Genomic DNA, 57,671 nt, shown 5'->3' with positions numbered 1-57,671 from the left:
GGCGACCATCTTCATCGCCGGCGAGTCGTCCTGCCGCGACGAGAACCTGGCGTACAGCGCGGCGGTGATCGCCGGCAGGGGGACGGCGTGGTCGACGGCCGCCTGGACCGTCCAGCGGCCCTCGCCCGAGTCCTCCGCGTAGCCCTTCAGCTCCGCGAGATCGGGATCCTGCTCAAGGGCGCGGACCAGCAGGTCGAGCAGCCACGACCGGATCACCGTCCCGTGCCGCCAGCTCTTGAACGTGTTGGGCACGTCGCGCACGGCGTCGCTGGCCTCAAGCAGCTCCCAGCCCTCGGCGAAGGCCTGCATCATGCCGTACTCGATGCCGTTGTGGACCATCTTGGCGAAGTGGCCGGCGCCGACCGAGCCCGCGTGGACGAAGCCGTCCTCGCCCTCCGGCTTCAGCGTCTCGAAGATCGGCATGAGGCGGCCGACGTACTCGTCGTCGCCACCTGTCATGAGGGCGTAGCCGTACTCGAGGCCCCAGACGCCGCCGCTGACGCCCACGTCGACGAATCCGATGCCGCGCGGCGCCAGCTCGGCCGCGTGCTTCAGGTCGTCCACATAGTGCGAGTTGCCGCCGTCGATGATGATGTCGCCCTCCGACATCAGGTCGGCGAGCTGCTCCACGGTGGCGCGGGTGGGCTGGCCCGCGGGGACCATGACCCACACGGCGCGCGGAGCGGTCAGCCTGTCCACCAGCTCCTTGAGGCTCGCCACGTCGCTTACGGCGGGGTCGCGGTCATAGCCGACGACGTCGTGGCCGCCACGCCGCAGGCGCTCGGCCATGTTCCCGCCCATCTTGCCGAGGCCGATCATGCCGATCTGCATCTGAGCCACCCTTCAGATCCCCACACCGTCCGATTCGTCCACAGGAGTCGCGTACCCGTGGACGAGGGCTCCAAGCCCCGGGGCAGATCGTACGCCCCAGGTTGAAGGCACCGGTCAGCTGGACAGCCGGATGGGCATGATGAGGTAGCGGTAGTCCTCGGTCGCTCCGTCGTCCACAGGCTTGCCCCCGGTGAGGATGGCCGGCTTGGTCGGCGTGGTGAACTGCAAGCGCGCCATGTCGGAGTCGATGGCGCCGAGGCCCTCCAGCAGGAATTGGTGGTTGAAGGCGATGTTGATCTCGTCGCCGTCGAACTCGGCCGGGATGGCCTCCACGGCCTGGGCCTCGTCGCCGGTGCCCGCCTCCAGGACGACCTCGCCGCCGCGGAAGGCCAGCCGTACGGGGGTGTTGCGCTCGGCCACCAGGGCGACGCGCTTGACCGCCTCGACGAACGAGGCTGTGGACAGATCGGCGCGCGCGGAGAACTCCGTGGGCAGCAGCGAGCGGTACTTGGGGAACTCCGGGTCGAGGAGCCTGGTCGTCGTCCGCCTGCCGGAGCTGGAGAAGCCGATCATCCCCTCGCCTGTGCCGCCGACCGAGCTCAGCGCGATCTCCACCTCTGCGCCCGTCCCGCCCAGCGCCTTGGCCGTGTCGGCGAGCGTCCGGCCCGGGATCATCGCGATCGCCTGGAAGTCGGGCTGCTCCGGCTGCCACTTCAGCTCGCGTACGGCCAGCCGGTAGCGGTCGGTGGCGGCGAGGGTCACGGTGTCGCCCTCGATCTCGACGCGCACCCCGGTCAGCATCGGCAGCGTGTCGTCCTTGCCCGCGGCGACGGCCACCTGGGCGACGGCGGAGGCGAACACGTCGCTGCCGATCCTTCCGGCGGCCGGCGGCATGGCCGGCAGGGACGGGTAGTCCTCCACAGGCATCGTCAGCAATGTGAACCGGGCGCTGCCACAGGTGACGACGGCCTTCGCTCCGTCCACAACCAGCTCGACCGGCTGTGCGGGAAGGGCCCGTGTGATCTCGGCGAGGAGCTTGCCGGAGACGAGGACGACGCCCGGGTCACCGGTCTGCAGGTCGAGGGTCACCTGGGCGGAGACCTCGTAGTCGAAGCCGGACAGCTTCAGCTGCTGGTCCTCGGTCACTTCAAGTCTCATCCCGGCGAGCACCGGCACCGACGGCCGTGCCGGAAGGCTCCGTGCCGTCCACGCCACGGCCTCGGCGAGTACGTCGCGATCGATCCGGAACATCACGTGGACCAGCCTCCTGGGTGTCGCTGCTTCTTCAGGTCTTCACTCTCCCGCACCTGAGCACCTCGAGAAGCCCTTCTATGGTTCTTGAGTTCTTAGGAAGAGAGATATAGGTCATCGCATTAGGCAGCGTGGATATGTGGATGTCGGTCGTTTTCGCAGCTCAGACGGGCTGCTTCATCCACCGGCCGTGTGGGGGAGGGGTGGACGGACACCCCGTCGGCTGTGGGGGAACCCGCGATCCCCACACCGGTTCCCCAGGAACACGGCCCTTCATCCACGGGTAATCCACGATGTTTCCACCGGTTGTCCACGGGAAAACAGGGGCTGCTGAGGCCTGTGCAACAAGAGTGCACAGGGCGTCCCCAGCCTGTCCACGGGTCTTCCCCAAGCCATCCCCAGGGTTTCCCCATGTTCATCCCCAAGTCATGGCGGCGTGTTTCAGCGTTGGGTGTGATGGTGTTCGTGAGATCGGGGTGCCGAAGCGCTCTGTGATTGATCCACAGAGATATCCACAGGCTGTGTATCAATTGTTACGCGCGCGCTGCTTGATCCGCGTCGTCAGCTCGTTGACCTGGTTGTACATCGAGCGACGCTCCGCCATCAGGGATCGGATCTTCCGCTCCGCGTGCATCACGGTGGTGTGATCCCGGCCGCCGAACTGCTGGCCGATCTTCGGCAGGGACAGGTCGGTGAGCTCCCGGGCCAGGTACATGGCGATCTGCCGGGCGGTCACCAGGGCGCGGGAGCGTGAGCTGCCGCACAGGTCGTCGAGGGAGACCCCGAAATACTCCGCGGTCGTCGACATGATGAGGGAGATGGTGATCTCAGGACTCGCGTCCTCGCTGATCAGGTCCTTGAGGACGATCTCGGCGAGCTGGATGTCCACAGACTGCCGGTTGAGGCTGGCGAAGGCCGTGACCCGGATGAGCGCGCCCTCGAGCTCACGGATGTTGGTGGCGATCCGGCTGGCGATGTACTCCAGCACGTCGGGCGGCGCGGCCAGGCCCTCCTGGATCGCCTTCTTGCGCAGGATCGCGATGCGGGTCTCCAGCTCGGGCGGCTGGACGTCGGTGATCAGGCCCCACTCGAACCGGTTGCGCAACCGGTCCTCCAGCGTGACGAGCTGCTTGGGCGCGCGATCGCTGGAGATGACGATCTGCTTGCTCGCGTTGTGGAGGGTGTTGAACGTGTGGAAGAACTCCTCCTGCGTCTGCTCCTTGCCCTCCAGGAACTGGATGTCGTCCACGAGCAGGATGTCCACAGCCCGGTACCTGGAGCGGAACCCGTCCGCCTTGTGGTCCCGGATGGAGTTGATGAAGTCGTTGGTGAACTCCTCGGAGCTCACGTACCGCACCCGGGCGCCGTCGTACAGGCTCTGCGCGTAGTGGCCGATCGCGTGCAGCAGGTGGGTCTTGCCCAGCCCGGAGTCGCCGTAGATGAACAGCGGGTTGTACGCCTTGGCGGGGGCCTCGGCGACCGCCACGGCCGCGGCGTGGGCGAACCGGTTGCTGGCGCCGATGACGAAGGTCTCGAAGGTGTACTTCGCGTTGAGCCGCGCCGGCTCGCCGGCCGTGGTGCGGCCGCTGCGCGCGTCCCAGCGGTTCTGCGCCGGCTCCGGCTTGGGTGCCGGGGGAGGCTCGGGGGAGTATCCACCAAGCTGCGGCGGCTGTGGATGCGACGGGTGCTGGGTGTGTCCCGAGTGCTGTGGATGCTGTGGATAATGCGGCGCGCCCTGCGGACCGGAATCCCTGTGAGATGGGCCGTCCTCGCCTAACGAATAGCTCTGCGCCTGGGGACGGAGCTGTGGATAGTCGGTGGACGAGGAGAGCGGCTGCTGCCGGTGCTGGTCACCGCCGTGCCCCGGCGGGATGGTCGTCGCGGTGGGATCCACCATCACCGCGATCCGCACCGGCCGCCCGAGCTCCTGCGACAGCGCGTGCACGATCAGGGGGCGCAGCCGGACCTCGATGACCTCTTTGGCGAAGTCGTTGGGGGCCGCGAGGAGGATGGTGTCGTTGATCAGGCCCGACGGCTGCGTCATCTGCAGGAACGCCCGCTGCTGCCCCGAGACTCCCTCGTCGAGGAGGGTCGTGAGCGCCCGAGCCCATACAGCGTTGAGATCGACGCCATCCATGGCTCCGCCCCTCCTCCCTTGCGCGGCTCCCGCCGCTCGCCGCTCGTCGCTCTCCGCTCGCCGCGATTCGTGTCCAGTCAGTACGCCCGGGGCATCCGGAGGTGCTCCCCCGATATGCGAATCCACACGAGATCCACATGATTGTGCACAGCCCGCACATTCTTCCCTTGCGCATCGACGCTGATGAAGGGAAGGACCGAAGGGCCGACAGTAGCGTTGTGCGCAACCTGTGTTCAAGGCGTTGTCCACAGCCTAGTGGGCCCCGGTGGCCCGCCGTGCTCGCTTGGGGACAGGGAGAGCCGGTTTGACCAGACCCCCCTGGGGCGCGTAACGTGTCCCGGTCGGCTAATCACGCGACGGCTATTTCGCATGCCCACGCATATGACGAGCCGTAACCCTGGAATGTACCGCGCCCGCAGACCGCTGCGGGTGTATCTGAAGCCTGGAGCCCACCCGTGAGCAAGCGTACTTACCAGCCGAACAACCGTCGCCGCGCGAAGACCCACGGCTTCCGGCTGCGCATGCGCACCCGGGCCGGCCGTGCGATCCTCGCGGCCCGGCGCCGCAAGGGCCGCGCCGAGCTGACGGTCTGACGACGCGATCCCGCCCGCCGCGCAGTCGTGCGGCGGGCGGCGTCCGTACGTCGAAGGAATAACCGGTGCTGCCGTCCGCGTCGCGAATGCGACGGGGTGACGAGTTCGCCGACGCGATCCGCCGCGGGCGACGCGCCGGGCGTCCCATGCTGGTCGCACACCTGAACACGCGTGAGGCCGATGCGCCACCGCTGGTCGGCTTCGTCGTGAGCAAGGCGGTCGGCGGCGCGGTGGTCAGGAACCAGGTCAGGCGCCGGTTGAGACACCTCATGCGAAGCCGCCTGCTGTCGCTGCCGAGAGGTAGCCTGCTTGTGGTACGCGCCAATCCACCGGCCGCGTCCGCGCGCAGTGAGCACCTGGCCGCCGAGCTCGATGTCGCGCTGGATCGTTTACTCCGGCGGCGAGGGTCCGATCACCGGGCCCCGACGGATGGGCGGTCATGACAGCGGAGCACCCGGTTCCGGCGCGAGGTTACGCGCCGGACGTAGCAGAGCGGCCCGCGGCCCGCGGCCCCGCCGCGCGTGCCCTGCTGGCTCTGATCAGGTTCTACCGGGCTTTCATCGGCCCCGCCCTGGGGCCGCACTGCCGGTTCGAGCCGTCCTGCAGCGCCTACGGGATGGAGGCCATCGCCGTTCACGGCGCCCTACAGGGGGTATGGCTGACCGTCAGGCGGATCGGGCGGTGTCATCCGTTCCATCCAGGAGGTTTCGACCCGGTGCCCCCACGCCGAGTCCGGTCTCACGACGATACGCAAGGGAGCTAGCTCGGTGGAGCTGCCATTCCTGAATTGGCTGTACACGGCAGTGGCCTGGGTGATCACCCAAATCCACGCGGGCTACAGCACTTTCATTCCCTCCAGCAGCGGGCTCAACTGGGCGCTGACCATCATCACGCTGACCGTGCTGATGCGACTGCTGATCTTCCCCCTCTTCCTCAAGCAGATGCGTTCGTCGAGGAAGATGCAGGAGCTCGCCCCCAAGGTGCAGGAGCTCCGTAAGAAGTACAAGAACGACAAGCAGCGCATGAACGAAGAGGTCATGCGCCTGTACCAGACGGCCGGGGCCAACCCGCTGGGCGGCTGTCTCCCGATCGTGGCGCAGTTCCCGATCTTCATCTCGATGTTCACCGTGCTGCGGGCCATCGCCGAGGACCGGGTCGCGTTCGGCATGACCAAGGAGCTCGTCGACAGTGCGCGCGCGGCGCACATCATCGGCGCGCCGCTGCCGGCCACCTTCTTCACCAGCTCCGAGCACATCCTGGCGTTCGGCGCCGACCCGGTCGTGACGAAGGTCGTGCTGGCCTGCTTCGTGGCGGTCAGCTCGCTCACCACGTTCCTGACCGTACGGCAGAGCGTGCAGCGCTCCATGGCGCAGATGCCGGACAATCCGATGGCGCAGCAGCAGAAGATCCTGATGTACGTCTCGCCGCTGTTCGCCGTCTTCTCCCTGAACTTCCAGCTGGGCCTGATCCTCTACTGGGTCACCACCAACGTGTGGACCCTTTCCCAGCAGCACTGGTTCTACAGCCGGCACCCCATGCCCGTGATCGACGAGAAGGGCAACGTCACCCAGCCTGAGCCCACCAACGGGATCTTCACCAAGCTGGTGGGCAAGCCCAAGTCGGCGCCGGCGGAGACGGCCGAGCCGGAGCCCGCACCCAAGATCATTCGTCAGCAGCCGGCGCGGCAGCCTCGCAGCAAGCGCACCGGCAGCAAGAAGTCGTAGGAGAAGGAGAGTCCGGACGTGACCGAAGCTGAGGAGACCCTCAAGCCTGCTCCCGACCTCGCCGCCCTCGAACAGGAGGGTGAGATCGCGGCCGACTACCTGGAGGGTCTGCTCGACATCGCCGACCTCGACGGCGACATCGACATGGACGTCGAGGGCGACCGTGCGATGGTGTCGGTGGTGGGCATCAAGGGCAACGAGCTCGTCGGTCCCGACGGTGAGGTCCTTGAGGCCCTCCAGGAGCTGACCCGCCTCGCGGTGCACCGCCAGACCGGGGAGCGGTCCCGGCTCATGCTCGACGTGGGCGGCTACCGCGAGCGGCGCCGGACGGAGCTCACCAAGATCGGGGCCGCCGCCGCCGACGACGTCAAGCGCACCGGCGAGCCCAAGGCCCTGGAGCCGATGACGCCGTTCGAGCGGAAGATCGTGCATGATGCGGTGGCCGCCGCCGGGCTGCGCAGCGAGTCGGAGGGCGAGGAGCCCGGCCGCTTCGTCGTGGTCCTGCCGGCCTAGCCGGATCAACAGATTTCACCCGGAAAGCCGCCGGTCCCGTTCGTGGGGCCGGCGGCTTTCTCCGTTCCGCCCGGCTTGCCATCTCGGCTGCCGGGCGGACGGCTACCCTTGGCGCAGAGCGTTCCCAGAATGAGTGAGTGATGACCGAGAGCAACGAGCTGCCCGAGGCGCCCCCTGTGGCCCGGGAGGTTTTCACCGGTGAGGCGATGGAGCGGGCGCTGGCGTTCGCCCATCTGCTCGCGGGGCCCGGAGTGGTACGCGGACTGCTGGGGCCACGGGAGGTCTCCCGCATCTGGGACAGGCACCTGCTGAACTGCGCGGTGGTGGCGGAGGCGGTGCCGCGAGACGCGACCATCGTCGACATCGGCTCCGGCGCCGGCCTGCCCGGCCTGGTGCTGGCCATCGTCCGGCCCGACGTGACCGTGACGTTGCTGGAGCCGCTGCTGCGCCGCACGGTCTTCCTCTCCGAGTGCGTGGAGACGCTCAAGCTCGGCAACGCGGAGGTACTGCGCGGCCGGGCGGAGGAGATCGCGGGCCAGCGGGTGTTCGACGTGGCCACGGCCCGCGCGGTGGCGCCGCTCGACCGTCTGCTCACCTGGTCGCTGCCGCTGCTGCGGGAGGGCGGGGAACTGCTGGCGATGAAGGGGGAGCGGGCCGCGGAGGAGCTTGCGGCGGCCGGTCCCCAGCTGAAGGCCGCCGGAGTGCGGGAGGTCGAGCTCGTCACGGTCGGGCGCGGTAAAGTCGATCCGCCCGCCACTGTTGTCCGCGTGGTCGCAGGATGGTCTCCCGAGGCGGGCACACGGCGGCGGCGGAAGAGGTGAGCGTCGTGCGTCGTGCGGCAGAGGGCGCGGCAGTGGGCCTGGGTTGGCCGGAGACTCTCGTCGCCCTACCCTTGGAGATCGCGACCGTAGGCCGGCCCTCGGGAGTCGGCTGGCCCCGTTCCTCCGCTTCGCCGGTCCGAAGCACGACGACCGTGTCCCCGACCCCCCTGAACCCTGGCGATTCGCCGCTGGTACGAGAGGCACTGAGTTCTGTGGTTTCACGTGAAACAGCCGCGCCCCCGCAGGCGGCTGCGCCTTCCGTCGGATATGCGACGCGCGACAACGGGACGTGGCCTCGTCCGCCCCGATGCCGGGTGATGACCGTGGCCAACCAGAAAGGCGGGGTGGGGAAGACCACCACGGCGGTCAACTTGGCGGCTTCGCTGTCGATGCATGGGCAGCGCGTCCTCGTCTTCGACCTCGATCCTCAGGGGAACGCGTCGACGGCCCTGGCCACGGAGCACCGTTCGGGAACGCCCTCTGTGTACCAGGTGCTCGTGGACGACATGCCTCTGTCGGCCATCGTGAAGCCGGTCCCCGACATGCCGAACCTCTTCTGCGCCCCCGCCACCCTCGATCTGGCCGGCGCGGAGATCGAACTCGTCCCCATGGTGGGCCGGGAGACCCGGCTCAAGCGTGCGCTGGCCGCGTTCGACTCCATGGAGTTCGACTACATCCTCATCGACTGCCCGCCGTCACTTGGCCTGCTGACGGTGAACGCCATGGCGGCGGCCCAGGAGGTGCTGATCCCCATCCAGTGCGAGTACTACGCGCTGGAGGGCCTCACCCAGCTTCTGCAGAACGTGGAGCTGGTGCGGGTGCACCTCAACCAGACGCTCGCCGTGTCGACGATCTTGCTGACGATGTACGACGGCCGCACCCGGCTCGCCTCCCAGGTGGCCGACGAGGTGCGGTCGCACTTCGGTGACACGGTGCTCGACGCGGTGATCCCCCGCAGCGTCCGGGTCTCCGAAGCGCCCAGCTACGGCCAGTCGGTCATGACGTACGACCCCGGGTCGAGCGGCGCCCTCGCCTACATGGAGGCGGCGCGGGAGATCGCCTACCGCGCCGCCGCGCTCGCACAAGCCTGAGGACATGGCCTAGTTCTGAATCTCCGCCGGGCCCTCGTCGAAGACCGTGATGTCGGTGACGATGTGGATGGGATTCGGCCAGTCCACGTTGACCACGAAGGTCACGCCCTGGTTCGGATCCCAGGGAGAGCCGTGCGGCGCGATGTTGGACACCGTCACGTTGGCGGCTCCGATGAACCGCTGATGGTTGGCGTCGGTGAATCCGCCGTGCGCGTTGGGGTCCGTCTCGGGGACGTACTCGCTGGCGGCGATGTGCACGATCGAGTTGACGGTGATCGCCCCCCAGTTGAAGTTGAGCGGCACCCGGCCCTTGAGGGGCCCCCAGTACTTGCGGATGTGCTGTGGCATGCTCTGTCCTCCTGTGTGAGGACTTGAGCATGACGCGAGCCGTGGGTGGCCTTCTTGAGTAGCCCTGTACTCAACATTCCGTTATCCACAGGCGTCGCTTCGGCGGCCATGGCGGGGTCGCCGGACGGCAGAATGGCGCCTGGGGGTAGAGGAGTCCACACAGCGGTACCCTCTCCTGGTGTGTGCGTAGAGGTGCCCGGCGGCCCGGCGTCGCCGGGCACCTTCTTCTGTGCGGGTGCGAAGGAGCAGCGGTGAGCCAGCAGCGGCGGGGACTGGGCAAGGGGCTTGGGGCTCTCATCCCCACGGGACCGATCGTCGATCCCGCGGTCGCGGCGAGCGCAGGGAGCACAGCGAGCGCGGTCGGCGAGACACCTGAGGATCAGGGGCTGCGACCGGTGGAGGGGGCCTATTTCCAGGAGATCGACGTCACCGCCGTCTCCCCGAACCCCCGACAGCCGCGCGAGGTCTTCGACGAGGACCGCCTTGCGGAGCTGGCCGAATCCATCAAGGAGGTCGGCCTCCTGCAGCCCATCGTCGTGCGCGCCGTCGGTGCCGGGCGGTTCGAGCTCATCATGGGGGAGCGGCGGTGGCGCGCCTCCACTCTCGCGGGCCTGGAGCACATCCCGGCGATCGTGCGGAGCACGCAGGACGACGAGATGCTCCGCGAGGCGCTCATCGAGAACCTCCAGCGGGAGCAGCTCAACTCTCTGGAGGAGGCCGCGGCCTACCAGCAGCTTCTCGACGACTTCGGGGCCACCCACGAGGTGCTCGCGCGGAAGGTGGGCCGGTCCCGCTCGCACATCAGCAACACGCTGCGGCTGCTCAACCTCCCGCCGAACGTCCAGGTCCGGCTCGCCGCGGGAGTGATCAGCGCCGGGCACGCCCGCGCGCTGCTGGCGCTGGACGACTCGACGGCTCAGGAGCGACTGGCGGCCAGGATCGTCGCCGAGGGCCTCTCGGTACGGACGGTCGAGGAGATCGTGGCGCTGGGCGAGGCGACGGCGGGGCCGGCGCCCCGCAAGCCCCGCGCCAAGAAGCCCCCGGCACCGGCACTGCGGGACCTCGCCGACCGGCTCTCCGACCACTTCGAGACGAGGGTGAAGGTGGACCTCGGAAGCCGGAAGGGCCGCATCGTGGTGGAGTTCTCCACTATCGACGATCTGGAGCGCATCATCGACACGATGGCGCCTGAGGCCGCCAACGCCATGCGGAGCCTTTCGGCGGAGTAGCTGTTTCACGTGAAACACGAGGCGTTTCCCAGGGATGTGCCTCAGAGGTGGATCCGACTGACGATCAGCGCCAGGCATCAAGCTGTGACGCCGTGACTGGGGTGGCCGTCCGTCCATGTTCGGCCGGAACACCACCGAGGCCGCCATGCCGTAGAGGGCGATAGCAACCGCAGCCATCGAGTGGTAGCCCGGTCTGAGGAGCCGGCCGTTGGCTACGCAGCCGTGATCCGGATCGCCACGTTCATCAATGGCTGTGGGGCGCTCAAGAAGCAGGAGCGGGCTGTTCGCGAACCTGCGATCACTTTGGGGTGAGCTTCGCGGGGTGGGAGCGTAGACGGTCAGCCAGTGCGAGCGCTGCCGGTAGAAGTCCCTCAGTTGAGGGGGTCATCGGGGGCCGCTTGAAGTATGCGAGGCGGCCCCGCGAGGTCCACGACCGGCTCGCCGTCCTCGGGGATAGGGGTGTCTACCGTGCCGTGCGTAAATACGGCCAAGTCTCGCCGCGCCTGTGAGCGACGCCGGCGATAGGCGGTGGGACGGCAGGCCGCGTACGGGAGGGATGAAAGCGAAAGGCGGTGAGGGACGAGGTGCCGCGCGCGGCAAGCGCGTGAGTGATTCTGGCGGTCAGCGGTAGGACTACGGGTCGCGTGCTGCGAAGAGGGGAGCGACAGGGCAGCGAGCGGCAGGACGACGGTCGCGTGCGGCGAGGAGGTGAGCGCCCCTGGCGGTGAGTGGCGGAACGGCGGGTCGCGTGGAGCGAGGGAATGAACAGCGAAGGCGGTGAGCGGCAGGGTGGTGAGCGGCAGGACGGTGAGCGGCGGGACGACATTCCGCGTGCAAAGCAACGAGAGGGTGGGGGACAAGGCGGTGAGCCTTTGGCGGCGCTGCGCGCCGTGCCGAAGTACCACTTGCCGTGCGGGAGATACCGTCCACGCCGCCCATTCACGGCTCGCTCTGGCTCGCCCTTCGCTGTCACCGGGGCGAGCGTTCTTATGCCTGCCATGATCCGAGCGAGCCGCTCCGTGGTCAGCGTGCGCTCGGTGTCGATCGCGGGTAGAGGAGCGGGATCGGAGAGCGTCGAGCAGGGCTCGAAGCTTGTTAAGCTCTCCGTCTCATCGAGCCTTCTGCACGTTCACGCATCCGGCCGATGTGGCAAGGGCCGGGCCGTCCTGCCGTCGGCCGGCGATGGCGGCCCCAACTCCGCGCTCCAACTGCGTGCCCAAGCTGCGCGCCCCAACTGCGCGGCGTCCTAGCTCGTCGTCCCTCAGGCCTCCATGAGCCGGCTCAAGGCCGTTGCACCCCAACGCACCGAAGCCTTCCTATCCCGCAGAGAATGAAAGGGCGCCCTGTTTCACGTGAAACAGGGCGCCCTTTCTACGAGTAGGCGTTCAGCGGCGGTGCGCGGCCAGCTCCAGCATTCCCTTGCACAGCGTGCCGAGATCGCGGCCCGCCGCCTCGGCGGCCATGGGAAGCAGCGACGTCTCCGTCATGCCAGGCGCCACGTTCACCTCCAGGAAGTACGGCCGGCCGGTGTCGTCCACGATGATGTCGGTCCGCGAGACGTCCCGGAGGCCGAGAGCGGCGTGGGCGGCCACCGCCATCCCGGCGCACGCCTCGGTCGCCTCGGAGGAGAGACGGGCAGGGGCGAAGAACTCGGTCTGGCCCGCCGTGTACCGGGCCGCGTAGTCGTACACGCCGCGATCGGCGACGATCTCGACGGGCGGCAGGGCCACCGGCCCGTCTCCGAGGTCCACCACGGAGACCGCCACCTCGACGCCCTCGATGTACTTCTCGATGAGGGCGGTGTCGCCGTACGCGAAGCATCCGACCATCGCGGTGGGCAGCTCCTCGGCGGTGCGGACGATGGAGGCGCCCAGCGCCGATCCGCCCTGTGACGGCTTGACGAACAGCGGCAGCCCGAGCCGCTCCACGATCCGCGCGAGAACGGCGGTGGCCCCGAGGTCGTGGAAGGTCTCCTTGGGCAGCGCGACGGACTCAGGGGTGTTCAGCCCCCAGGAGCGGACGACCGCCTTGGCGGTCGGCTTGTCGTACGCGACCCGGCAGGCGTCCGGCGTGGCCCCGACATACGGCACACCGAGGAGCTCCAGCACGGACCTGATCGCGCCGTCCTCGCCGGCACCCCCGTGCAGGGTCACGAACGCCGCGTCCGGGGGGTCGGAAAGGACGGCCGGCACCAAGGCGGCGTCGGTGTCACGGGTCTCCACGTCCACCCCGGCGGCACGGAGCACCTCCGCGACCCGGCGGCCGGAGCGGATCGACACCTCACGCTCGTAGGACAGCCCTCCCGCGAGGATGAGCACGTGCCCGAGATCGCTCATGCGCCTGCCTCCACGGCGGCTCGGCCCGCTGGGCGTGAACGTACGGGTGTCGATCCTTGGTTCATCGTTCGCACGATCACGAAGGGGGCCTTTCTCGCGTCGAAGAGTCCGGTACGGCCGGCGTGTGAACAGGCTAGCCGTACCGGCTCTCAGGCGAGGTCGGGGCCGGGGGTGTCGACGCCGCCGTGCGACGGGGCGCTGCCGGTCCCGAACGTGTCGCGCAGCCGCATCTCCTGCTCGAGCACCCCGGCGAGGCGGCGCACGCCCTCCCGGATCCGGTCGGGCTCCGGGTAGCAGTACGACAGCCGCATGTGCCGGGAGCCGCCGCCGTCGGAGTAGAAACCGGTGCCGGGGACGAACGCCACCCGCTCGGCCACGGCCCGCGGCAGGATCGCCTTGGAGTTCAGCCCTTCGGGCAGGGTCATCCAGACGAAGAAGCCTCCGGCGGGCCGGGTCCACGTGCAACCCGGCGGCATGAGGACCTCCAGGGCCCCGAGGAGCGCGTCCCGCCGCTCGCGGTAGAGCTCGCGGAACGTCTTGATCTGCTCGCGCCACGGCTGGGTGACCAGGTACTGACCGACGGCGAGCTGGGTGAACGACGAGTGCGAGAGCACCGCCGACTCCATCGCCAGGATGAGCTTGTCCCGTACGGCGTGGGGGGCGAGCGCCCACCCGACGCGGAAGCCGGGGGCGAGCGTCTTGGAGAACGAGCCGAGATACACCACGCCGTCGGGGTCGTCGGCCCGCAGGGCGCGCAGCGGCTCGCCGTCGAAGCCGAGCAGCCCGTACGGGTTGTCCTCCACCACGAGGACCCCGGTCCGCTGGCAGATCTCCAGCACCTGACGGCGGCGTACCTCGTTCAGCGTGACGCCGGCCGGGTTCTGGAACGTCGGGATGGTGTAGAGGAACTTGATCCGGTTGCCCGCGGCCTGCAACGCGTAGATGGTCTGGGCGAGCGACTCGGGCACGAGCCCCTGGTCGTCCATCGCGATGTGGACGACCTTGGCCTGATAGGCGCTGAAAGTTCCAAGCGCGCCCACATACGACGGGCCCTCCGCGAGGACCACGTCGCCCGGGTCGATGAAGATCCGGGTGATCAGGTCGAGGGCCTGCTGGGACCCGACCGTGACCACCACGTCGTCCGCGCCGGCCTCGATGCCCTCCATCCGCATGACCTCGCAGATCTGCTCGCGCAGGGCGGGGTCGCCCTGGCCGGAGCCGTACTGGAGGGCGACGGAGCCGCGCGTGGCGACCAGGTCCGCGACCAGGTCGCCGACGAGATCGAGGGGGAGGGCCGTGACGTACGGCATGCCGCCGGCGAGCGAGACCACCTCGGGCCTCGACGCGACGGCGAACAGAGCTCGGATCTCGGAGGCCACCATGCCGGAGGCCCGGGCGGCGTAGCGGTCGACGTAGGCGTCAATGCGCGACCCGTGGGCCGCGTTCGTCCGACCGTGATCGAGCTCCTTGGTCACGGTCCACCTCCGATCACGTAGCCGAGAAATCCAGAGTACGGTAACGCGGCACGCCGATCACAACAGGGTATTGACCATCAAAACCCCGGTTTTAGCATTCCTGCCCCACGGGAAACGCCTTCGCGACCCCGTAAAGGGACTCGCCGCACCCGCAGAAACGGCGTTGTGGCGCCCCGTCCGAGCCTGGCCGCTGAGTTACGATGCGATCTGGAGACGCCGTATTCGCGCGCTTTCTGAGCAGGACTCATGGCGGGGATTGGGGCATCACGTGTCGCGTCGGCTGGTCAACGTCACTCTCGACAACCTTGACGACCTGCCGCGCCGGTGCAGGCGTTGCGTGTTCTGGGAGCTCGACCCGGTCAGCGGCGAGCGGGCGGTGGTGGCGGGCGACCCCGAGCTGGAGAAGGAGGCGTGGATCTCCGCGACCCTCCTGGAGTGGGGAAGCTGCGGGAAGATCGCCTACGTCGACGGGGCCGCCGCCGGGTTCGTGCTCTACGCTCCGCCTCTGTACGTGCCGCGCTCCGTGGCGTTCCCGACCTCTCCGGTCAGCTCGGACGCGGTGCTGCTGATGACCGCCCACATCGTTCCCGAGTTCTCCGGCGGCGGGCTCGGCCGGATGCTCGTGCAGGGCGTGGCCAAGGACCTGACGCGCAGGGGAGTGCGCGCGATCGAGGCCTTCGGCGACCTGAAATGGGAGCAGCCGGGCTGCGTCCTCCCGGCGGAGTACCTGCTGTCGGTCGGCTTCAAGACGGTCCGGCCGCACCTGCGCTTTCCCCGCCTCCGGCTGGAGCTCAAGACGGCCGTCTCGTGGCGTGAGGACGTCGAGGTGGCCCTGGAAAGGCTTCTCGGCTCCATGTCCCCGGAACGTGCCCTGCGGCCCGTCTGAGACGATCTCAAGGGCGCCCCGGGAGTGCTGGGGCCGGTGGGACGACGGAAAGGCCCCCCGCGCCGGAGCGTGGAGGGCCTTTCCTGTGGGTGGGGTGCCGCCGGAAGAGGCGGTGGTACGGCTCACGCCGCAGGGGGCCGTTCAGGTGCTCCCCACAGCCGACGCCGCAAGGGGCCACTCACAGGTGCTCCCACAGCTGACGCCGCAGGGGCACGCGGGTCCTCCCACGGCTCACGCCGCGGGGAGCACCTAGATGATGCCCTCGAGCTCGCGCAGCAGCATCGCCTTCGGCTTGGCGCCGATGATCTGCTTGACGACCTCTCCACCCTTGTAGACGTTCAGCGTCGGGATCTGGAGTACGTTGTAGTCCCGGGGAGTCGCGGGATTCTCGTCGATGTTGAGCTTCACGACGGTCAGCTTGTCGGCGTTCTCCGCCGCGATCTCCTCCAGGATGGGTCCGACCTGGCGGCACGGACCGCACCACTCTGCCCAGAAGTCGACGAGTACGGGCTTGTCGCTCTTGAGGACCTCGGCCTCGAAGCTCCCGTCCGTCACGCTCTTGATGGCGCCCAAGGCAATCTCTCTCCTTGATTCGGTGTGGTGGGTGTGACCGCGGGGCCGTCCCCCGCGCTCCCGGTCAGACTGGCTGGTCGGCCTGGTGGGCGAGCCACCGCTCGGCGTCGAGCGACGCGGCGCAGCCCGTGCCGGCGGCGGTGATCGCCTGGCGGTAGACGTGGTCGACCACGTCACCGGCCGCGAACACGCCGTCGATGTTGGTCCGCGTCGTGGGCGCCTCCACCAGGACGTACCCCTCGTCGTCGAGGGCCACCTGGCCCTTCAGCAGCTCCGTGCGCGGCTCGTGCCCGATCGCGATGAACAGGCCGGAGACCGCGAGATCGGTCTCCTCGCCGGTCTTCAGGTTGCGTACGCGCACGCCCTTGATCCGGTCCTCGCCCAGGACGTCGACGACCTCGCTGTCCCAGACGAAACGGATCTTCTGGTTGGCGAAGGCGCGGTCCTGCATGATCTTGCTGGCCCGCAGCTTGTCGCGCCGGTGGATCACCGTGACGGACCTGGCGAACCTGGTGAGGAAGGTGGCCTCCTCCATGGCGGTGTCGCCGCCGCCGACCACGACGATGTCCTGGTCGCGGAAGAAGAACCCGTCACAGGTCGCACACCAGGAGACGCCGCGCCCGGACAGGCGCTTCTCGTTCTCCAGGCCGAGCTCCCGATAACGGGACCCGGTGGCGAGGATGACCGACTTCGCGTAGTAGGTCTCCGTATAGGTCTTCACGACCTTCGGATTCGCCTCCAGGTCGACCTCGATCACGTCGTCGGCGAGAAGCTCCGCGCCGAACCGCTCGGCCTGCTTGCGGAAGTTGTCCATCAGGTCCGGGCCCATGATCCCGTCAGGGAAGCCGGGGAAGTTCTCCACATCGGTGGTGTTCATCAGAGCACCACCGGCGGTGACCGAGCCCTCGAATACCAGCGGCTTGAGGTCGGCGCGCGCCGAGTAGACGGCCGCCGTGTAACCGGCCGGCCCCGACCCGATGATGATCACGTTACGGACGTCGTCCACGACTCGCCTTCCGATCCGGTGTGTGCAGTCCCGTCAACAGATCCTAGGCCCCGCTGATTCCCGGGTCCGGGGCCGGAGACGGCGAAGCCCCCCGGAGGTCGCGGGGGGCTTCGTCACACTCGATCGTACGGCTCGCGCCGGCCGGTCACTTCCAGGTGGCGAGGTCTTCCGCGCGCAGCCTGTGGCAGTCGGAGTCGACCACCACGACGCGTACGGCGTTGCTCGCCTTGTCCTCCCAGAAGGCCATGATCGTGGCCTCGTTGCCGTTGTAGAGAGCCTTGTCCACGCCGATCGGCGTCCGGTCCAGCCGGGCGGAGGTCCGCTTGACGCAGGCGTCGAGGACGGTGTCGGCGTTGCTGCCCGACGCGGGCCCGACGCCGAAGTACCCCAGCAGCGGGCCCTTGAGCTCACGGCCGGTGTAGTTGTGGCCGCTCGCGGCGACCAGGTAGGACGTCTTGTCCTTCACGGACTTGGTGGGGGCCGCGCTCGTGTCCGCCTGTCCCAGCGCGTATCCCTGCGGCGTGTTGCCCGACGACAGCAGGCCGGTCGCCAGCCCCGCGCCGCCGATCACGGCGACCGCGGCCGCGGCTGCCGCCACCGGCATCGCCCAGCGGTTCCTCCGGGGCGTCCTGCGGCCGGCCGGCCTGCGGACCTCGGCTCTGCCGCGAGCCTCGGTACGGCGGGGCGCCGGCCTGCGCGGAGCGCGCACCGTCTGATCGGCGTCCGCGGTCAAGGCGTCCGGCGTCAAGGCGTCCGCGGCCAAGGCATCCGCGATCAAAGCGTCCGGCGTCAAAGCGTCGGCGGTCAAGCGGAGCGGAGTCGCCTCCGGCGCGTTCACCCCGTTCTCCTGCGGCGCGCCCTGCGGGGCCGCGTTCTCCCACCGCGCGCTCTCCCACGGCACGTGGGCGCTCTCCCAGGGGGCGTCCCGCATGACGCGATCCCAGTCCGGCGCCTCGGCCGCCAGCGCCCGGTCGAGGCGCATGGCGACACCCAGGGGCATCGCCGGCACCGGCACCGCCGCCAGGACCTCGCGGACCGCGGCCAGATCGGCGAGGCTCTCCCCGCAGGGATCGCAGAGCGCGAGATGCTCGCGGACCCGCCGGGCCGTGGAGTCGTCGAGGAGGCCCTCCGCCAGTTCGGCGAGAACCTCCAGGTCGTAATGCGTGTCACCCGTCACGAAGTTCTGCTCCCTTCGCGGATGAGACGCGAGTGAGGTCTGATCGGTTCCGCAGATGGGAAAGAATCGGGGCGAGCTTGGCCCGGCCCCGGGCGCATCTGCTCTTCACCGTGCCGGCCGGGACGCCGAGCACCGCCGCGGCGTCGTCCACCGAGTACCCCATCATGTCGACGAGGACCAGGGCCGCGCGCTGGTCGGGAGGCAGCACCTTCAGCGCGGCCGTGACCTCGAGCGACACCTCGCGCTCGCCGGCCTGGTCGGTCAGCGGGGCGTCCCGCTCGGCCGCCTCGATCAGCTCGTCGTCGGCCACCGGCCGTACGGACTTGCGGCGCATGCGGTCGAGGCAGGCGTTGACCACGATGCGGTGCAGCCAGGTGGTGACCGCGGCCTCGCCGCGGAAGCTCTCCGCCTTCCGGTACGCAGAAACGAACGCGTCCTGCACGGCGTCGGCGGCCTCGTCGGGGTCGCCCAGGGTTCGCAGCGCGACGGCCCACATGCGGTCGCGGTGGCGCTTGACGATCTCGCTGAACGCGTGCGGATCCCCGCCGATGTGGCGGGTCAGCAGATCGGCGTCGGACAGCACCGGCCGCCCGTCATGCTGAGCCGTCGAGGGATCTTCTGGTGGGGAGTTCACAACACCCTGCTATGCCGATCCGGGGGAATGCACCGTTACGTCGTAGATGGTGCCACGATACTGGCCCTCGAAGGGGGGAAGACGGGTGAACCAGATCAAAACGTACTGGCCCGTCGCGGCCTTGGTCGGCGTCATGGTGACGGAGCCGGCGGCGTTCTGCGCCTCCGCCACGGTCTTGAGTGACGACAGCTGTTCGGAGTCGCCCACTCTCAGCTCGATGTTGGCGCCGGGGGCGTCGGCGAGCGAGACGACCACGTTGGAGATCGCGGTCGGTTTGCCCAGGTCGAGGACGAGCCCCACGCCGTCCTTGAGCCGTCCGAGGTCGGCGCTGCTGTAGCTGTCGGTGTGCCACTCCGTGGAGGACTTGCCGTCCACGGCCAGCGGGCCGTACTCCGGGTTCTCCTCGCGGTCGTTCCCGAGGGGGTCGAACCCGGTCGCGCTGACCGCCTTGACCGTCACCGGCTTGTGGGTCGGGGTGGGGGACGCCGAGGGGGACTCGCTCGCCCGGGGGGTGTTGCCGAGGTTCTTGCCGACGGTCCACGCGCCGACGCCGACGGCCGCCATGACCAGCAGCACGATGAGGGTGAGCAGGATCCTGCCCGCGGTCCCCGTCTGCTGCCGCTGCCCCTGGTTCTGCATCGGGTGGTGCTGCATCGGGTGGTGCTGTGGCGGGCGGTGGTGCGTCATGGTGTCCGGCGCCTCGGAGCGCAGGTTGAGCGCCGGGGGGTCGGTGGTGACCGGCGCCGGGGACGGGCGCGGCACGTGGGCGAGCGCCTCGGCGACGTCGGCCGGGGTGGACAGCGCCGGCTGTCCCCGCTTGGGCTCCTGCATGAGGGCGCGGCAGGCGATGGCGTCCAGGTATCCGGGCACCCCCGCGGTGACCTGGCGGGGCGTGCAGACCTTGCCGTCGTCCAGCGGAGCGGGGGGCAGGCCGCAGTCGGAGTCCCCTGGCCAGTGCCCGGTCAGCGCCGCGTACAGCAGCCGTCCGAGGCCCTCGGCGTCGTCCTTGGCGGGGTCGTCGCTGCTCAGCCCGAGGATCGCGGCGTCGACGGCCAGGCCGAGGAGCTTGACCGTGCCGCCGGTGGTCCACACCAGCCGGTTGGGAGTCAGGTTCAGGTGGACGAGCCCGGCGGTGTGGGCGTGGGCCAGCGCCTCGGCTGCCTCCGCCACCAGCGCCGCGCCGCGCTCGGGGTCGACCGGGCCGCTCTCCAGCAGTTCGAGGAGGGATTCGCCGTTGACCCACTCGCTGACCACGTACGCGGTGCCGTCCTCGTCGGCCGCGTCGAAGACCTGGGTGAGCCGGGGGTCGCTGAGCCGGCTCGCCTGGCGGGCCGCGGTGACCACCTCGGTGACGCGCGGGAACTCGGGCGAGAAGGTGTGCACCGCCACCGGCCGGGCGAGGATCTCGTCGATCGCCTTCCAGAGCGTCGCGCCGCCCGACTCGTTGACCCGGTCCTCCAGACGGAACCGGTCGGCCAGCCGGGCGCCGGGTTCGACTGTGGACATGCTCATGTGGCCGCCCCGCTCCGCGGCTCGTCGGCATGCATCAGCCGATGCCGGGTGGTTCCGCCCACGCCTTCCCGCTTCCGCTCGCCGGTCCGAACTCCAGGTCATGCCCCGCCACGTCTCCTGCCCACGCGGACGGCCCTGAGACACGTCGCCGCGGTCACCTTCTCCGCGGCGCGTTCACCAGGCCGATCCTCGCTACGGCAAGATCTGCGGGACTTTGCCTAGGCGCACCATGCTAGTCCCGTGCCGGTTGTGCCCGCCTTCCCGATCGAAGAGGTCCGAATCGGACTTTTGGGTTACGTTCGACTTGCCGGTCGATCGTGAGAACTCCTACCGTCCTACCCGGCCCGCGACGAGTCCAATGATGGAGCGGACCTCCGGCACCCGCAGGCGATGGGCGGCGGCCATGTAGAGCAGCAGTCCGGCGCCGCCGCCGACGGCGAGCACGACGGCCGAACTCACCGGGGTGATGTGGGTGATCTCCCTGGTCAGCCAGAGGATGGCCAGCGCCACGAAGGCGGCGGGGACGGCCGCGATGTACATCCGCGAGACGCCCGCCAGCACGGCCCGGCCGCCCAGGCCGCCGATCCTCCGGCTCGCCAGGATCCACGCCACCGCGGTCCCGGCGACGTATGTGATGAGGAACGCGAACGCCAGTCCGATGACGATGTAACGATCTGGCAGGACAAAATAGGCGACTGAGCTCAAAGACGCATTTATCATGACATTTACTCCGGCGATGATCGCCGGCGTACGGGTGTCACCGAAGCTGTAGAAGACCCGCAGCAGAAGCTGGAAAAGCGAGAACGGCACCAGGGCGAGCCCGAAGACCTGCAGAACGTTGCCGATGTAGAGCGCGCTCTCCTGGGTCATGTGGCCCCAGGAGAAGATCAGCGTGGTGACCGCCGGCCCGAGCACCATCAGCAGCAGGCCGGCCGGGACGATCACCGACGAGACGAGCCGGACCCCCGAGTTGAACTCGGACCGCGCCTCGTCGAGCCGGCCGTCGGCGACGGAGCGGCTCATCCGGGGCAGCATCGCCGTGATCACCGACACCGCGATGATGCCGTACGGCAGCTGGAAGAGCTGGAACGCGTAGGCGTAGGCGCTGTTGCCCGCCCCTGGCGCGCGCTCGCCGGCGCCGGTGGCGAGCTTGGTGGTGACCCAGAATCCGAGCTGGGTGACGCCCACGTAGACGAACGTCCACACGGCCGCCCTCGCCGCCTCTCCCAGGCCGGTGCCGCGCAGCCCGAAACGGGGCCGGAACCGGAACCCGGCCCGGTGCAGCGCGATGACCAGGACGATCGCCTGGATCACGATGCCGGCGGTCGTGCCGATGCCGAGCAGGGCCAGGTCGCTCCGCGTGACGGTGGCGATGTCGGACTTCCCGACCGCCAGGTAGGTGAGCGCGACGCCGATCACGACGAGGTTGTTGAGCACCGGCGCCCACATGGGGGCCGCGAACCTGTCCCGCGTGTTCAGGATCGCCCCGGCCATCGCCCCGACGCCGAAGAACGCGATCTGCGGCAGGATGAACGTGGCGAGCGTGGTGGCCACGCCGATCTTCTGGTCCGTCCAGTTGTCCGCGGTGTACAGCTCCATGATCGGCCGGGCGAGCAGCACGCCGAGCGCGGCGATCGCGGTGAGCACCAGGATCGCGAGCGTCATCAGCCGCTGCTCGAACGCCTTCCCGCCGTCCGGGTCGCGTTTCTGCGCCTTCACGATCAGCGGCACGACCACGCTGCTCAGCACGCCGCCGATCAGCAGGTCGAACAGGATGTACGGGATCTGGTAGGCCGCGTTGTAGGCGTCGCCGAGCGCGAACGTCCCGATGGCGGCGGCCACCACCGCGGTGCGGACGAAGCCGGTGAGCCGCGACACCATCGTCCCGGCCGCCATGATCGCGCTGGCCCGCAGCATCCTGCTCATGGTGTTCCTTCGGCTAGCGGCGGCCGGATCCGGACGCCTCCTCGGCTCCCACGCGCCCGGGGGCCGGCGCGGGAATGGTCCTACACGCTACGCGGGGGCACCTCGTCCTGCTCGGCCGGTACGGCCGGGGCGTCCCCCGGGTCCGGGTCCGTGCCGTCCGTGGGCCCGAAGGGGAACGCCTTCCGGGAACGGCGGCGCAGGATGCGCATCACGACGGCGGCCAGCATGATCACCACGGCCGCCCCGACGATCACCAGTGCGATGCTGGTGTAGCCGGTGGCACGCACGGCCACGTGCACCGGGTCGCCGTACCGCTTGTCGTCCGCCGTGAGGAGCTGGATGGCGATGCTCGCCTCCCCGCCCTTCGCCGGCACGATGACGGGCACGTTGAACAGCTGGCTGCGGCCCTTGGCGACCGTCGTCTTGGGGAAGTCGTAGACCCCCCCGGGGCGGTCGATGTCGAGCAGCGCCCGGTTGTCGGAGGTGACCCGCAGCTTGACGAGGATGTCCCTGTCGAGGTTGTTGGTCACGCTCACCGGCACCTGGCCGTTGGAGCCGGCCACGGAGCGCGGGGTGTCGATCATCGCCACGTCGTCGAGGCGGTCGCCGACGGCCGCGCCGACCGTGTCCGCGAAGGCCGTCGCCTGCTTCGCGTCGCCCCTCCAGGCGGCCGAGCAGAGCCGGAGGATGGCCTCGTGGAAGAGCTCCGTGTGCTCCACGGTGACGGTGGCCGCCGCGTCGGCCTTCTCGTCGAGCTTGCGTACGGTGCTCAGGTAGGCGCGGCCCAGCTCTGCCTGCCGGTCGCGGTCGGAGTAGACGAGGTCGGTGCGGGGCGCCGGCGACTTCCCCGGCTTCACCGACGCGAGGGAGGTCATCCGGAGCCAGGGCGCGGACGTGGAGGCCTGCAGCAGCGTGGCGACGAAGTCCGGGTCGGGGTTCCACAGGTGGTTCGTGGGCGCCGCGACGACCGTGCGTGAGGGCGCTGCTCCGCTCCCGCCCGTGGTCCCCGTCGCCGGCGCCTGCTCGAACGCGATCATCGCGGTCTCCGCCAGCCACCGCTGCCGCGCGAGCGGGACGCTCCCCGGCGTGGAGACGTTCGTGTCGAGGACCTCGCTCAGCGCGGGGTCGGCGAGCAGCGCGGTGAGCGGGGTCTCCGCGACGGTGTCGAGCTTGGCGGCCGGGTCGGGCGTGCCCGTCGCCGCCCCGCCGGCGGTCCCGGTCGTCGCGCCGGTCGCGCCGGTCGCGTCGGGGGCGGCGGTCGCGGGCGGCAGCGCGTCGCCCGACATCAGGACCGAGGTCACCCCGGCCATCGCGAGCTCGTCGATCGCGTCCCGGTCGATGACGCCGCCCGCCGGCCAGAGAGTGCCGCTGTTCACCTCACGTCCGAGCAGCTCGCTGGCGAGCGTCGTCCCCCGCTGGATCGCCGCCACGGCCGGGCGCTCCAGGCCGTTGTGGACGAGCGCCGCCATGTCCGGGTCCGCGTACGGCATGGCGACCGCCGGCTTGTCGGTGAGGGCCGTCCGCAACCCGTCGAGCCATCGTCCTGCCCCGGGGTCGGCGGTCTTGTGCTCGCCGTCGCCGTCGCCCGCCTTGACGACGTACGGCCCGGCGGAGGCCTGCTTGGCGTCCTGGAGCAGGGACGGGTCGACGAACCACGTCACGTGGTCGTCCGCCTGCTGCACCACCTTGAGCAGCTTCGCCAGCCGCCCCGTGGCGGCCGACGAGCGGAGGTCGTCGTCCATGAAGGTGGGATCGGCCTTGGCCGTCCCGTCCCCGGCCGTGGGCGTCACAGCCAGGTGCGGCCGGTCGGCGATCGGCAGCGCGACGGCCAGCTTCATCTTCGGGACCTTCTGGCCCGTCTGGCCCGTCTGGCCCGGCGGCACGAACGGCATGAAGGTCCGCTCGATCGCGATGCGCTGCCTGGTGACGGCGTCGACGACCTCGATGGCGAGGGGATAGACGCCGAGCTGGGTCATCCGCAGCTCGGGCACGGTGAACTGGAAGGTGAGCTTGCCCGACTGGTCGAGCGGAGTGGCCTGCACCTTGGTCCGGTACTGCGGGGTGAAGTAGCCCTCGCCGTCCAGGTAGCGCCGCAGGTCCGAGCGGAGCCGGAACGGCTGGCCGGAGTAGTCGACCTGCACCTTCACCGAGGCCAGCGGCGTGCCCGTGACCGTCCCGGAGATCGTGATCGGCGTGGCCGGGTCACGGACGACGTCCGGCGAGATCTCCTCGACGACGAGGGGATCGGCGGCGGCCGCGAGACGAGCCTGCGGGGCCGCGACAGCCGTACCGGCCATGCCCGCGGGTGCGAGCAGGGCGGTCAGCAGGGTCAGCAGGGCGGCCTTACGGATCATGTGCGGGCCAGCGGTGAGGTTCGGCGCACGCCCAGAATGCTATGGCCTAAGCCGTCCGCATAGGACTCGCCAGGCTCGCCATACCGCGCCTGTGGACGGCCGTCATGTCCACGGGCTTGGCCGGGACGAGGTCGAACAGGTGCAGGGCGCGCAGGCGCAGGGCGGTGCGGCGCTCCCCGGTGGCCGCGTGGACGAGGTCGTCGGGGCCGAGGCGCTCGATGAGTCTCTGGTCCACCAGGACGGTCAGATCGTCGGGCAGGAGCAGGGGGCAGACCAGGCCGTCGGCGTAGTCGGTCACGGAGTTGACCGTGAAAGCGGACGCCGGACGCACCCTGTGGGCCCGCAGGAGCGCCCCCACCGCGGCCGGCCTCGGCGGCTCGCCGACCGCGCTGACCACGGCGACCGGCTCCTCGCCGCCCCGCACCGCCACCTCGAACACCGAGACGCCGACGCAGCTGGCCGGCGGCACGTCGAGCACTTCGGGCAGGTCGTCGGAGCATGTCAAAGGGCGAGGAAGACGTACGATCTCATGGTGGATCTGGTGGGCGAGGAGCCAGCGGTGAATCGCGAGAGCGTCTTTCATCTCGTGTGCTCCTTGCGTCGTCCAGCGCCCCCGAACCGACCCGTGGCCTGGTGATCGCTAAGTGTCGTCTCTTCCCCAGGTGACATCAGCGCCATCGGGGGGGAATCTGTTCCGTGACCGAAGGACCTACCCAGCCTTGTCCGTTTCAAATCTGAGCGACGGCCAGCAGCGCGCCGTGAGCGAGCTGTTCCGCCGCATCGCCCCCGTGACCGACGAGATCGGCGAGCTGTTCGCGTCCCACGGCCATGAGCTGGCCCTTGTCGGCGGCTCCGTCCGCGACGTCTTCCTCGGCCGCGTCGGCAACGATCTCGACATGACGACGGACGCCCGGCCCGAACGGGTGCTGGAGATCGTCAAGGACTGGGCGGACGCCGTCTGGACCATCGGGATCGACTTCGGCACCGTCGGCGTGCGCAAGGACGGCTGGCTGCTGGAGATCACCACCTACCGCAGCGAGTCGTACGACCCGGCCTCCCGCAAGCCCGAGGTGGCGTACGGCGACACGCTCGGCGGCGACCTCGCCCGGCGCGACTTCGCGGTGAACGCGATGGCGGTCCGGCTGCCCGGCCTGGAGTTCGAGGACCCGCACGGCGGCCTGCCCGACCTCGCGGCGAAAGTGCTGCGGACGCCGGGGAGCCCCGAGCAGTCGTTCGGCGACGACCCCCTGCGGATGCTGCGCGCGGCGCGCTTCGCCTCCCAGCTCGGGTTCACCGTGGCGCCCGAGGCGGTCGAGGCGATGACCGCGATGGCCGGTCGCATAGAGATCGTCTCCGCCGAGCGGATCCGCGAGGAGCTCGACAAGCTCATCGGCGGGCAGCACCCGCGCGAGGGGCTGACGCTGCTCGTGGACACCGGGCTCGCCGCCCACGTCCTGCCTGAGCTGCCGAAGCTCCGGCTGGAGATCGACGAGCACCACCGGCACAAGGACGTCTACGAGCACACGCTCATCGTGCTGGAGCAGGCGATCGCGCTGGAGACCTCGGGGCCCGACCGCGTGCTCCGCTGGGCCGCCCTTCTCCACGACGTCGGCAAGCCGAAGACCCGCCGCAACGAGCCCGGCGGGCGGGTCTCCTTCCACCACCACGAGGTGGTCGGGGCGCAGATGGCCAAGAAGCGGCTGACCGAGCTGCGGTTCCCCAAGGACGTCGTGGCCGACGTGTCGCAGCTCGTCGAGCTGCACCTGCGCTTCCACGGGTACGGCACGGGGGAGTGGACCGACAGCGCCGTCCGCCGGTACGTCCGCGACGCCGGGCACCTGCTCGACCGGCTCCACAAGCTGACCCGGGCCGACTGCACCACCCGCAACAAGCGCAAGGCCGCCACCCTGTCGCGGACCTACGACCAGCTTGAGGAGCGCATCTCGCGGCTGGCCGAGGAGGAGGAGCTGGCCAAGATCCGGCCCGAGCTCGACGGCAACGAGATCCAGGAGATCCTCGGCGTCCCTCCTGGCCCGGTGGTCGGCCGTGCGTACCGGCACATGCTGGAGATCCGCATGGACGAGGGGCTGATCGGCAAGGAGGCCGCCAGGGAGGCTCTGCTCGCCTGGGCCCGCGCCAACGGGATCACGGCGTAGATGGACGCCGAGGAGATCCTCCGGCTGGACCGGGAGCACGTGTGGCATCCCTACACGGCGGTGCCGTCCGGCGTCCCGGTCCACGCCGTACGCGGCGCCGAAGGCGTGCGGCTGACCCTGGCCGACGGCCGTGAGCTCGTGGACGGCATGTCGTCGTGGTGGGCGGCCATCCACGGCTACCGCCACCCGAGGCTCGACCAGGCCGTACGCGACCAGCTCGGCTCGATGGCCCACGTCATGTTCGGCGGCCTCACCCACGAGCCCGCCGTACGGCTGGCGCGCACGCTCGCCGGGATGACCGGGCTCGGCCGGGTCTTCCTCGCCGACTCCGGCTCGGTGGCGGTCGAGGTGGCGATCAAGATGGCCCTGCAGCACGCGGCGGCGACCGGGCGGCCCGGCAGGTCGCGGCTGCTGACCGTGCGCGGCGGCTACCACGGCGACACGTTCGGCGCGATGTCGGTCTGCGACCCCGTGAACGGCATGCATCACCTGTTCTCCGGCGTGCTGCCCGGCCACGTCTTCGCGCCCCTGCCCCCCGGCGGGTACGGCTTCCGTCCCGGCACGCTCCCCGAGAGCCCCGACGCCGCCTACCTGGCGGAGCTGTCCGCCCTGGTGGCCGCGCACGCGGGCGAGCTGGCCGCGATCATCGTCGAGCCGGTCGTCCAGGGGGCGGGCGGCATGCGCTTCTACCACCCGGCGTACCTGCGGCGCCTGCGCGAGCTCGCCGACGAGCACGGCGTCCTCCTGATCGCCGACGAGATCGCGACCGGCTTCGGCCGTACGGGGGAGATGTTCGGCTGCGACCACGCGGGGATCAGGCCGGACATCATGTGCGTGGGCAAGGCGCTGACCGGCGGTTACATGACGCTCGCCGCCACCTTGTGCACCGAGGAGGTGGCGGACGGCATCGGCGTGCTGATGCACGGCCCGACCTACATGGGCAACCCGCTCGCCGCCGCGGTGGCGAACGCCTCCCTGGACGTGCTGGCCGAGCGGCCCTGGCGCGAGGAGGTCAAGCGGATCGAGGCCGGGCTGGCCGAGGGCCTGGCGCCGGCGGCGGGGCTGCCGGCCGTACGGGACGTCCGCGTGCTCGGCGCCATCGGCGTGATCGAGATGACGGAGCCCGTCGACGTGGCGAGGGTGCAGCACGCCGTGATGGAGCACGGGGTCTGGCTCCGGCCGTTCGGCCGCCTGATCTACACGATGCCGCCGTACGCCTGCGAGCCCGCGGACGTCGAGCGGATCACCGGCGCGATGGTCGCCGCGGCCTCCCTCTAGTCACCCCGGGTGACATGTCGAGTCACCTTGCGACGCCATCACTCTGATCACACGGCGTCTCCGTAAGGACGTCCGGTGCGGTGGTGAAACTCCGCATTCCCAGTAACTTGCAGTCTCTAAGTTAGAGATGTTAAGTTACTTGGCATGGAACACGGCCTGAGCTTCTCCCTGCACGTTCTGACGGCCCGCCTCGATCGGGCGGCCGACCGGATCCTGCGGGCCGAGCACCACGTGTCCTACAGCCGCTTTCTCGTTCTGGCCCTGGTGGGCGAGCTGGACGGCTCCACCCAGAGGGTCCTGGCCGACTACCTCGGCGTCACCGAGCCGTCAGTGAGCCGGATGACCGGCGTCCTGGCCGGCGAGGGGCTCCTTGACGTGCGGCCCGACCCGGCCGGGGGCAACCGCCGCCGGCTGGGCCTGACGGAGCGGGGCGCGCAACTGGTGGCCGCGGGGAGCCGGACGCTGGAAGACCGGCTGGCCATGGTGGTGGCCGAGAGCGGCGTGCCGTACGACCGGTTGCTCGGCTACACCACCCAGCTGCTGGAGACGTTCGACCGCCTGGAAAAGGAACGTGAGGTTTCCGCATGAGCACGATCGTTCACTCCGCCGACGGCACGCCGATCAGCTACCTGAGCATGGGATCCGGCCCCGGCCTCCTTCTCGTGGGCGGCGCCAACCGCACCGCCGAGCACTATCTGCCGCTGGCCACCGCGCTGGCCGGAGACTTCACCGTGCACGTGGTCGACCGGCGCGGGCGTGGCGCCAGCGGCCCCCAAGGGCCCGGCTACAGCCTCGCCAAGGAGGTGGAAGACCTGATCGCCGTCCAGAAGCAGACAGGGGCGCGGCTGGCGGTTGGTCACAGCTTCGGCGGCCTGGTCGTCATGGAGACCGCTCGCGCGTTCCAGGTCTTCGACCGCGTCGCCGTCTACGAACCCGGCGTCATCGCCCAGCCCGAGCCGACCGCCTGGATGGCGCCCTACCGTGAACGCCTCGCCGCGGGTGATCCCTATGGAGCGTTCATCCATTTCATCCGCGGTTCGGGAGGCGCACCGCCTTTCATGACCAAGATGCCGGACTGGTACCTGCGCCTGGTGCTCCGTGTCGTTTTCCGCGGGCCGACCTGGCGGAGCCTGCTCGAACCCAACCTGGCCGAGCACGAGCAGGTGGCGGCCCAGTACGGGCGGCTGCCCGAGTACGCCGCCGTCAGGGTGCCGGTGCTGATCCTTGTCGGCAGCCGCAGCCCCGCCGCGACCAGGGCCAACTGCGCCGCCCTGCGCGACACGCTTCCCGAGGTCGTCCTGGAGACCCTGGAGGGTCTCAACCACTTCGGCCCGGAAGGCAGAACAGCCGCGGTGGTGGCCGGGCGAGCGCTGGCGTTCCTCCGCTGAACGGCACCGGTGCCGGGCCCCGCCGGGCCGCCTCGGCGCGCGGTTACTCGGTCGCGACGGCGGGCTGGCGGGCGTTACCCGAGACGACGAGCCAGTAGATCACCGCGCCGAGCAGGTAGCCTCCCGCGATCACGGACAGGGCCATATAGGACTTGCCGTTCGGGGGCAGGAGCGCCGCCGCGAGTACGGCGCCCAGGACGGTCATCCCGTTGAAGAGCATGTCGTACAGGGAGAAGACCCGGCCGAGGTAGGCGTCGGCGACGTCGCGCTGCACCACCGTGTCCGCACAGATCTTCACGCTCTGCCCGGCGACCCCCAGCACGAAGCCGGCGACCATGAACGCCCACTCCTGGAACGTCGCGCAGAGCAGGAACCCCAGAACTCCGCAGGTGACGAGCATGGAGGGGATCCACTTCTCGATCCGGACCCGCTCGGTCGCCCAGGGGGTGACGAGCATCGCGGCGAAGAAGCCGGCGCCGGACGTGGCGAGCACCATGGCGATGCCCCGCAGCGCGTCCTCGGTGTTGGTCGTGAAGTAGTAGCGGTAGAGCATGACGACCGCCGCCAGCGTCGTGCCGTACAGGAGCCGGTGGGTGGCCATGCCGCCGAGGGCCGCGGCCGCGTTCCTCAGGTGCGCGAGGTGCCGCGCGCCGTCGACGAGGCCGCTCAGCACGTGCCGTACGGCCTCGCGTGCCTGCGGGCGCGCCGGGTCGTAGGCGGGGCCCAGCAGCCCCCGGTCCATGGTGCGCGCGATCAGCGCGCTCAGCCCGAAGACCAGCCCCGAGCCGATCAGCAGGACCGCGGTGCCGCCGTCACCAGAGCCGAAGACCAGGCGCAGCACGAGGCCGGCGCCGGCGCCGACGAACGTGACGACCGTCCCCGAGGTCGGCGTCACCGCGTTGGCCATCATGAGCCGCTCGGCCGGCACCACGTGCGGGAGCGACGCGCTGAGCGCCGCCAGGAAGAACCGGTTCACGCCCAGGACGCCGAGCGCCGCCGCGTAGAACGCGCCGTCGGGGGCGCCCGCCGCGACGAGGGCGGCCGCGACCAGCAGCAGCGCCCCGCGCACGACGGGTGCGATGACGAGGATCTGACGCCTCGACCAGCGGTCGATGAAGACTCCGACGAAGGGCCCCAGGATGCTGTACGGCAGGAGCAGCACCGCCATGCCCGCCGCGATCTCGGTCGCCGTCGCCTGCCGCTCGGGGCTGAACACGGCGTAGCCGGTTACGGCGAACTGGAAGATCCCGTCGGAGAACTGCGAGACCAGGCGGGTCCCGAACAGCCGCCGGAAGTCCCGGCCCTCCAGGACGGCGCGCAGATCAGAGGCGAATGACACGGCGACAGCCTACGCGGGGGGCCGCCGGGCGGCATCCGGGCGAACCCTGGCATGCCCCTGGCAGGGTGGCGTCCGGCCGAAGGGCGCCGGAGGCGCTGCCGGCCTGGTGAGCACCGCGTTCCCTGCCGGGAGGGGGGAGGCGGCGCCGGCGGATCCGGGGCGGGGCAGGTGAGAACCGACATGATCACGTACTCTCGGAGGGTGACCTCCGAGGAACACGTGGTGCTTGTCGACGGCGAGGGCAACCCGATCGGCACCGCGCCCAAGTCCACCGTGCACGGCGGCGACACCCCCCTGCACCTCGCTTTCTCCAGCTACGTGTTCGACCGGGACGGCCGCGTGCTGCTGTCCAGGCGCGCGGGGACCAAGCTCACCTGGCCCGACGCCTGGACCAACAGCTGCTGCGGGCACCCCCTGCCCGGCGAGCCGCTCGCGTCGGCCGTGGTGCGCCGGCTCTCCTACGAGCTCGGGCTGCGCGTCGACGCGGTCGACCTCATCCTGCCGCGCTTCTCCTACCGGGCGGTGATGGACAACGGGATGGTGGAGAACGAACTCTGCCCCGTCTACCGGGTGCTGGTGGCGCACGACGCCGTGCCGAACGCCGACGAGGTGGGCGCGGTGCGGTGGATGCCCTGGAAGACGTTCGCCGACGAGGTGATGAGCGGCGAGATGCCGATCTCCCCGTGGGCCAGGGAACAGGTGCCGCTCCTCACCGCGCTCGGGGCGGACCCGCTGGCCTGGCCGGTGGCCGACCCGGCGGAGCTTCCCGTCGCGGCACGTCCGGGCCCGTGAACGCGCCGGCCCTCGCTCGTACGGAACCGGGCTCACGCCCGGGCCCGTGAACGCGACAGCCCCGGCTCGCAGGGAACCGGGGCTCGTGGTCACGGCGGGGAGCGGGATCACCCGTTCGCCTGCGGGACGGTGAGGGCTACCGCTCGACGTCGCCGTTGATGTACTTCTCGACGGCGTCGCGGGCCTCGTCGTCGGAGTACTGCTCCGGCGGCGACTTCATGAAGTACGACGAGGGCGACAGCAGCGGCCCGCCGATGCCCCGGTCGAGCGCGATCTTGGCGGCGCGGACGGCGTCGATGATGATGCCGGCGGAGTTGGGCGAGTCCCACACCTCGAGCTTGTACTCCAGGTTCAGCGGGGTGTCGCCGAACGACCTGCCCTCCAGGCGGACGTACGCCCACTTGCGGTCGTCCAGCCACGGCACGTGGTCCGACGGGCCGATGTGCACGTCGGCCCTGGCCATCTCGTGCGGGATCTGGGAGGTCACCGACTGCGTCTTGGAGATCTTCTTGGACTGGAGGCGCTTGCGCTCCAGCATGTTCATGAAGTCCATGTTGCCGCCGAAGTTGAGCTGGTAGGTGCGCAGCAGCTCCACGCCGCGGTCCTCGAACAGCTTCGCCATCACCCGGTGCGTGATCGTGGCGCCGACCTGCGACTTGATGTCGTCGCCCACGATCGGCACCCCGGCCTCGGTGAACTTCGCGGCCCACGCGGGGTCGGAGGCGATGAAGACGGGCAGGGCGTTGACGAAGGCCACACGCGCGTCGATGGCGCACTGCGCGTAGAAGCGGTCGGCCTCCTCGGAGCCCACGGGCAGGTACGACACGAGCACGTCGACCCGCGCGTCCCTGAGCGCCTGGACCACGTCCACCGGCTCCTCGTCGGACTCCTCGATGATCTCGCGGTAGTACTCGCCGAGACCGTCGAACGTGGGCCCGCGCTGCACGGTCACGCCCAGGGGCGGCACGTCAGTGATTTTGATCGTGTTGTTCTCGGAGGCGACGATCGCCTCCGACAGGTCGCGGCCGACCTTCTTGGCGTCCACGTCGAAGGCGGCGACGAACTCGACGTCGCCGACGTGGTACTCACCGAATCGCACGTGCATCAGGCCCGGCACCCGGCTGCCCGGATCCGCGTCCTTGTAGTAGTGGACGCCCTGCACCAGCGACGCCGCGCAGTTGCCCACACCGACGATGGCTACGCGCACCGAACCCATGGCACTCGCTCCTTTACTTATCTGCCTCGGGCGCCTGCGCCCTGAGAGTCGTTTCCTCATCGGCCTGCGCCGGTCCCCGAGAGGCGCCGGGCCCGGCGGAACCCGCCGTGCCGCCCCGCCGCTCGGAGTCGATCAGTTCGTTCAGCCATCGGACCTCGCGCTCGACCGACTCCAGGCCGTGACGCTGAAGCTCGAGCGTGTAGTCGTCCAGCCGTTCCCTCGTGCGGGCGAGAGCCGTACGGACCCGTTCCAGGCGCTCCTCGAGACGGCTGCGGCGTCCTTCGAGGATGCGCAGCCGCACCTCCGCCTCGGTATGGCGGAAGAACGCGAAACGGATGCCGAAGCTCTCGTCCTCCCAGGCGGACGGACCTGACTGGCTCAGCAGCTCCTGCAACCGCTCCTTACCCTCCGCGGTCAGCCGGTAGACGATCTTCGATCGCCGGCCGAGCACGGTGTCCTCCGGAGGCTCCTCCTCGACGATGAGGCCGTCGTTGAGAAGACCCCGCAGACAGGGATACAGCGAGCCGTAGGAGAAAGCGCGGAACATGCCGAGGAGCGTGTTGAGCCGTTTGCGCAGTTCGTAGCCGTGCAGGGGAGTCTCGTTCAGGGATCCCAGCACGGCGAGCTCCAGCACGCCTCCACGAGAGCTCGTCACTGGAACCACCCCCTGTGCCTGGCCGATGTATCGAGCCGATACATCGGCAGAATACGTCGCGCTGTCATATCGCGCAACGTGTCAATAGTTGGCCATCATTTGGCAAAGGGTCGTAATCTGGGCCACATGTGGTCACAGCGGGCGGTCGTGGATTACGCCCTCGCCAAGCGGGCGGCGATCCAGTCGATCCGCGCGGGCCGCATGCGGGCGCGGGACGTGTGTGACGCTCACCCCTACCTGTTGCGGGCGGCCCGGTTCCACGGCGAGCCGACGACGCGCTGCTGCCCCATCTGTGAGCATCGGAACGTGACCAACGTCACGTATGTGTATGGGGACGAACTGGGACGTGTCGCGGGCCAGGTGAAAACGACCGCTGATCTTCCCGAGATGGCACGGGAATACGCCGAATTCAGGGTCTACGTGGTCGAGGTCTGTCAAGGTTGTTCCTGGAACCATCTGGCGGTCTCGTTCGTCCTCGGAACAGCCGATCCCCCTGGCTCCTCCCCGTAGGGGCGACGTTCCCTCCAGGAGGCGCCACGCCTACCGGCCCCAGGCCGATGTCGACGAATTCCCCGAACATCTGACGAGGACGCGTGACTTACAGCAGCTACGGACCGGAGCCGACCGGCCGTCCCGAGGACCACTCGGGCTCCGGTGGATCAGCCCGCCCTGGGCGCCGGCGTCGCACGCCCCCGGAGTCCGACGAGTACGGTGACCCCGGCCAGGGACGGCAGCAGCCTCCACCGGGATGGGGCAATCAGCCCGCCCGCCCCCCCGCGGCGCCTCCGCGTGCCGCCTCCGGCCCCGTACGGCAGGGCGCCCCGGACCCGCGCCGCCGGGAGGCCGCGTTCGAGGACACGGCGTCGATGGGCGCCGTACCCCCCGCGCCACAGGGCCCCGGCCGGCCGCGGCAGCCGGAGCGCGGCGCCGATCCCGGCCGCGACCCGCGGTACGCGGGCGCTCCCGGGGGTCCCGGCGCTCCCGCCGGGCCGGGTGGCCCGGGCGGCTCCAGAGGGCAAGGTGGCGAGGAGCGGACGCAGGCGCTGGGCATGCCGGCGCCGGGCGGCGGCCGTCGCCGCGAGCAGGACGCGCAGAACACCGAGTCGGCACCGGCGGCGGGTGGCCGCCGCCGCAGGGCCGCGCCCGGTCGTGGCTCCCGGGGACGCGGCGGTCCCGGTGGTCCCGGAGGCCCCGAGGGCCCTGGAGGGCCGGGCGGCCGAGGTCCTCGCGACCCCCGCGATCCTGACGACTTCGATGACGACAGCAAGCCCCGGCGTGAGGGCTGGAAGCGGTTCCTCCCGAGCTGGAAGATCGTCGTGGCGGCCTTCGTCGTGCTCGCGGCGGGCGTCTTCGGCATGATCGCCGTGGCGTACGCGAACACGAGCCTGCCGTCGGAGCGGGACGCGCAGGAGGAGGCGACGGCCCAGGGGAGCACCTTCTACTATCGCGACGGCCAGGTCCTGGCGCGGCTCGGCACCAAGCGGGTCGCCGTCACGATCGACAAGGTGCCCCAGCACGTGCGGGACGCGGTGATCGCGGCCGAGAACCGGAGCTTCTACCAGGACTCCGGAATCGATCTCGGCGGCCTCACCCGGTCGGTGTGGATGACGGCCACCGGCCAGCAGACGCAGGGCGGCTCCACGATCACCCAGCAGATGGCCCGCAAGTACTTCCAGGGCCTCAGCAGCGAGCAGACGATCAAGCGGAAGGTCAAGGAGATCTTCATCGCGGTCAAGCTCGACAAGGAGTGGTCCAAGAACAAGGTCCTCGAGTACTACCTGAACACCGTCCCCTTCGGCCGCAACACCTACGGCATCGAAGCGGCCGCCATGGAGTTCTTCCACACTCATGCCAAGAACCTGACCGTGGCGCAGGGCGCCTATCTCGCCGGCCGCATCCAGCAGCCGGGCAACTTCGACGCCGCGGAGAAGAAGGGCGACTTCGCGCCGACGCAGGAGCGGTTCACCTACGTCATCGGTGGCATGGCCCAGATGACCGACGACAAGGGGAAGCTCAAGTATCCGAACCTCGCCGCCACGGCCAAGTTCCCCAAGCCGAAGGCCCAGAAGGTGTCGGAGGAGTTCGGCGGTCTCAAGGGCTACATGCTCACCGAGGCGCTCAAAGAGCTGGCCAGCCGGCGGAACCTCAGTCTGGAGCAGATCAAGTCCGGCGGCTACTCGATCGTCACGACCTTCGACAAGAAGCTCATGGTGGCCGCCCAGACCGCCGTCAAGGCCACCACCTCCAACATGTCGAAGGAGTTCCACGCCGGCCTGGCCGCCGTGGACCCCGCCAACGGGCGTGTCGTCGCCTTCTACGGCGGCGACGACTACATCAGCGACCCCTGGAACGAGCCGTTCGACTCACGCAAGCAGGCGGCCTCCGCCTTCAAGCCGTACGTCCTGGCGGCGTGGCTGGACGCGGGCTACAGCCTCAACAGCTGGGTCCCGGGCACGAAGACCATGCCGGACCCGCTGCCGGGAACCAAGCCGATCACCAATGACGAGCACGTCCCCGCGGCGATCGACGTCACCTACGCCACCGCGCACTCGATCAACACGGCCTTCGCCTCCATGGCGTACGCGCTGCCGGGCAAGCTGGACGACGTGCGGTCCGTCGCCGAGGGCGCGGGCATCAGCAAGGCGGCGCTGGAGGAGGACGACAAGCAGGGCCACAGCTTCCAGCTCGCCATCGGCAGCGTCGGCGTCACGCCGGTCGAGCAGGCCGCCGGCTATTCGATCTTCGCGAACCAGGGCAAACACGCGGACTACCACGTGATCCAGGAGGTGAAGCGGGGCAAGACGGTCGTCTTCCCGGAGATGAAGGACGTCCGTCAGGTCATCTCGCCCGAGTCGGCGGCCGACGCCGTGACCGCGATGGAGCAGGTCCTCAAGGTCGGCACGGCGGCGGGCAGGGGCATCGGCCGCCCGGCCGCCGGCAAGACCGGCACCAACAACGAAAACAAGGAAGCCTGGTTCGTCGGTTTCACCCCGCAACTGTCCACGGCCGTCGGTATGTACAAGGAAGAGTGCGTGACCAAGAGCGGCAAGGTCGTGCCGCCGCGGGACTCCCACTGCCCCGAGGACCGCTGGGCCGACAAGCCGGACAAGAAGTACGGCCCCAACAACCCGTACACGACGTCCAAGGAGGTGTCGCTGGGCAACATCCAGGGTGCCGACGCGCCGACCACGATCTGGCGCACCTTCATGATGGCCGCCCTGGCGAACAGGCCGGTCAAGGAATTCCCGCCCAAGGCCGGTATCGGCACCCCGGAGAACATCGTGCCGAGCCCCACGCCGACTCCGAGCCCGACGCCGACCGACGTCTTCCCGACCGACTTCCCGCCCGGTCCGGGTGGCGACCCGCAGCAGTGCCTTCCCGGCGACCTGTCGTGCGGTGGCGGTGGCGATGACGGCGCCGGCCTGGATCTGGACAACAGCCAGCCGGGTGGCGGCGACGACCCACTGGGCGACACCGGGCCCGCCTCCACCCCGGTGACCACGGCGCCGTCCGGGGCGGGCAACCGGAGCACCACCGGAGCGCCGTAGCGTCTGCTCGGCAGAGAGGGCCCGCGGAGATCGCCGCGGGCCCTCTCGTGCATCCGGCGGGCCCGCGCGATCCGGCACGGTTCGCGGCACGCGGAAGGTCGGCACGGTCCGGGTGGGTCCGCGCGATCGGGCATGGTTCGCGACACACCGAAACGCCCGCCGCGCCACCGTTCCGGGGGCGAAGGTCGCCAACCCGGCCGCCCAGGTGATGCAATACCGACCATGACGACCCGGACCACGAACTCCTCCGGCCCTCTGCCCGAGGTCGCCCGGCGCGCGGTGCCGTACCTGCCTCTCGGGCTCCTCGCGGGACTTGGCGCCGTCCTCGCCTACCTGTGGAAGTATCCCTGCAGGTTCGGAGGCGTCTGGAACGGCGGCCCGGGGCAGTTCACCCACTTCTGCTACACCGACATCTATCCCCTGTACTGGATGGAGCACCTCAACGAGGGCAAGATCCCGTACGTCGACTACCCCGTCGAGTATCCGGTGGGCATCGGCGGGATCATGGAGCTCGCCCGGCGGGTCTCGCACGGCGACGGCGTCGTGTTCTACGACGTCACCGTGGCCCTGATGGGAATCTCGCTGGTCATCGGGGTGCTGGTCATGGCCGCCCTCGCCGGGCCGTCCCGCCGCTGGGACGCCCTCCGGTACGCCGTCGGCCCGGCCGTCATCCTGTGCGCCTACATCAACTGGGACCTCGCCGCCGGCGCCCTCGCCCTCGGCGGGCTGCTGGCCTGGTCCCGTGAGCGGCAGTACCTCGCCGGAGCCCTGCTCGCGCTGGCCGTGGCGACCAAGTTCTACCCGCTGATGTTCTTCGGCGCGTTGTTCCTGCTCACCGTGCGGACCGCCAAGTGGGTGCCGTTCCTGAAGACCGTGGCCGCCGCCGCGCTCACGTGGCTGCTGGTGAACGTGCCGGTCATGCTGATCAACTTCGAGGGCTGGAAACGCTTCTACGCCTTCAGCAGCGAGCGCGGCGCCGACTGGGGCGGGCTGTGGTTCTTCTTCCAGATGAAGCAGATCGGTGTGCTCGCCGACTCCGGCAAGCTCAACACGATGGCGATGGCCGCCCTCGCGATCCTGCTGCTGGGCGTCGCCGCGCTGGCACTGCTCGCGCCGCGCCGGCCGCGGCTGATGCAGCTCTGCTTCCTCGCGCTCGCCGCCTTCATGATCACGAACAAGGTCTGGTCGCCGCAGTACGTCCTGTGGCTGATCCCGTTCGCGGTGCTGGCCCGGCCGAGGTGGGGGGCGCTGCTGGCCTGGCAGGCCGCCGAATGCTGGTACTTCTTCTCGATCTGGCTCTACCTGGTCAGCCGTGACCCGGCGAACGCCGCCCTCGGCATCGGGGACACGCCGTACTTCCTGTCGATGTGGGCGCGGGCTCTCACGGTCGTCGTCCTGATGGCGCTGGTGGTGCGGGACATCCTGCGGCCCGACGGCGACGTCGTACGCCAGGACGGGATCGACGACCAGTCGGGCGGGGTGTTCGACAACGCGAAGGACAGGATCGTCATGCGGCTGGGGCGCGCGCGCACGGCCGCATGACCGCGCTCGGACGCGCACGGCTCATGAGCGCCGTCCGACGCCGCCGTGTGAAGCCGTGCGAGGGGCCCTTGAGCCTCGCGCGGCTGTGAATCTTTCATCGGATTTCCCGCGCGGCTTTGCGCCCCTCGCCGGGTGTCCGGCTCGGTGTCCAGGGCCCTAGCCTTGTGTGGACGCGCGGTCCGATCCGGCTGTGGACATGAGGGGGAGGCACAGGTGCGACGCAGACCTGTCTGGCCGGCGCTGCTGGTGTGGGTGCTCAGCCGGGCCGTGCTGTTCCTGGTGGCGACCCAGGTCCTCCCTGTGGGGCACAGCGACTCCTTCACGAACGACATCTCGCTGTACCACGACTGGTCGGACGTCCTGCTGCGCGGGGAGTTCCCCCACGGTGACGACAAGTGGCAGTACCCGCCGTTCGCCGCGCTGCCGATGCTCGCGCCACGCCTGCTGCCGTGGGACTACCACACCGCCTTCTACCTGCTCGCCCTGCTGTGCGACCTGGCGATCCTTCTGCTGCTGTGGCGGTTTTCCACCCGTTCCCCCGAGGGGGACGGCAGCCGTACGGGGATGTGGGCCTGGGTCGTGGGCGCGGCGCTGCTCGGGCCCGTGCTGATCTCCCGCTACGACCTGATGGTGACGCTGGTCGCGGTCATGGCGCTCACCGTCTCCGCCGACCCGGCCGTGCGCGGGTCGCTGATCGGGATCGGCCTGCTGGTGAAGGTCTGGCCGATCGCGCTGCTCACCGGCCTGCGGAGGTGGCGGGAGCTGCTGACCGCCGGCGGGTCCACGCTCACCGTCACCCTTGTCGGGTCTGCCGTGGCCGCCCTGGTCATGCCGCACGCGCTCGACTTCGTGACCGCCCAGCAGGAGCGGGGGCTGCAGATCGAGTCGCTCGCGGCCACGCCGTTCGCGCTGGCACGGGCCCTCGGCTGGTGGGACGGCTTCACGAATTACCAGCACGGCGCGATGGAGGCCGTCGGGAGCGGAGTGGAGGTCGCCGAGCGGGTGAGCCTGATCGCGACGCCGGTCGCGCTGGTGCTGATGGCGCTGTGGTGGCTGCGGGCCAAGCCGACCCCGCGGTCGTTCTACGACGCGGCGCTGACCACCGTGCTGCTGCTCGTGCTCACGAGCAGGGTGCTGTCGCCGCAGTACCTGATCTGGCTGGCCGGCGTGGCCGCCGTCGTGCTGTCCGTACGGCGGGAGCCGGGCCCGGACCAGCGGCCGGCCGCCTGGCTGGTGCTGGCCGCCTGCCTGCTCACCGGGATCATGTATCCCTGGGTCGAGGAGGACTACGGCTGGAGCGGCGAGCTCCCGGGAACCCTCGTGCTGGTCGTACGCAACCTCGCCATGCTCGCCGCCGCCGTCGTGTCGTTCGTCCAGCTGTGGCGGAGCACCCGGCCGCGCCGGGAGGTTGAGGACGAGCCGGTTGAAGCAGAGTCCATACCCGCTTCGTGAGGCCGCCAATCCAGAGATTTCTCCACAGCCTGTGGACAACTAGAGGTGCTTGCGCAGGAACGCGATGTCGTCGGCCTGGCCCTCGAACGGCGTCTCCACCACGATCGGCGCTCCGGCGGCCCGGCACACCTCCACGATGACCTCCGCGTCGATCTGGCCGGCGCCGATGTTGGCGTGCCGGTCGGCCCCCGAGTCGAAGGCGTCCCGCGAGTCGTTGCAGTGGACCAGGTCGATCCTGCCGGTGATCGCCTTCACCCGGTCGACGATGCCCAGGAGCTCCTCGCCGCCCGCGTGGAAGTGGCACGTGTCGAGGCAGAAGCCGATGACCGAGGCGTCCTTCGCCCCCGCGTTGACCGCCTCCCACAGGCGGGCGATGCGGTCGAGCTTGCGCGCCATGGCGTTGCCGCCGCCCGCCGTGTTCTCGATCAGCACCGGAATGGGGCATTCGGTGCGTTCGAAGACCTTGCGCCAGTTGTCGAAGCCGACCTGCGGGTCGTCGCCGGCGTTCACGTGGCCGCCGTGCACGATCAGGCCCTTCGCTCCCAGCGAGGCGGCGGCCTTGAGCTGGCCGTCGAGGAGCTTGCGGCTGGGGATGCGGATCCGGTTGTTCGCCGTGGCCACGTTGATGACGTACGGCGCGTGGACGTAGACGTCGACCTCCGACTCCCGCAGCGCGTCGGCGGACGCGGGCAGGACCGGGCTCTTCCACCCCTGTGGGTCGCCGAGGAAGAACTGCACGACGTCGGCGTTCCTGGCCGTCGCGTCCGCGAGCGGGTCGTCCTGGCCGACGTGGGCGCCGATCCGGAAGGTCCTGTCCATTGCGCTCCTTCGTGAATCACGGTTCACTCGCCACACACGCAGGACGGCTCGCGGGCATGGAGGGCGAACCTTAGGCGCTCTCCAAGAGCGTTTCAAGAGGGCGCGCGTGGGCAGTCGCCATGGCACGCGCCCTGCGACCCGCGCGCCCGATGATACAAGGAGACGAGCATGCGATATCGGTTAGGGAGTTTCCTCCTTCTCATCTACATCCTGGTCGGCCTTTACGTGGCCTGGTCCCACCACTACCTCACCCCGACCCTGCTCAAGCAGATCGCCCAGGCCCTGCTGGCCATCTTCCTGTGGTTCCTCGTGCTCCTCGGCGTGGATCTGCACATCGGGGGTTGACGCCGCCGTCCAGGCTGCCGGCGCCCGCGCGGGACGGGGCTTCCACAGGAAGCCCGCGCGGGATCGAGGCACCGCACCGGCTCCACCCCGCAAGAGCTTCACCCCAGCGGGCCCTCGGCCTGCCACTCACGGCGCCGGGACGAAGCCCCCGTGCGCGATCCCCAGCGCGAGCCCGACGAACGACCCCACGACGCCGACGATGATGAGGCTGCGCTGCGGGGTCGTCGACGACACGAACTGCGCGTAGAGACCGCCGCAGAATCCGATCGCCCCCACCCACGCGGCGAACATGTGTGCTCTGACCACGAATCCCGTGGCGAACGCCGCGATCCCGAGGACGAGCGTGGCGACCGCCAGCGCGTTCTCCAGCGGATGCGGTCTGCCGTCGGTGTTCAGGGTGAGGTTGAAGCGCGGCCGGGTCGCGCGGCCGATGGCGTGTCGCATGACGGCCACCCCCTCTCACCTCCCAGTCTCGCCCTCCGGGCGGCGCACGGCCAAGTGGCTGGTAGCCTTGTTCGACTGCGTCTGGTATGGGCCGGGAGCTTCGGAGCCCGCCCCACGCAGACCCTCCTGTCACGGCAAGGTGTCGTGACCGCAAAAGTCCAGAGGAGGTTGGATCCCACATGCGTCGCTACGAGATGATGGTCATCCTCGACCCGTCGCTTGACGAGCGCACCGTGCAGCCCTCGATCGACCAGTTCCTCGCTGTCGTCCGCAACGACGGCGGCACCGTGGAGAAGGTCGACGTCTGGGGACGCCGCCGGCTGTCCTACGACATCGCCAAGAAGTCCGAGGGCATCTACGCCGTCGTCGACCTGAGCGCCGAGCCCGCCACCGTGAAGGAGCTGGACCGCCAGCTCAACCTGAACGAGGGCATCCTCCGCACCAAGGTCATCCGTCCCGAGCTCCACTGAGTCCCGCGACCCCGGCGCTTTTGTCGGGCGAGGGCCGTACTCTGAGCCCTTGACGGCTGAGCTGACGGGATAGGAAGGCGAAAGCGACCGATGGCAGCAGGCGACACACAGATCACCATCGTCGGCAACCTTGTCGACGACCCGGAGCTGCGCTTCACCCCGACGGGGCAAGCCGTGGCCCGGTTCCGCATCGCATCCACTCCGCGGTTTCTGGACAAGACGACCAACGAGTGGAAAGACGGCGAGGGCCTGTTCCTCACCTGCAACGTGTGGCGGCAGGCGGCGGAGAACGTCGCCGAGAGCCTCCAGCGCGGCATGCGGGTGATCGTGCAGGGACGGCTGCGCCAACGGTCGTACGAGACCAAGGAAGGCGAGAAGCGCACGGTCTACGAGGTCGAGGTCGACGAGGTCGGCCCCTCCCTCCGCAACGCCACGGCGAAGGTCAACAAGACCGCTCGCCAGGGCGGCGGCGGTGGCGGCGGGTTCGGCGGCGGTCCGGCCAATGACCCGTGGGCGTCCGCGGCTCCCGCCCCGCAGGGCGGCTACAACGCCGGTGGAGGCGGCTTCGGCGGCCCCCAGGGCGGCGGTGGCGGCGGCGGTGGCGGTTTCGGCGGCGACTTCAGCGACGAACCGCCCTTCTAGTCCACTCCTTCTCGTCCCACCCCAACCACAAGTCAATCCGAGCGACCATTCCCGCGTATGGCGGGGCTCTGAAAGGAGCACCACGATGGCCAAGCCGGCGATTCGCAAACCGAAGAAGAAGGTTTGCCTTTTCTGCCACGACAAGATCTCCTACGTCGACTACAAGGACACGGCGCTGCTGCGGAAGTTCATCTCCGACCGCGGCAAGATCCGTGCCCGCCGGGTGACGGGCAACTGCACCCAGCACCAGCGCGACGTGGCGACCGCTATCAAGAACGCCCGTGAGATGGCCCTGCTGCCGTACACGAGCACGGCGCGCTAGGAAAGGAGACTCACGACATGAAGCTCATCCTCACGAATGAGGTCTCCGGTCTCGGCGCTCCCGGTGACGTCGTCGAGGTCAAGGACGGCTACGGCCGTAACTACCTCATCCCGCGTGGCTTCGCCATCCGGTGGACCCGTGGCGCCGAGACCCAGATCTCCTCGATCAAGAAGGCGCGTGACGCGCGCGAGATCCGGGATGTGGGCTCCGCCAAGGAGATCGCCGGTCAGCTCGGCGGCCTCAAGGTCGTCCTGAAGACGCGCGCCGGCGAGTCCGGCCGCCTGTTCGGTTCGGTCACCACGGGCGACATCGCCGACGCGGTCAAGGCCGCGGGCGGTCCCCAGCTCGACCGCCGCCGCATCGTGATCAACAACGCGATCAAGAGCGTCGGCGCCCACAGGGTCAGCGTCCGTCTGCACCCCGAGGTCTCGGCCAACGTCGACATCGAGGTCGTCGCCGGCTGACGTTCCGTACGGGGCGATCCTCACGAGGGCCCCTCCCCACTCCGGGGAGGGGCCCTTCGCATGCCGGCGTTCCGGGGACGGCCGCGGCCACGAGGCGCCGACGGAGAAGGGGACAATCTCCCCAGGTAAACACGGGTATTGCGAAACGCTAGTATTCTGCCATCCCGTTGCACGGATTTCGTGGTAACAACCCCCGTTGGAGGCTGTGATGGCCCGTCCCTCTCTCTTGCTGGCCGCGTTCGGTGCCCTCGCGCTGGCGGTCGCGGCCTGCGCCCCGGCGTCAGACACCTCCACCGCCGCCAGCCCGGCGGGCTCGGCCGGCGCGTCCGCCGACACGTGCGCGAAGGACGCTCTCCCCGTCCTGACCGCCGGCAAGCTGACGATCGGGACCGACAAGCCGGCCTACGAGCCGTGGTTCAAGGATGACGACCCCGGCAACGGGCAGGGCTTCGAGAGCGCCGTCGCGTACGCGGTCGCGGACCGGATGGGCTTCACCAAGGACCAGGTGACCTGGACCGTCGTGCCGTTCGACTCGTCCTTCGCGCCGGGGCCGAAGAAGTTCGACTTCGACGTCAACCAGATCTCGATCACCCCGGAGCGGCAGAAGGCCGTGGACTTCAGCGACGGCTACTACACCGTGAAGCAGGGTGTGGTCGCGCTGGAGGGCTCGAAGTTCGCCAAGGCGGCGAGCCTGGCCGAGCTCAAGAGCGCGAAGATCGGCGTGCAGGCGGCCACCACGGCGCTGCAGGCCGTCCGGCAGGTGATCCAGCCCACTACCGACCCGAGCGTGTTCAACCAGCAGGTCGACGCGATCAGCGCGCTGAAGAACAAGCAGATCGACGCCATCGTGGTGGACCTGCCGACCGCCTTCTACGTCACGGCCGCCCAGATCAAGGGCTCCACGATCGTGGGCCAGTTCGCCGCGACCGGTGGCACGCCCGAGGAGTTCGGCCTGCTGTTCCAGAAGGGCAGCGCCCTGGTGAGCTGCGTCGACAAGGCGCTCGGCGAGCTGAAGTCCTCCGGCGATCTCGCCAAGATCGAGAGCCAGTGGCTGACCTCCAGCGCCGGCGCGCCGGAGCTGAAGTGACCGAGGGGCCGTCACCGGTCTGGGTGAAGAGCGAGCGGCAGATCCACCGCGAGGCGGAGCTGCGGGGGCGGGCCCGGCGCTCGGTCTCGATCGCCACCGCCTCCACCCTCGTCGTCGTGGTGATCGCCGTGGTCGTGGTGACCGCGTCACCGGGCTGGCCGCGGGTGCGGGAGACGTTCTTCAGCCCGGCCGCGGCGATGGAGGCGCTCCCCGACGTCCTGCGGGGCTTCCTGCTCAACATCAAGATCTTCTTGATCGCCGAGGTGCTCATCCTCGCGCTGGGTCTCGCCGTGGCGCTCGTGCGCGGCCTGCGCTCACCGGTGTTCTTCCCGCTGCGGGCGGTGGCGGTGCTGTACACGGACGTCTTCCGCGGCATCCCGGTCATCCTGCTCATCTATCTGGTCGGCTTCGGCATTCCGGCGCTCCAGCTCCAGGGCGCTCCGAACGATCCCGTCACGCTGGGCCTCATCGCGCTCGTGCTGTCGTACGGCGCGTACGTCGCGGAGGTCTTCCGTTCGGGCATCGAGTCGGTCCACCCGAGCCAGTGGGCGGCGGCCCGCTCACTGGCGCTCACGCACGGGCAGACGATGCGCCACGTGGTGCTCCCGCAGGCCGTCCGCCGGGTGATCCCGCCGCTGCTCAACGACTTCACCTCGCTGCAGAAGGACACCGCGCTCGTCGCCCTCCTCGGCCCGCTGGACGCGCTGCGACAGGCTTCGATCCACACGGCGATGGCCTTCAACTACACCCCTTATCTGTGCTCGGCGGTGCTGTTCATCGCCCTTACGGTGCCGATGGCCCGCTTCACCGACCACCTGGCGGAGCGCACGGCCCGGCGACAGGCGGGAGGAGGGCGCGGATGAGCCTGCTCACGGTCGACGGCGTCTGGAAGAACTACCACCAGCACAGCGTGCTGCGCGGGATCGACCTGGAGGTGGCCCCGCACGAGGTGGTCTGCCTCATCGGGGCCTCCGGCTCGGGCAAGTCGACCCTGCTGCGCTGCGTCAACCTGCTGGAGACGGTGGACGACGGCGCGATCCATCTCGACGGCACAGAGATCACCAACGTGCGGGCGGACGCCGACGCCGCCCGCAGGCGCATCGGCATGGTCTTCCAGTCCTACAACCTGTTCCCCCATATGACCGTCCTGGAGAACATCACCCTGGCGCCCATCAAGGTGCACGGGGTGCGGCGCGAGGAGGCGCAGGCGCAGGCCAGGGAGCTGCTTGAGCGGTTCGGGCTGCCGGACAAGGCGGGGGAGTATCCGGACCGGCTCTCCGGCGGCCAGCAGCAGCGAGTCGCGATCATCCGGGCCATGGCCACCCAGCCGCGCCTGCTGCTGCTCGACGAGGTGACCTCCGCGCTCGACCCGACGTTGGTCACCGAGGTCCTCGGCGTCATCCGCGAGCTGAAGGAGGCGGGGATGACGATGATCATCGCGACGCATGAGATGGGCTTCGCCCGCGACATCGCGGACACCGTCTGCTTCCTCGACGGCGGCGTGCTGATCGAGCACGGCGCTCCCGAGCAGATCTTCACCGCGCCCGAGCAGCCGCGCACCCGGGAGTTCCTGCAGCGCGTCCTCGACGCCCGCCGTCTGTGAGCGCCGGTCGTCGGCGCCGGCCCCTGGGCGTCCGCCGTACGCGCCGTCCTCGAGCGTCAGCCGCGAGAACCGAGCCGCGAGAACCGAGCCATGAGAACCGAGCCATGATGGCCGAGCCGTGAGGGCCGTACGCGCCGGTCACCCACCGGTCACGCTCCCGTGACCAGCCAGGCCCGGCCGTACGCGCGGGTGGCGAGCGTGATGAGCCGCGCGACCATCCACGCGCCGAGAGCCAGCCACAGACCGACGAGACTGCCGGCCAGCGCGGCGAACGGCAGGTAGGCGAGGGTCGTCCACACCCCCGCCTTCGCGAGGTAACGCAGGTCTCCGGCGCCGATCAGCACGCCGTCCAGCACGAAGACGACCCCCGCGATCGGCTGGAGCAGCGCCACCGGCCACAGCACGGCCAGCAGCCCGGCGGCGACCGTCCCCCGCGCGCCGAACATCTCCGGTATGACAGGCCGGGCCAGCAGCACCGCGACGCCGAACAGCACCCCGCAGACCACCCCCCACAGAACCATACGGGCGGTCGCCGACCGGGCGGCGACGTCGTCCCCCGCTCCGAGGGCGCGGCCGGTGATCGCCTGCCCGGCGATGGCGATCGCGTCGAGGGCGAACGCGAGGAAGGTCCAGATCCGGGCGGCGATGGTGTGCGCCTCGATCTGCGCGTCGCCCATCCGGGTCGCCAGCGACGCGGCGACGACGAGCACGATCTGCAGGCATGCCGTACGGACGACCAGGGCGAATCCGGCCGCGCCGGCGGCGCGCACCCCCGGCAGGTCGGGCAGGAGGGAGGCGCCCTGGCGGCGGGCGGCCCGCACCACGAGCACGAGGTAGGTGGCGGCCGACAGCGTCTGGGCGGCGACCGTGCCCCACGCCGACCCGGCGATGCCCCAGCCGAGCCCGAGGACGAACCAGAGGTTGAGCAGCGCGTTGAGGACGAACGAGCCGACGGATACGGCGAGGGGGGTCCGGGTGTCCTGGAGCCCCCGCAGGACGCCCGTGCCCGCGAGGACCAGCAGCATCGCGGGGACTCCGAGCAGGCTGACTCGCAGGTAGGTGATGGCGAGCGTGGCGAGCTGGCCGCTCGCTCCGAACAGGTGTACGATAAGTGGCGCAAGAGGCCAGCATGACACGACGATCGCCAGGCCGATGGCGGCCGCCAGCCACAGGCCGTCCAGCCCCTGGCGCATCGCCCGTCTGACGTCCCCCGCTCCAAGTTGCCGGGCGACCGCCGCCGTGGTCGCGTACGCCAGGAACACGCACAGGCCCACCAGGGCCGACAGGGCCGCGCTGGCCACGCCCAGAGCGCCGAGCGCCGGATCGGGAAGGTGGCCGACGATGACCGAGTCGGTGAGCAGGAACAACGGCTCGGCCACCAGCGCTCCGAACGCCGGGACCGCGAGCCGGAGGATCTCCCTGTCGTGGGAGCGGGGCCGCGGGCCGTGCTGCCCCGTTCCGGTCGTAAGTGGCATGAACCCATTTTGCGGCTTACGTCGTCATGCCGGATCGGTATCGGCCCGCAGGGACAACTTTCTTTCCTCCACAGGCCGTGGACATAGAAATCGCTGCTCAGACGGTGTTTCCGGAGGCGGTCTCTTCTTTGTCCACAGGGCTGTCCCCAGCCTTCCCACACCCGTCCCGGGCGAGCTGCACACCTTATCCACAACGTTGTCGACAGGCCGGGTTGCCCCTCGCACCGTGGCCGGGGAGACTGGCGGACCAGGCTGGGGGCTTTGGGGCTGATGGGCAAGGGGGTGTGAGGTGAGCGTGCTCGACTTCCCCGCAGGTGCGGGGGGATCGGAGTCGATGTTCGAGCGGACGCCGCCGAACAACATCGAGGCCGAGCAGTCCGTGCTGGGCGGCATGCTGCTGTCCAAGGACGCAATCGCCGACGTCATCGAGGTGCTCCGCGCCGACGACTTCTACCGGCCCGCCCACCAGATCATCTTCGAGGTCGTCATCGACCTGTACGGCCGGGGTGAGCCCGCCGACTCCGTCACCGTCTTCGACGAGCTGCAGAAGCGGGGTGAGGTGGCCCGCGTGGGAGGCGGCGCCTACCTCCACACTCTGACCGCCATCGTGCCCACCGCCGCCAACGCCGGATACTACGCCAAGATCGTCCGAGAGCAGGCCGTCCTGCGCCGCCTCATCGAGGCCGGCACCCGCATCGTCTCCTACGGGTACGGCGGCCAGGGCGAGGAGGTCGACGACCTGGTCGACCGGGCGCAGGGCGAGATCTACAAGGTCACGGAGCGTCGCACCTCGGAGGACTACCTGCCGCTGGCCGAGATCATGCCGGCGGCCCTCGACGAGATCGAGGCGATCGGCAGCCGGGGCGGCCAGATGGTCGGCGTGCCGACCGGCTTCCAGGACCTCGACGCCCTCACCAACGGCCTCCACCCCGGACAGATGATCGTCGTGGCCGCCCGGCCCGCCATCGGCAAGGCCCTCGCCCTCGACACCCCCCTGCCCACACCCACCGGGTGGACCACCATGGGAGAGGTCAAGGAGGGCGACCTGCTCATCGGCGGCGACGGCGCTCCGACACGGGTCGTGGCCGCGACCGACGTCATGCACGACAGGCCGTGCTACGAGGTCGAGTTCGACGACGGAACGGTGATCGTGGCCGACGCCCGGCACCAATGGCGGACGACCACGGGGCCCGCGTCCACCGTCGTCACCACCGAGGATCTCGCCGCGGCCCTTCGCGCCGGCGCGCCCCGCCCCACGGTCGCCGTGGCCCAGCCGTTCGACCTGGCGGAGACCGACCTGCCCCTCCCGCCGTACGCGCTGGGTGTCTGGCTCGCGGCCGGGCACGGCGAGCCCCTGGTGGACGAGGACGGCAACGACGACCCGGACGGCGGCGCGGGCTTTCTCGCGTCCGGCCGGCATATCGTGGAGAGAATCGAGGCGTCGGGCCTGCGGGTGACCGGCTCCGGCGTCTTCCACTGGATGGCGCTGCCCGAGGGGTCTGCGGCCACGGTCATCGCGATCCTCAAGGCGATGGACGTTCTGGACGACAAGCACATCCCGGGGGAGTACCTGCGGGCGTCCGCACGGCAGCGGTCCGCGTTGCTCGATGCGTTCCTCGAAACCAGCGGACATATGGACGGCAAGGGCCGGATCGTCGCCGGGTTCGGCGAGAGGCGCCTGGCCGAGGGCCTGCACGAGCTCGCCCTGAGTCTCGGCCACGACGCCAGGCTGTACGACGGGGGCGAGGTCCACATCGTCCGCATCGTCTCCGGGCCGTACATCCAGATCCCGGACCGGGCGGCCGTCCGGCACGTCATGGCCGTTCGGCCGGTGCCCTCGGCCCCGGTGCGTTGCGTCGAGGTGGACAACGCCGACCACATGTATCTCGCGGGCCGGGCCTGCGTACCGACCCACAACAGCACGCTGGGGCTGGACTTCGCCCGGTCGGCGGCGATCAAGCATGGTCTGACGACCGTCATCTTCTCGCTGGAGATGTCCCGCAACGAGATCACCATGCGCCTGCTGTCCGCCGAGGCGCGGGTGGCGCTGCACACCATGCGCTCGGGGACGATGAGCGACGACGACTGGACGCGGATGGCCCGCCGGATGGGCGAGGTCGCCGAGGCGCCGCTGTTCATCGACGACTCCCCGAACATGTCGATGATGGAGATCCGGGCCAAGTGCCGCCGTCTCAAACAGCGCCACGACCTCCGCTTCGTGATCGTCGACTACCTCCAGCTGATGAGCTCGCCGAAGAGGACCGAGAGCCGCCAGCAGGAGGTCTCCGAGCTCTCCCGTGCTCTCAAGCTGCTCGCCAAGGAGCTGGAGGTCCCGGTCATCGCGATCTCGCAGCTCAACCGCGGTCCCGAGCAGCGTACCGATAAGCGCCCACAAGTGTCAGACCTACGTGAATCGGGATCCATCGAACAGGATGCCGACATGGTCATCTTGTTGCATCGCGAGGACGCGTACGAGCGGGAGTCGCCCCGCGCGGGCGAGGCCGACCTGATCGTGGCCAAGCACAGAAACGGTCCCACGGCGACCGTCACGGTGGCCTTCCAGGGGCACTACAGCCGGTTCGTCGACATGGCCACGCACTGACCGGAGAGTGTAGGGTCTCAATTTCCGTGGCGGATTCTCATTGATCTTGGCGGGATGGTGGCGGATCCGCCAAGTCTGTAAGACAACTTGAAGAGTGGATGCGCCCACTCTTGACTTGAAGTGGCGGGATCATTACCTTCCGCGTATAGGCGCCCGGCGCTGTCGGTACGGCCAGGTGTCCAGGCCTGTGGTGCACCTAAGTGGCTCTGGTCAGCAACGTTGTTCATCGGACGCAATCCTGAGCGCCATGTTCGATTGAACGGCGCGGCAAGTGGACGGTGAGACGTGTTGGATAAGGCTGCACCAGAACACGTCAGAGCTAGCTTTCGGCTCACTGACGGCGGCCTGGAAGAAGACTGCCCGTGGGGTGTTGTCGCCGAAGAGGTACTCGGCGGGGCCGCACCATGGCGGACGTTCCGTTGGCGCAAGGGGCAGAAGCACTATTCGGGTGTCTTCTGGGCAGCGACGGAACGCAACCATGTCATTTATGAGTCCAGACTGGAGCTGGCTCGTCTGCTATTTGCTGATTTCGACACGTCGGTACGGCGCATCGTGGCCCAACCATTCCTGCTGAAGGCCGAGGTTGCGGGAGCGGAGCGCAGGCACATTCCGGACTATCTCCTCTTCACGGCTGCTGGTCCGGTCGTGGTGGACGTCAAACCCCGTCACCGCTTGGCCAGGCCCAAGGTTGCCTTCACGTTCACGTGGACGAAGACCGCGGTGGAATCGCGTGGATGGCAATACGAGGTCTGGAGCGAGCCGCCGAAGGTCGAACTGGAGAACATCCGGTTCCTTGCCGGCTACCGACGTGACTGGCTGTTTGACCAGACACTCCTCAATGAGCTGCGAACGGCCAGCCCAGACGGGTCGACGCTGGCAGATGTTGTTCGGAGTCTTCCGCAATGGCCGAAGCGAGTGGTCCACGCACACCTGCTTCACCTGCTCTGGCGGCAAGACCTCGTTACCGATCTCAGCCGCCCACTGAGTGCACATGGAGTCCTTAGGAGCGCAGCATGACTGGCAGCCACGCGCGTGTGGGCGTGGGTACGCGCTTCCACTATGACGGCGAGGTCGTCGAAGTGGTGTCCATGCTGCCTACCACAGCGGGCAACGAGGTGCTGCTCAGGGATGGCCGAGGTCGCATGCTGCGCCTGGCACTCCGAGAGTTGATGGTCTCCGAAAGGGCCCGTGTGATTCCCGACGGTCCAGGTCTAGCCGCCGATGACATCGACGAACCGGCAAGCGTAGTGTTCGGCCAGTTGACCGAAGCGGGTAGACAGCGCGCGTTGGAGACAGCCGCGCATGTCCGGGAAATGCTCACCGGCTACCGTTCAGGCAGCGCCGAGTTGGCCGCGGAAGGCGAGCCACGACAGCAGTATTTGCCGCACCTGCCACTGACAGAAAGGTACGCGGCGAAGGCGGCCGAGCTCGGCGTTGGATACCGCACAGTGGAGCGCTGGGCTGCGGCATTCCGAGACCACGGGGAAGCCGGACTGGCAGACAATCGGCGTTCCACGGACGGGCCACACGGGCGTGCAGATCCGCGGTGGGTGGAGGCCGCGTTGGAGATCATGGTTGAGCACACCGAGGAGTCAAAGCCCTCGCGCACCATGGTGATCCGGCGCACCGAGGCCCGGTTGGAGACCCGCTATGGCAAGGGCGAGGTGAAGCCACCCAGTCGGGCCGCAGCGTTTCGGTTGCTGGGGGAGTTGGAGAAGCGCCAGCCGACGTTCCGGTTGAGCACCAAGCGGAATCGGGACATCGCGGATCGACCGGGAGGGGTCTACGGGAAGCTGCGGCCGACCCGGCCGGGCGAGTACATCTTGATGGACACAACGCGGCTGGATGTGTTTGCCCTGGATCCGGTAACGCTGCGATGGCTGCAGGCCGAGTTGACGGTCGCGATGGACTGGTACACCCGCTGTATCGTCGGGATCCGGGTGACGCCGGTGTCCACCAAGTCCATCGACGCGAGCTCGGTGCTCTACCAGGTCTATCGACCCCGGCCTGCGGGGAGGAACTGGCCCGCACACGCTGTCTGGCCCGAGCACGGGATTCCCCGCGCTGTCCTGCTGGATGTCGAGGCGATCGAAGGGCCCGTGGCCCAGGCCGCAGGTGAGATTCGGGGTGCTGCGGGTCCGGCCCTGGTGCCAGAGACGATCGTGGTGGACCACGGCAAGATCTATGTCTCGGAGCATCTGGCCAGCGTCTGTCAGCGGCTGGGTATCTCGATCCAGCCCGCCCGGCTGCGGACCGGTCGTGATAAGGGGCCGGTGGAACGCTTCTTCCGCACGGTGCGCGAAGACCTGCTGCAGGCGCTGCCCGGCTACAAAGGGCCCGACGTTCACTCGCGCGGCGTGAATCCGGAAGCGGACGCGTACTTCTTCCTGGATGAGCTGGAGGCGATCATCCGGGAGTGGATTGCGGTCAGCTACCATCATCGGCCGCACGACAGTCTGGTCGACCCGCACGTCCCAGGGCTGCGGATGTCCCCAGCAATGATGTTCGAGCACGGGATCGCCCGCGCAGGCTATATCGAGGTGCCACGTGATCCGGACCTGGCATTCGAGTTCCTGCAGGTGAAATGGCGCACCATCCAGCACTATGGCGTGGAGATCGGAGGCCGCTACAACGGTGCCGGACTGAATCCCTACCGGGGGCAAGACAGCCCCTACACTGGGCCGCACCGTGGCAAGTGGCCGATCTATGTCGATCCTGACGACATCGCCAAGGTCTACTTCCGCGACCCCGACCAGCGCTGGCACGTCCTGAATTGGGAGCACGCTCCGGCTCTGGACATGCCGCTGAGCGAGGAAGCATTGCGCTTCGCCCGCAAGCTCGCCGCCGCCAAGTACACCTACCCCGACGACAAGATCGCGGTCGCTGACCTGTTGGAACGCTGGAGAATCGGTCTGGGTACATCGGTTGCCGAGCGACGATTGGCGCTGCGCATCTCCCGCGATCAGGCTGCGATTGACCTGCCCGCCGGCGGACAAGACGCCGTCGAGCAACTGCCCTCGGTTCGGCGCGTCCTGGACGCAGCAGCGGTGGCGGAAGTCGACGAGGAGCGGGCAGACGAGGGCCCGGGACCGCAGTCCGGAGATGACGACGACGAGGACGAGCTCGACTTCTACACCGAGGCCCTGGAGGACCTGTGACCGTCGCGGACACCCCACCGGCGACGAGCTCCGCCACAACCCTAGACAACCTCACCCTGGCTCGGAAGGAGGGCTGGCAACGCTTCGTCGAGACGCCTCGCCGGAGCCAGCCCGAACAACTCACCGCCGCTCAGCTGCGCGCCCTCAGCTCCGCGGCGAAATCCGACTATGACCAGCGGCGCCGAATCTGGCACGCAAACCTCGGACCGATCAAGACGCCGCAGCTGGCCGAGCTGCACGAAGATCTGTGGGACATCTTTGACAGCAATGAGCAGGACGGCGACAAGGCCAAGGGCGCGATCGCGATCGACGCTTTCCCCGGGCTAGGGAAGACCACAACCGCGCTGGCGTTCGCCCGCCTGTTCCAGCAGCGAGAGCTCGCCGAGAAGGGCACCTACACTGACGAGGGTCACGAGCGATTGCCGGTCTGCCGGATCGGAATGACCGGCAACACCGGGATGAAAGACTTCAACCGGGCCATGCTGGAGTTCTACGGCCACCCGGCCGGCAGCAAGGGCACCGCCGCACAGTTCGCCCACCGCGCCCTGGACTGTGTGCTGTCCTGCGCCACCAAGCTGATCATCGTGGACGAGCTGCACTTCCTGCGCTGGCAGGCAAAAAGCGGCATCGAGATCAGCAACCACTTCAAGTACATCGCCAATGAGTTCCCTGTCACGCTGCTATTCATCGGCGTCGGGTTGGAGGCCCGCGGGCTGTTTTCCGAAGGAACCTCCTACAGCGATGCCGTACTCGCCCAGACCGCGCGCCGGATCACCCGCCTGGACTTGCGTCCCTTCACCATCGATTCTCCGCAAGCCCGTCAGGAGTGGCGGCAGATGCTGCTTGCGCTGGAAAGGCGCGTGGTCCTGGCCGCCAAGCAGCCCGGGTTCCTCGCCGATGAGCTGTCGGACTACCTGTTTGCCCGCAGTACCGGACATATCGGCTCCCTGATGACGATCATCGTCCGGGGTTGCCAGCGGGCTGTGCGCACCGGTGTAGAGACGCTCACCGCCGATCTGCTCGATCGGGTGAAGAACGACTCCGGGGCGGAGAAGGCTCGCGTCGAACTGCAGGCCGCCCTGGACTCGAAGAAGATCACCACCAGAGTGAAGACCTCGTCGGGAACCTAGGAGGCTCGGTGAACGGCATCCGAACCTTGCCCATCCGTCTCGATCCACTCCCTGGCGAGGCGCTGGACTCCTGGTTGGAGGCCATCGCCGCTCGGCTGGACAGCCCGCTCCTGCACATGCTCCCCGCGTTCAGTCTGGATGCGGAGACCACGGAGCGCTCTCGCCGTGGTGGCCCGCCACCCAACTGGACGATCTGCCTACAGCCCGAGGAGCTCGACGCGCTGGCCACCGCGACACAGGTTGACCCTGCCACGCTCCGGGCGATGACGCTGGAGACCTACGCCGACAACGCGATCGTCATTGACATGCCTCGCCGCGAAGTCAACCGAACGCAGCTCTGGGGACGAGGCGGTGGATCGCGCTACTGCCCCGACTGCCTGACCGCCACGGGTGGCCGTTGGCAGCTCTCCTGGCGGCTCAGCTGGGCCTTCGCCTGCCTCACCCACCGCCGCCTCCTCGCCAACATCTGCCCGACCTGCGGTAAGGCCCCTCGCACCCGCGTCCACTCGCTCACTCACGTTCCCCAGCTCGGACGATGCGCCCGGCCTTCCCCCTCATCGGAATCGAAAGGACCGGGCACCACGCGGTGCGGCGGGTCGCTCTTGGAGACTGAACCCTCCGCCTGACCCATGACAGCCTGGTCCTGGCCGCCCAGGACTTCATCAACCACCTCCTCGCGGAGGGGAGCGGCACGCTACCCGCCTTCCCTGACCGGCTCATGTCGGCCAGACAGCTTCTCACCGACCTCAAGGCCGTCGGAGGCCGGATCCTTGCCCACGCCACACGGGAGGATTTGGCCGACGTGATCGAACCACAACTCTGGACCGAACACGAGCACATCCCTGAGCAAGGAACGCGTAGCCGACTCCGCCGGCCCGCATTCGCTCCACCAGAAACCTCCGCTGCCCAGGCCATCGCGGTCACCGCCGCTCTCCACATCCTGGCCGCGCCCACCGTCCCGGATGCCGCCTCCCGCGTCGACTGGCTGGTCAGCCAGATCCTCGGCACAGGTAGAGCAGCGACTCCGACGACCGTCCAGACCGAGTGGGGCCGGACAAGCAGCGAGAGCCTGCACATCATCCTGCTCAAAGCGCTCAATACTCGCCTGCGCCCGAGTGATCAACTCCGTTACCGAACCACCCGAGCACGCCCAACGTTCCCCACACCGCACAGCGAGCAGCGGGCCCAGCAGCGCGCGGACAAGGTCCCGCAGCAGTTATGGCCGTCTTGGACCCAGCGACTGCTGGGCCTCAATACCGGGCATAACTTGGGCTTCTTCCGCCAGGCACTCGCCAGCTTGCTGCTTGTAGTGGGCAGTCGTCTCAAGCTCTCAAGCAGCGTCAATCTCCTCGCTAGCACCCTGTCCGGCCGTTCCATCAGCCACCTGCTGCAACAACTTGACCAAGCTCACCGTGATCAGATCCTCGACACACTGATCCAGCTCGCTGACTACTTGGACGAGTACGGCAGCCCCATCGACTACGAGCGACGGCGACGTCTCGACTACTCGCAGCTGATTCCGCAGGAGGTCTGGCTGAAGATCTGCATGGACAGTCAGACGCTGCCTGGCATGTCTCTTCGCCATCAGAACGCCTGCCGCTTTCTGTTCCAACTGCTCACTGGCACGGACCCGGTGACTGCCCCGCCCGGCTTCGCCATCAATGGCACTCGCGACCGCGCGGTGTACGCCACCTTCGTCCGCGACCTCACGCCCGACCTGCTCGAACAACTCCAACTCCACGGACAGCGGTTCCTCAGCGGATCCGGTATTGCCGACGAGCCGCTGACTTGGGAGCCGCCGCCCGGCGCAGCAGCGACACTCTCTTCCCACGCAGACCCCGCCCTGGACATCGACCGGCTCCACGTGCTCATCCGTGTCCAGGATCTCGGTGTGACCGCCGCAGCGGCAGAGATGGGTACCACGGCCGACCACGTGCGCCTGGTCCTTGAGCAATCCCCAGCCCCCGCCGGCCCCCTACCCACCAAGGCACCGTCGATCAGTCACCTGCGCCTTGCCGAAGCACGTAAGACCCTGACCCCCGAGCGCCTCAGGCAGCTCTACGAAGTCGAACACAAATCGATCAGAACGATTGCTGCCGAGACCGGCGTGTCACGGCGTGACGTCTCCATCCTGGCCACCGAGGCCGGGATCACTCTCAAGACCGGACGACCGTCCATCGCCGTGGACCCGGACTGGCTGGCCACCGAGTACATGACCCACCTTCGCACGTTGCCTGACATCGCCGCCGTACTCGGCGTCAGCCCGAGTGCTCTCAGCCGGTGTGCGCGGGACTCAGGGATTCCACTTCGTCCACGAGGTGGTGTGAGACCCATCTGCCCATCCGCCCATCTGAGCGAGAAGCCACCTCGGCTGGTTCGTGAGACAAGGCCTGAGCAGGGCTGATCTGAATCGGGTGAGCCCACGGCCACGGCATTCCCTTCCGCCCGGCAGGGGTGTCCGCTGTCGCACGGTCTTGGTGGAGGTGAAGTCCGCCAGCGGCCACGCCGGCGAAGCCCTGGTGCAAGCGCTGGAACGGCGCCTGTGGTGATGAAGACCTCCAACAAGCGCTGCCGGAACTCACCTACATCCGCTGCCAGGTGCCATCGGCGAAGCCATTCAGGCAACCACTGCCCGGGCCCTTGGGAAAGAGGCTGCGGGATGTCAAGCGCTGCCAGCGTTGTCCACACCGGGATCGTTGGTGCCCGTTGACGGAGGTGCGAACAGGTCCCTGACGGAAACACCGAGTGCGTCGGCGATCTGGAAGATGTTGTCCAGCCGCGGGCTGTACATGCCGTTCTCGATGCGGTTGATCGTCTTACGGTCGACCTCGGCCAGCTCGCCCAGGCGTTCCTGCGTCAGGCATCGACCCTCGCGCACCTCGCGCAGCCGAATACCGAACTGTCTTCGCAGTTCAGCGAGGCGTGGCGGGATCGGCGTGGGCACTTACCCAAACTGCTGGGCATGATCCCTAAAGGTCTGTACCAAATTTGGTATAGATGAGCGGAAAGTAGCCGACCAAGAGCCATCAGCATCCGACAACCTCCCTAAGGAAGTCGGCCATCCCGCGCTCAATTGGGTGCGTTCGAAAGGTGCACATTGATCTCAAATCTGCAGGGCAGGCCACCCCTCCGCCGCCTCCGACCCACCGAACACGCTGCGGATGGGTCACCGTCCCCGGCATGGCTGACGGTTCAGGCGGCGCAGCTGGCACGGGAAATCCGCTCCATCCTTTGTCGACGACACGTGAAAACTGACCCCCAGGCGACGGCTGAAATCTGACCCCTCTGCTGTCACCGTGGAGGGTGATCAAGGTGGAGGACTGGGCG

General features: G+C 69.2%; 53 protein-coding genes (1 of these 53 running past the window's edge). 32 read left to right on the top strand and 21 right to left on the bottom strand.

The genetic code is table 11. The features are described 5' to 3' along the window. The 3 genes from gnd to dnaA all read right to left on the bottom strand — a co-directional run. Positions 1-831, bottom strand: partial view of a phosphogluconate dehydrogenase (NAD(+)-dependent, decarboxylating) gene (gene gnd, locus AB0B72_RS34670; RefSeq protein WP_367743653.1) — the 5' portion only. 123 nt of this gene lie to the left of the window's left edge; the window shows 831 of its 954 coding nt (coding positions 1-831); it begins with the start codon at positions 829-831; the stop codon falls past the left edge of the window. Between the two features lie 114 nt (positions 832-945). Further along, entirely contained in the window at positions 946-2,085 is a 1,140-nt protein-coding gene (dnaN, locus tag AB0B72_RS34665; protein WP_367743651.1) for a DNA polymerase III subunit beta, read from the bottom strand. 523 nt (positions 2,086-2,608) lie between these two features. Then, positions 2,609-4,219 carry a chromosomal replication initiator protein DnaA gene (dnaA, locus tag AB0B72_RS34660; protein ID WP_367743650.1) on the bottom strand — a complete coding sequence of 537 codons (1,611 nt, stop codon included), beginning with the start codon at positions 4,217-4,219 and terminating at the stop codon, positions 2,609-2,611. A gap of 455 nt (positions 4,220-4,674) precedes the next feature. On the opposite strand from dnaA, the gene rpmH reads away from it, so the two are divergent. From rpmH to AB0B72_RS34625, 7 genes are all read left to right on the top strand, one after another. Then, on the top strand, positions 4,675-4,812 hold the full coding sequence (rpmH, locus tag AB0B72_RS34655) for a 50S ribosomal protein L34 (protein WP_015772801.1): 138 nt from the start codon (positions 4,675-4,677) through the stop codon (positions 4,810-4,812). Between the two features lie 65 nt (positions 4,813-4,877). After that, positions 4,878-5,255 (top strand): ribonuclease P protein component, encoded by a 378-nt coding sequence (rnpA, locus tag AB0B72_RS34650; RefSeq protein ID WP_367743647.1) that lies wholly within the window; start codon positions 4,878-4,880, stop codon positions 5,253-5,255. Continuing rightward, positions 5,252-5,575 carry a membrane protein insertion efficiency factor YidD gene (yidD, locus tag AB0B72_RS34645; RefSeq protein ID WP_367743645.1) on the top strand — a complete coding sequence of 108 codons (324 nt, stop codon included), beginning with the start codon at positions 5,252-5,254 and terminating at the stop codon, positions 5,573-5,575. Before rnpA ends, yidD begins: the two co-directional genes overlap by 4 nt. A 4-nt stretch (positions 5,576-5,579) precedes the next feature. Beyond that, positions 5,580-6,536, top strand: a complete 957-nt coding sequence (gene yidC / locus AB0B72_RS34640) for a membrane protein insertase YidC (protein ID WP_367743644.1) — start codon at positions 5,580-5,582, stop codon at positions 6,534-6,536. An 18-nt stretch (positions 6,537-6,554) separates the two neighbouring features. After that, a complete protein-coding gene (locus AB0B72_RS34635) occupies positions 6,555-7,049 on the top strand; it encodes a protein jag (protein WP_367743641.1) in 495 nt (164 codons plus the stop codon). Positions 7,050-7,189: 140 nt separating this feature from the next. Further along, complete coding sequence (gene rsmG, locus AB0B72_RS34630) at positions 7,190-7,870, top strand: 16S rRNA (guanine(527)-N(7))-methyltransferase RsmG (protein ID WP_367743639.1); 681 nt, start codon at positions 7,190-7,192, stop codon at positions 7,868-7,870. Between the two features lie 317 nt (positions 7,871-8,187). Continuing rightward, positions 8,188-8,961: a ParA family protein gene (locus tag AB0B72_RS34625; protein WP_367743637.1), complete on the top strand. Its 774-nt coding sequence runs from the start codon at positions 8,188-8,190 to the stop codon at positions 8,959-8,961. Positions 8,962-8,970: 9 nt separating this feature from the next. Here the strand turns inward: AB0B72_RS34625 and AB0B72_RS34620 are convergent, their stop codons facing one another. Next, a complete protein-coding gene (locus AB0B72_RS34620; protein WP_367743635.1) occupies positions 8,971-9,309 on the bottom strand; it encodes a hypothetical protein in 339 nt (112 codons plus the stop codon). A gap of 251 nt (positions 9,310-9,560) precedes the next feature. Here AB0B72_RS34620 and AB0B72_RS34615 point away from each other — a divergent pair, with 251 nt between their 5' ends. Then, the gene (locus tag AB0B72_RS34615) at positions 9,561-10,538 is read left to right on the top strand and encodes a ParB/RepB/Spo0J family partition protein (RefSeq protein ID WP_367743632.1); all 978 of its coding nucleotides are present in this window, start codon (positions 9,561-9,563) and stop codon (positions 10,536-10,538) included. Between the two features lie 1,385 nt (positions 10,539-11,923). Here the strand turns inward: AB0B72_RS34615 and AB0B72_RS34610 are convergent. Further along, positions 11,924-12,874, bottom strand: a complete 951-nt coding sequence (locus AB0B72_RS34610) for a D-alanine--D-alanine ligase (protein ID WP_367743630.1) — start codon at positions 12,872-12,874, stop codon at positions 11,924-11,926. Positions 12,875-13,023: 149 nt separating this feature from the next. Then, positions 13,024-14,256 (bottom strand): PLP-dependent aminotransferase family protein, encoded by a 1,233-nt coding sequence (locus AB0B72_RS34605; protein ID WP_367743660.1) that lies wholly within the window; start codon positions 14,254-14,256, stop codon positions 13,024-13,026. Positions 14,257-14,617: 361 nt separating this feature from the next. On the opposite strand from AB0B72_RS34605, the gene AB0B72_RS34600 reads away from it, so the two are divergent. Beyond that, complete coding sequence (locus AB0B72_RS34600) at positions 14,618-15,235, top strand: GNAT family N-acetyltransferase (RefSeq protein WP_367743629.1); 618 nt, start codon at positions 14,618-14,620, stop codon at positions 15,233-15,235. A gap of 249 nt (positions 15,236-15,484) precedes the next feature. Here AB0B72_RS34600 and trxA read toward each other — a convergent pair whose 3' ends face one another. The 8 genes from trxA to AB0B72_RS34560 all read right to left on the bottom strand — a co-directional run bounded on the left by trxA (position 15,485) and on the right by AB0B72_RS34560 (position 25,000). Then, positions 15,485-15,808 carry a thioredoxin gene (gene trxA, locus AB0B72_RS34595; protein WP_367743628.1) on the bottom strand — a complete coding sequence of 108 codons (324 nt, stop codon included), beginning with the start codon at positions 15,806-15,808 and terminating at the stop codon, positions 15,485-15,487. Positions 15,809-15,872: 64 nt separating this feature from the next. Beyond that, on the bottom strand, positions 15,873-16,814 hold the full coding sequence (trxB, locus tag AB0B72_RS34590) for a thioredoxin-disulfide reductase (RefSeq protein ID WP_367743627.1): 942 nt from the start codon (positions 16,812-16,814) through the stop codon (positions 15,873-15,875). Positions 16,815-16,959: 145 nt separating this feature from the next. Then, a complete protein-coding gene (locus tag AB0B72_RS34585) occupies positions 16,960-17,991 on the bottom strand; it encodes a zf-HC2 domain-containing protein (protein WP_367743626.1) in 1,032 nt (343 codons plus the stop codon). Beyond that, complete coding sequence (sigM, locus tag AB0B72_RS34580; protein ID WP_367743625.1) at positions 17,981-18,625, bottom strand: RNA polymerase sigma factor SigM; 645 nt, start codon at positions 18,623-18,625, stop codon at positions 17,981-17,983. The genes AB0B72_RS34585 and sigM overlap by 11 nt, the downstream gene beginning before the upstream one ends. 9 nt (positions 18,626-18,634) lie before the next feature. Continuing rightward, on the bottom strand, positions 18,635-20,137 hold the full coding sequence (locus AB0B72_RS34575; RefSeq protein ID WP_367743624.1) for a protein kinase family protein: 1,503 nt from the start codon (positions 20,135-20,137) through the stop codon (positions 18,635-18,637). Between the two features lie 327 nt (positions 20,138-20,464). Next, positions 20,465-22,063 (bottom strand): murein biosynthesis integral membrane protein MurJ, encoded by a 1,599-nt coding sequence (gene murJ, locus AB0B72_RS34570; RefSeq protein ID WP_367743623.1) that lies wholly within the window; start codon positions 22,061-22,063, stop codon positions 20,465-20,467. An 80-nt stretch (positions 22,064-22,143) separates the two neighbouring features. Continuing rightward, positions 22,144-24,417 carry a hypothetical protein gene (locus AB0B72_RS34565; RefSeq protein ID WP_367743622.1) on the bottom strand — a complete coding sequence of 758 codons (2,274 nt, stop codon included), beginning with the start codon at positions 24,415-24,417 and terminating at the stop codon, positions 22,144-22,146. A 46-nt stretch (positions 24,418-24,463) separates the two neighbouring features. Next, positions 24,464-25,000 (bottom strand): aminoacyl-tRNA deacylase, encoded by a 537-nt coding sequence (locus AB0B72_RS34560; RefSeq protein WP_367743621.1) that lies wholly within the window; start codon positions 24,998-25,000, stop codon positions 24,464-24,466. A gap of 136 nt (positions 25,001-25,136) precedes the next feature. Between AB0B72_RS34560 and AB0B72_RS34555 the strand changes: the two genes are divergently transcribed. From AB0B72_RS34555 to AB0B72_RS34540, 4 genes are all read left to right on the top strand, one after another. Continuing rightward, the gene (locus AB0B72_RS34555) at positions 25,137-26,573 is read left to right on the top strand and encodes a CCA tRNA nucleotidyltransferase (protein WP_367743620.1); all 1,437 of its coding nucleotides are present in this window, start codon (positions 25,137-25,139) and stop codon (positions 26,571-26,573) included. After that, complete coding sequence (locus AB0B72_RS34550) at positions 26,574-27,851, top strand: adenosylmethionine--8-amino-7-oxononanoate transaminase (RefSeq protein ID WP_367743619.1); 1,278 nt, start codon at positions 26,574-26,576, stop codon at positions 27,849-27,851. A 144-nt stretch (positions 27,852-27,995) separates the two neighbouring features. Further along, positions 27,996-28,439, top strand: coding sequence for a MarR family winged helix-turn-helix transcriptional regulator (locus AB0B72_RS34545; RefSeq protein ID WP_367743618.1), 444 nt, complete (start codon positions 27,996-27,998; stop codon positions 28,437-28,439). Next, the gene (locus tag AB0B72_RS34540) at positions 28,436-29,239 is read left to right on the top strand and encodes an alpha/beta fold hydrolase (RefSeq protein ID WP_367743617.1); all 804 of its coding nucleotides are present in this window, start codon (positions 28,436-28,438) and stop codon (positions 29,237-29,239) included. Before AB0B72_RS34545 ends, AB0B72_RS34540 begins: the two co-directional genes overlap by 4 nt. A gap of 43 nt (positions 29,240-29,282) precedes the next feature. Here AB0B72_RS34540 and AB0B72_RS34535 read toward each other — a convergent pair whose 3' ends face one another. Further along, the gene (locus AB0B72_RS34535) at positions 29,283-30,578 is read right to left on the bottom strand and encodes an MFS transporter (RefSeq protein WP_367743616.1); all 1,296 of its coding nucleotides are present in this window, start codon (positions 30,576-30,578) and stop codon (positions 29,283-29,285) included. Positions 30,579-30,779: 201 nt separating this feature from the next. Between AB0B72_RS34535 and idi the strand changes: the two genes are divergently transcribed. Continuing rightward, on the top strand, positions 30,780-31,370 hold the full coding sequence (idi, locus tag AB0B72_RS34530) for an isopentenyl-diphosphate Delta-isomerase (protein ID WP_367743615.1): 591 nt from the start codon (positions 30,780-30,782) through the stop codon (positions 31,368-31,370). Between the two features lie 136 nt (positions 31,371-31,506). Here the strand turns inward: idi and AB0B72_RS34525 are convergent, their stop codons facing one another. Then, entirely contained in the window at positions 31,507-32,586 is a 1,080-nt protein-coding gene (locus AB0B72_RS34525) for an inositol-3-phosphate synthase (RefSeq protein ID WP_367743614.1), read from the bottom strand. 13 nt (positions 32,587-32,599) lie between these two features. Beyond that, positions 32,600-33,241: a helix-turn-helix transcriptional regulator gene (locus AB0B72_RS34520; protein ID WP_367743613.1), complete on the bottom strand. Its 642-nt coding sequence runs from the start codon at positions 33,239-33,241 to the stop codon at positions 32,600-32,602. A 126-nt stretch (positions 33,242-33,367) separates the two neighbouring features. Between AB0B72_RS34520 and AB0B72_RS34515 the strand changes: the two genes are divergently transcribed. The 4 genes from AB0B72_RS34515 (at position 33,368) to AB0B72_RS34500 (ending at position 39,783) form a co-directional block, all read left to right on the top strand. After that, positions 33,368-33,751 carry a DUF5318 family protein gene (locus tag AB0B72_RS34515; protein ID WP_367743612.1) on the top strand — a complete coding sequence of 128 codons (384 nt, stop codon included), beginning with the start codon at positions 33,368-33,370 and terminating at the stop codon, positions 33,749-33,751. An 83-nt stretch (positions 33,752-33,834) separates the two neighbouring features. Then, positions 33,835-36,789, top strand: coding sequence for a transglycosylase domain-containing protein (locus AB0B72_RS34510; RefSeq protein WP_367743611.1), 2,955 nt, complete (start codon positions 33,835-33,837; stop codon positions 36,787-36,789). 222 nt (positions 36,790-37,011) lie between these two features. Continuing rightward, on the top strand, positions 37,012-38,331 hold the full coding sequence (locus AB0B72_RS34505) for a glycosyltransferase family 87 protein (protein ID WP_367743610.1): 1,320 nt from the start codon (positions 37,012-37,014) through the stop codon (positions 38,329-38,331). 213 nt (positions 38,332-38,544) lie between these two features. Continuing rightward, positions 38,545-39,783: a glycosyltransferase 87 family protein gene (locus tag AB0B72_RS34500; RefSeq protein WP_367743608.1), complete on the top strand. Its 1,239-nt coding sequence runs from the start codon at positions 38,545-38,547 to the stop codon at positions 39,781-39,783. A gap of 39 nt (positions 39,784-39,822) precedes the next feature. On the opposite strand, the gene AB0B72_RS34495 is transcribed toward AB0B72_RS34500, so the two are convergent. Next, positions 39,823-40,602 carry a deoxyribonuclease IV gene (locus tag AB0B72_RS34495; protein WP_367743607.1) on the bottom strand — a complete coding sequence of 260 codons (780 nt, stop codon included), beginning with the start codon at positions 40,600-40,602 and terminating at the stop codon, positions 39,823-39,825. A gap of 168 nt (positions 40,603-40,770) precedes the next feature. Between AB0B72_RS34495 and AB0B72_RS34490 the strand changes: the two genes are divergently transcribed. Further along, the gene (locus AB0B72_RS34490; RefSeq protein ID WP_367743606.1) at positions 40,771-40,947 is read left to right on the top strand and encodes a hypothetical protein; all 177 of its coding nucleotides are present in this window, start codon (positions 40,771-40,773) and stop codon (positions 40,945-40,947) included. 126 nt (positions 40,948-41,073) lie between these two features. Here AB0B72_RS34490 and AB0B72_RS34485 read toward each other — a convergent pair whose 3' ends face one another. Continuing rightward, complete coding sequence (locus AB0B72_RS34485) at positions 41,074-41,391, bottom strand: hypothetical protein (RefSeq protein WP_367743605.1); 318 nt, start codon at positions 41,389-41,391, stop codon at positions 41,074-41,076. Between the two features lie 179 nt (positions 41,392-41,570). Here AB0B72_RS34485 and rpsF point away from each other — a divergent pair, with 179 nt between their 5' ends. The 7 genes from rpsF to AB0B72_RS34450 all read left to right on the top strand — a co-directional run bounded on the left by rpsF (position 41,571) and on the right by AB0B72_RS34450 (position 45,979). Continuing rightward, positions 41,571-41,861 carry a 30S ribosomal protein S6 gene (gene rpsF, locus AB0B72_RS34480; RefSeq protein WP_367743604.1) on the top strand — a complete coding sequence of 97 codons (291 nt, stop codon included), beginning with the start codon at positions 41,571-41,573 and terminating at the stop codon, positions 41,859-41,861. Between the two features lie 90 nt (positions 41,862-41,951). Then, on the top strand, positions 41,952-42,503 hold the full coding sequence (locus AB0B72_RS34475; protein ID WP_367743603.1) for a single-stranded DNA-binding protein: 552 nt from the start codon (positions 41,952-41,954) through the stop codon (positions 42,501-42,503). A gap of 85 nt (positions 42,504-42,588) precedes the next feature. Continuing rightward, the gene (gene rpsR, locus AB0B72_RS34470) at positions 42,589-42,825 is read left to right on the top strand and encodes a 30S ribosomal protein S18 (RefSeq protein WP_367743602.1); all 237 of its coding nucleotides are present in this window, start codon (positions 42,589-42,591) and stop codon (positions 42,823-42,825) included. A gap of 17 nt (positions 42,826-42,842) precedes the next feature. Then, a complete protein-coding gene (gene rplI / locus AB0B72_RS34465) occupies positions 42,843-43,289 on the top strand; it encodes a 50S ribosomal protein L9 (protein WP_367743601.1) in 447 nt (148 codons plus the stop codon). A 208-nt stretch (positions 43,290-43,497) separates the two neighbouring features. After that, complete coding sequence (locus AB0B72_RS34460) at positions 43,498-44,376, top strand: ABC transporter substrate-binding protein (protein WP_367743599.1); 879 nt, start codon at positions 43,498-43,500, stop codon at positions 44,374-44,376. Then, positions 44,373-45,239, top strand: coding sequence for an amino acid ABC transporter permease (locus tag AB0B72_RS34455; RefSeq protein WP_367743597.1), 867 nt, complete (start codon positions 44,373-44,375; stop codon positions 45,237-45,239). The genes AB0B72_RS34460 and AB0B72_RS34455 overlap by 4 nt, the downstream gene beginning before the upstream one ends. Further along, entirely contained in the window at positions 45,236-45,979 is a 744-nt protein-coding gene (locus AB0B72_RS34450; protein WP_367743594.1) for an amino acid ABC transporter ATP-binding protein, read from the top strand. The genes AB0B72_RS34455 and AB0B72_RS34450 overlap by 4 nt, the downstream gene beginning before the upstream one ends. A 149-nt stretch (positions 45,980-46,128) precedes the next feature. Here the strand turns inward: AB0B72_RS34450 and AB0B72_RS34445 are convergent, their stop codons facing one another. Continuing rightward, complete coding sequence (locus AB0B72_RS34445; RefSeq protein ID WP_367743592.1) at positions 46,129-47,454, bottom strand: MATE family efflux transporter; 1,326 nt, start codon at positions 47,452-47,454, stop codon at positions 46,129-46,131. 334 nt (positions 47,455-47,788) lie between these two features. Between AB0B72_RS34445 and dnaB the strand changes: the two genes are divergently transcribed. From dnaB to AB0B72_RS34415, 6 genes are all read left to right on the top strand, one after another. Beyond that, a complete protein-coding gene (gene dnaB / locus AB0B72_RS34440) occupies positions 47,789-50,056 on the top strand; it encodes a replicative DNA helicase (RefSeq protein WP_367743658.1) in 2,268 nt (755 codons plus the stop codon). 285 nt (positions 50,057-50,341) lie between these two features. Then, a complete protein-coding gene (locus AB0B72_RS34435) occupies positions 50,342-51,073 on the top strand; it encodes a TnsA-like heteromeric transposase endonuclease subunit (protein WP_367743590.1) in 732 nt (243 codons plus the stop codon). Beyond that, complete coding sequence (locus AB0B72_RS34430; RefSeq protein WP_367743589.1) at positions 51,070-53,214, top strand: helix-turn-helix domain-containing protein; 2,145 nt, start codon at positions 51,070-51,072, stop codon at positions 53,212-53,214. Before AB0B72_RS34435 ends, AB0B72_RS34430 begins: the two co-directional genes overlap by 4 nt. Next, a complete protein-coding gene (locus AB0B72_RS34425) occupies positions 53,211-54,344 on the top strand; it encodes an ATP-binding protein (protein WP_367743588.1) in 1,134 nt (377 codons plus the stop codon). The genes AB0B72_RS34430 and AB0B72_RS34425 overlap by 4 nt, the downstream gene beginning before the upstream one ends. Before the next feature lie 8 nt (positions 54,345-54,352). Next, a complete protein-coding gene (locus AB0B72_RS34420) occupies positions 54,353-54,970 on the top strand; it encodes a TniQ family protein (RefSeq protein WP_367743587.1) in 618 nt (205 codons plus the stop codon). Positions 54,971-55,062: 92 nt separating this feature from the next. Further along, complete coding sequence (locus tag AB0B72_RS34415; RefSeq protein ID WP_367743586.1) at positions 55,063-56,748, top strand: hypothetical protein; 1,686 nt, start codon at positions 55,063-55,065, stop codon at positions 56,746-56,748. Between the two features lie 258 nt (positions 56,749-57,006). Here AB0B72_RS34415 and AB0B72_RS34410 read toward each other — a convergent pair whose 3' ends face one another. Beyond that, positions 57,007-57,288: a helix-turn-helix transcriptional regulator gene (locus AB0B72_RS34410; RefSeq protein WP_367743585.1), complete on the bottom strand. Its 282-nt coding sequence runs from the start codon at positions 57,286-57,288 to the stop codon at positions 57,007-57,009. Positions 57,289-57,671: the final 383 nt, after the last annotated feature.

It is taken from the genome of Microbispora sp. NPDC049125, from assembly GCF_040802045.1.
Classification (GTDB): Bacteria; Actinomycetota; Actinomycetes; order Streptosporangiales; family Streptosporangiaceae; genus Microbispora.
This window is presented reverse-complemented; position numbering and strand designations above follow the sequence as displayed.

Coding starts and splice junctions, on each gene's coding strand:
- AB0B72_RS34490 (WP_367743606.1), top strand. CDS start 40,771: ATGCGATATCGGTTAGGGAGTTTCCTCCTTCTCATCTACATCCTGGTC.
- murJ (WP_367743623.1), bottom strand. CDS start 22,063: ATGAGCAGGATGCTGCGGGCCAGCGCGATCATGGCGGCCGGGACGATG.
- AB0B72_RS34575 (WP_367743624.1), bottom strand. CDS start 20,137: ATGAGCATGTCCACAGTCGAACCCGGCGCCCGGCTGGCCGACCGGTTC.
- rpsR (WP_367743602.1), top strand. CDS start 42,589: ATGGCCAAGCCGGCGATTCGCAAACCGAAGAAGAAGGTTTGCCTTTTC.
- AB0B72_RS34560 (WP_367743621.1), bottom strand. CDS start 25,000: ATGAAAGACGCTCTCGCGATTCACCGCTGGCTCCTCGCCCACCAGATC.
- AB0B72_RS34475 (WP_367743603.1), top strand. CDS start 41,952: ATGGCAGCAGGCGACACACAGATCACCATCGTCGGCAACCTTGTCGAC.
- AB0B72_RS34625 (WP_367743637.1), top strand. CDS start 8,188: ATGACCGTGGCCAACCAGAAAGGCGGGGTGGGGAAGACCACCACGGCG.
- AB0B72_RS34450 (WP_367743594.1), top strand. CDS start 45,236: ATGAGCCTGCTCACGGTCGACGGCGTCTGGAAGAACTACCACCAGCAC.
- dnaA (WP_367743650.1), bottom strand. CDS start 4,219: ATGGATGGCGTCGATCTCAACGCTGTATGGGCTCGGGCGCTCACGACC.
- AB0B72_RS34610 (WP_367743630.1), bottom strand. CDS start 12,874: ATGAGCGATCTCGGGCACGTGCTCATCCTCGCGGGAGGGCTGTCCTAC.
- yidD (WP_367743645.1), top strand. CDS start 5,252: ATGACAGCGGAGCACCCGGTTCCGGCGCGAGGTTACGCGCCGGACGTA.
- AB0B72_RS34485 (WP_367743605.1), bottom strand. CDS start 41,391: ATGCGACACGCCATCGGCCGCGCGACCCGGCCGCGCTTCAACCTCACC.
- dnaB (WP_367743658.1), top strand. CDS start 47,789: ATGTTCGAGCGGACGCCGCCGAACAACATCGAGGCCGAGCAGTCCGTG.
- AB0B72_RS34430 (WP_367743589.1), top strand. CDS start 51,070: ATGACTGGCAGCCACGCGCGTGTGGGCGTGGGTACGCGCTTCCACTAT.
- AB0B72_RS34505 (WP_367743610.1), top strand. CDS start 37,012: ATGACGACCCGGACCACGAACTCCTCCGGCCCTCTGCCCGAGGTCGCC.
- AB0B72_RS34415 (WP_367743586.1), top strand. CDS start 55,063: ATGTCGGCCAGACAGCTTCTCACCGACCTCAAGGCCGTCGGAGGCCGG.
- rsmG (WP_367743639.1), top strand. CDS start 7,190: ATGACCGAGAGCAACGAGCTGCCCGAGGCGCCCCCTGTGGCCCGGGAG.
- AB0B72_RS34605 (WP_367743660.1), bottom strand. CDS start 14,256: ATGGTGGCCTCCGAGATCCGAGCTCTGTTCGCCGTCGCGTCGAGGCCC.
- AB0B72_RS34550 (WP_367743619.1), top strand. CDS start 26,574: ATGGACGCCGAGGAGATCCTCCGGCTGGACCGGGAGCACGTGTGGCAT.
- AB0B72_RS34565 (WP_367743622.1), bottom strand. CDS start 24,417: ATGATCCGTAAGGCCGCCCTGCTGACCCTGCTGACCGCCCTGCTCGCA.
- AB0B72_RS34620 (WP_367743635.1), bottom strand. CDS start 9,309: ATGCCACAGCACATCCGCAAGTACTGGGGGCCCCTCAAGGGCCGGGTG.
- AB0B72_RS34525 (WP_367743614.1), bottom strand. CDS start 32,586: ATGGGTTCGGTGCGCGTAGCCATCGTCGGTGTGGGCAACTGCGCGGCG.
- AB0B72_RS34545 (WP_367743618.1), top strand. CDS start 27,996: ATGGAACACGGCCTGAGCTTCTCCCTGCACGTTCTGACGGCCCGCCTC.
- AB0B72_RS34460 (WP_367743599.1), top strand. CDS start 43,498: ATGGCCCGTCCCTCTCTCTTGCTGGCCGCGTTCGGTGCCCTCGCGCTG.
- rplI (WP_367743601.1), top strand. CDS start 42,843: ATGAAGCTCATCCTCACGAATGAGGTCTCCGGTCTCGGCGCTCCCGGT.
- AB0B72_RS34515 (WP_367743612.1), top strand. CDS start 33,368: ATGTGGTCACAGCGGGCGGTCGTGGATTACGCCCTCGCCAAGCGGGCG.
- AB0B72_RS34540 (WP_367743617.1), top strand. CDS start 28,436: ATGAGCACGATCGTTCACTCCGCCGACGGCACGCCGATCAGCTACCTG.
- rpsF (WP_367743604.1), top strand. CDS start 41,571: ATGCGTCGCTACGAGATGATGGTCATCCTCGACCCGTCGCTTGACGAG.
- AB0B72_RS34495 (WP_367743607.1), bottom strand. CDS start 40,602: ATGGACAGGACCTTCCGGATCGGCGCCCACGTCGGCCAGGACGACCCG.
- AB0B72_RS34445 (WP_367743592.1), bottom strand. CDS start 47,454: ATGCCACTTACGACCGGAACGGGGCAGCACGGCCCGCGGCCCCGCTCC.